Origin of the sequence: Rhodococcoides trifolii, assembly GCF_014635345.1 — a bacterium.
Taxonomy (GTDB): Bacteria; Actinomycetota; Actinomycetes; order Mycobacteriales; family Mycobacteriaceae; genus Rhodococcoides; species Rhodococcoides trifolii.
Map to the genome: position 1 here is coordinate 57672 of NZ_BMCU01000006.1, position 56517 is coordinate 114188.

General features: G+C 64.8%; 57 protein-coding genes and 2 pseudogenes (2 of these 59 running past the window's edge). 28 read left to right on the forward strand and 31 right to left on the reverse strand.

The features are described 5' to 3' along the window. Together IEW02_RS22100 and pabB are read right to left on the reverse strand one after the other, a co-directional pair. A protein-coding gene (locus IEW02_RS22100) for a TetR/AcrR family transcriptional regulator (RefSeq protein ID WP_188547080.1) crosses the window boundary here: on the reverse strand, positions 1-203 show its 5' end (the start). 370 nt of this gene lie to the left of the window's left edge; only the first 203 of its 573 coding nucleotides appear in the window; its start codon is at positions 201-203; its stop codon lies beyond the left edge, outside the window. A 4-nt stretch (positions 204-207) separates the two neighbouring features. Next, on the reverse strand, positions 208-1359 hold the full coding sequence (gene pabB / locus IEW02_RS22105; RefSeq protein WP_229746232.1) for an aminodeoxychorismate synthase component I: 1152 nt from the start codon (positions 1357-1359) through the stop codon (positions 208-210). Positions 1360-1484: 125 nt separating this feature from the next. Between pabB and IEW02_RS22110 the strand changes: the two genes are divergently transcribed. Together IEW02_RS22110 and IEW02_RS22115 are read left to right on the forward strand one after the other, a co-directional pair. Continuing rightward, positions 1485-2471 carry a zinc-dependent alcohol dehydrogenase family protein gene (locus tag IEW02_RS22110; protein WP_188547081.1) on the forward strand — a complete coding sequence of 329 codons (987 nt, stop codon included), beginning with the start codon at positions 1485-1487 and terminating at the stop codon, positions 2469-2471. A 27-nt stretch (positions 2472-2498) separates the two neighbouring features. After that, on the forward strand, positions 2499-3647 hold the full coding sequence (locus IEW02_RS22115; RefSeq protein WP_188547082.1) for a metallophosphoesterase: 1149 nt from the start codon (positions 2499-2501) through the stop codon (positions 3645-3647). Here IEW02_RS22115 and IEW02_RS22120 read toward each other — a convergent pair. Both IEW02_RS22120 and IEW02_RS22125 read right to left on the reverse strand, forming a co-directional pair. Further along, on the reverse strand, positions 3635-3910 hold the full coding sequence (locus IEW02_RS22120; RefSeq protein ID WP_188547083.1) for a hypothetical protein: 276 nt from the start codon (positions 3908-3910) through the stop codon (positions 3635-3637). The genes IEW02_RS22115 and IEW02_RS22120 overlap by 13 nt on opposite strands. Then, positions 3907-5088 (reverse strand): zinc-dependent alcohol dehydrogenase, encoded by a 1182-nt coding sequence (locus IEW02_RS22125; RefSeq protein WP_188547084.1) that lies wholly within the window; start codon positions 5086-5088, stop codon positions 3907-3909. The genes IEW02_RS22120 and IEW02_RS22125 overlap by 4 nt, the downstream gene beginning before the upstream one ends. A gap of 208 nt (positions 5089-5296) precedes the next feature. On the opposite strand from IEW02_RS22125, the gene IEW02_RS22130 reads away from it, so the two are divergent. Together IEW02_RS22130 and IEW02_RS22135 are read left to right on the forward strand one after the other, a co-directional pair. Continuing rightward, positions 5297-6016: a HemK2/MTQ2 family protein methyltransferase gene (locus IEW02_RS22130; RefSeq protein WP_371829989.1), complete on the forward strand. Its 720-nt coding sequence runs from the start codon at positions 5297-5299 to the stop codon at positions 6014-6016. Then, on the forward strand, positions 6003-6206 hold the full coding sequence (locus IEW02_RS22135) for a CDGSH iron-sulfur domain-containing protein (RefSeq protein WP_188547085.1): 204 nt from the start codon (positions 6003-6005) through the stop codon (positions 6204-6206). The genes IEW02_RS22130 and IEW02_RS22135 overlap by 14 nt, the downstream gene beginning before the upstream one ends. Here IEW02_RS22135 and IEW02_RS22140 read toward each other — a convergent pair. Then, positions 6203-7186, reverse strand: a complete 984-nt coding sequence (locus tag IEW02_RS22140; protein WP_188547086.1) for an iron-containing redox enzyme family protein — start codon at positions 7184-7186, stop codon at positions 6203-6205. The genes IEW02_RS22135 and IEW02_RS22140 overlap by 4 nt on opposite strands. Positions 7187-7263: 77 nt before the next feature. On the opposite strand from IEW02_RS22140, the gene IEW02_RS22145 reads away from it, so the two are divergent. Then, positions 7264-8343 (forward strand): YihY/virulence factor BrkB family protein, encoded by a 1080-nt coding sequence (locus IEW02_RS22145; RefSeq protein ID WP_188547618.1) that lies wholly within the window; start codon positions 7264-7266, stop codon positions 8341-8343. Positions 8344-8403: 60 nt separating this feature from the next. On the opposite strand, the gene IEW02_RS22150 is transcribed toward IEW02_RS22145, so the two are convergent. Next, the gene (locus tag IEW02_RS22150) at positions 8404-8964 is read right to left on the reverse strand and encodes a hypothetical protein (RefSeq protein ID WP_188547087.1); all 561 of its coding nucleotides are present in this window, start codon (positions 8962-8964) and stop codon (positions 8404-8406) included. A gap of 268 nt (positions 8965-9232) precedes the next feature. Between IEW02_RS22150 and IEW02_RS22155 the strand changes: the two genes are divergently transcribed. Next, positions 9233-9448: a hypervirulence associated TUDOR domain-containing protein gene (locus IEW02_RS22155; RefSeq protein WP_188547088.1), complete on the forward strand. Its 216-nt coding sequence runs from the start codon at positions 9233-9235 to the stop codon at positions 9446-9448. 20 nt (positions 9449-9468) lie between these two features. Here the strand turns inward: IEW02_RS22155 and IEW02_RS22160 are convergent, their stop codons facing one another. Next, positions 9469-10956, reverse strand: a complete 1488-nt coding sequence (locus IEW02_RS22160; RefSeq protein WP_188547089.1) for an FAD-dependent oxidoreductase — start codon at positions 10954-10956, stop codon at positions 9469-9471. A gap of 177 nt (positions 10957-11133) precedes the next feature. Between IEW02_RS22160 and IEW02_RS22165 the strand changes: the two genes are divergently transcribed. Beyond that, positions 11134-12063, forward strand: coding sequence for an SDR family NAD(P)-dependent oxidoreductase (locus IEW02_RS22165; RefSeq protein WP_229746234.1), 930 nt, complete (start codon positions 11134-11136; stop codon positions 12061-12063). Positions 12064-12066: 3 nt separating this feature from the next. Here the strand turns inward: IEW02_RS22165 and IEW02_RS22170 are convergent, their stop codons facing one another. Further along, positions 12067-13677, reverse strand: a complete 1611-nt coding sequence (locus IEW02_RS22170) for a phytoene desaturase family protein (RefSeq protein ID WP_188547090.1) — start codon at positions 13675-13677, stop codon at positions 12067-12069. 99 nt (positions 13678-13776) lie between these two features. Between IEW02_RS22170 and IEW02_RS22175 the strand changes: the two genes are divergently transcribed. Next, positions 13777-14214: an SRPBCC family protein gene (locus IEW02_RS22175; protein WP_188547091.1), complete on the forward strand. Its 438-nt coding sequence runs from the start codon at positions 13777-13779 to the stop codon at positions 14212-14214. A 1-nt stretch (position 14215) separates the two neighbouring features. Here the strand turns inward: IEW02_RS22175 and IEW02_RS22180 are convergent, their stop codons facing one another. Further along, a complete protein-coding gene (locus IEW02_RS22180) occupies positions 14216-14425 on the reverse strand; it encodes a dodecin (protein ID WP_188547092.1) in 210 nt (69 codons plus the stop codon). Between the two features lie 162 nt (positions 14426-14587). Here IEW02_RS22180 and IEW02_RS22185 point away from each other — a divergent pair, with 162 nt between their 5' ends. Next, positions 14588-15580, forward strand: coding sequence for an iron-siderophore ABC transporter substrate-binding protein (locus IEW02_RS22185; RefSeq protein WP_188547093.1), 993 nt, complete (start codon positions 14588-14590; stop codon positions 15578-15580). A gap of 29 nt (positions 15581-15609) precedes the next feature. On the opposite strand, the gene IEW02_RS22190 is transcribed toward IEW02_RS22185, so the two are convergent. Then, a complete protein-coding gene (locus IEW02_RS22190) occupies positions 15610-16539 on the reverse strand; it encodes a DAPG hydrolase family protein (protein ID WP_188547094.1) in 930 nt (309 codons plus the stop codon). A gap of 139 nt (positions 16540-16678) precedes the next feature. On the opposite strand from IEW02_RS22190, the gene IEW02_RS22195 reads away from it, so the two are divergent. Then, positions 16679-17647, forward strand: coding sequence for a pyridoxal-phosphate dependent enzyme (locus IEW02_RS22195; RefSeq protein WP_188547095.1), 969 nt, complete (start codon positions 16679-16681; stop codon positions 17645-17647). A 34-nt stretch (positions 17648-17681) separates the two neighbouring features. Here the strand turns inward: IEW02_RS22195 and IEW02_RS22200 are convergent, their stop codons facing one another. The 3 genes from IEW02_RS22200 to IEW02_RS22210 are packed head-to-tail and all read right to left on the reverse strand — an operon-like array spanning position 17682 to position 20263. After that, a complete protein-coding gene (locus IEW02_RS22200; RefSeq protein ID WP_188547096.1) occupies positions 17682-18524 on the reverse strand; it encodes an alpha/beta fold hydrolase in 843 nt (280 codons plus the stop codon). Next, positions 18521-19537 carry an NADP-dependent oxidoreductase gene (locus IEW02_RS22205; RefSeq protein ID WP_188547097.1) on the reverse strand — a complete coding sequence of 339 codons (1017 nt, stop codon included), beginning with the start codon at positions 19535-19537 and terminating at the stop codon, positions 18521-18523. The genes IEW02_RS22200 and IEW02_RS22205 overlap by 4 nt, the downstream gene beginning before the upstream one ends. Positions 19538-19549: 12 nt before the next feature. After that, positions 19550-20263, reverse strand: coding sequence for an SDR family oxidoreductase (locus IEW02_RS22210; protein ID WP_188547098.1), 714 nt, complete (start codon positions 20261-20263; stop codon positions 19550-19552). Positions 20264-20342: 79 nt separating this feature from the next. Between IEW02_RS22210 and IEW02_RS22215 the strand changes: the two genes are divergently transcribed. Then, complete coding sequence (locus IEW02_RS22215) at positions 20343-20942, forward strand: TetR/AcrR family transcriptional regulator (protein WP_188547099.1); 600 nt, start codon at positions 20343-20345, stop codon at positions 20940-20942. Positions 20943-20948: 6 nt separating this feature from the next. Here the strand turns inward: IEW02_RS22215 and IEW02_RS22220 are convergent, their stop codons facing one another. Next, on the reverse strand, positions 20949-21920 hold the full coding sequence (locus IEW02_RS22220; protein WP_188547100.1) for a chemotaxis protein CheB: 972 nt from the start codon (positions 21918-21920) through the stop codon (positions 20949-20951). 112 nt (positions 21921-22032) lie between these two features. Here IEW02_RS22220 and IEW02_RS22225 point away from each other — a divergent pair, with 112 nt between their 5' ends. After that, positions 22033-23883, forward strand: a complete 1851-nt coding sequence (locus IEW02_RS22225; RefSeq protein WP_229746235.1) for a CheR family methyltransferase — start codon at positions 22033-22035, stop codon at positions 23881-23883. 17 nt (positions 23884-23900) lie between these two features. Here IEW02_RS22225 and IEW02_RS22230 read toward each other — a convergent pair whose 3' ends face one another. Together IEW02_RS22230 and IEW02_RS22235 are read right to left on the reverse strand one after the other, a co-directional pair. After that, the gene (locus IEW02_RS22230; protein WP_371829990.1) at positions 23901-24743 is read right to left on the reverse strand and encodes an STAS domain-containing protein; all 843 of its coding nucleotides are present in this window, start codon (positions 24741-24743) and stop codon (positions 23901-23903) included. Between the two features lie 4 nt (positions 24744-24747). After that, positions 24748-25665, reverse strand: a complete 918-nt coding sequence (locus IEW02_RS22235; RefSeq protein WP_188547102.1) for an NmrA/HSCARG family protein — start codon at positions 25663-25665, stop codon at positions 24748-24750. Positions 25666-25829: 164 nt separating this feature from the next. Here IEW02_RS22235 and IEW02_RS22240 point away from each other — a divergent pair, with 164 nt between their 5' ends. Next, a complete protein-coding gene (locus IEW02_RS22240; RefSeq protein ID WP_229746236.1) occupies positions 25830-26114 on the forward strand; it encodes a winged helix-turn-helix transcriptional regulator in 285 nt (94 codons plus the stop codon). Positions 26115-26125: 11 nt separating this feature from the next. On the opposite strand, the gene IEW02_RS22245 is transcribed toward IEW02_RS22240, so the two are convergent. The 3 genes from IEW02_RS22245 to IEW02_RS22255 all read right to left on the reverse strand — a co-directional run bounded on the left by IEW02_RS22245 (position 26126) and on the right by IEW02_RS22255 (position 29136). Then, positions 26126-27247 carry an epoxide hydrolase family protein gene (locus IEW02_RS22245; protein ID WP_188547107.1) on the reverse strand — a complete coding sequence of 374 codons (1122 nt, stop codon included), beginning with the start codon at positions 27245-27247 and terminating at the stop codon, positions 26126-26128. An 87-nt stretch (positions 27248-27334) separates the two neighbouring features. Next, a complete protein-coding gene (locus IEW02_RS22250) occupies positions 27335-28111 on the reverse strand; it encodes a TIM barrel protein (RefSeq protein WP_188547109.1) in 777 nt (258 codons plus the stop codon). Next, complete coding sequence (locus IEW02_RS22255; RefSeq protein WP_188547111.1) at positions 28108-29136, reverse strand: Gfo/Idh/MocA family oxidoreductase; 1029 nt, start codon at positions 29134-29136, stop codon at positions 28108-28110. Before IEW02_RS22255 ends, IEW02_RS22250 begins: the two co-directional genes overlap by 4 nt. A 142-nt stretch (positions 29137-29278) precedes the next feature. Between IEW02_RS22255 and IEW02_RS22260 the strand changes: the two genes are divergently transcribed. Beyond that, complete coding sequence (locus tag IEW02_RS22260) at positions 29279-30253, forward strand: LacI family DNA-binding transcriptional regulator (protein WP_188547622.1); 975 nt, start codon at positions 29279-29281, stop codon at positions 30251-30253. A gap of 16 nt (positions 30254-30269) precedes the next feature. Here the strand turns inward: IEW02_RS22260 and IEW02_RS22265 are convergent, their stop codons facing one another. The 3 genes from IEW02_RS22265 to IEW02_RS22275 form a co-directional block, all read right to left on the reverse strand. Beyond that, on the reverse strand, positions 30270-30836 hold the full coding sequence (locus IEW02_RS22265; protein ID WP_188547113.1) for a dihydrofolate reductase family protein: 567 nt from the start codon (positions 30834-30836) through the stop codon (positions 30270-30272). Positions 30837-30944: 108 nt separating this feature from the next. Beyond that, entirely contained in the window at positions 30945-31463 is a 519-nt protein-coding gene (locus tag IEW02_RS22270; RefSeq protein WP_188547115.1) for a flavodoxin domain-containing protein, read from the reverse strand. Beyond that, entirely contained in the window at positions 31460-32407 is a 948-nt protein-coding gene (locus tag IEW02_RS22275) for a universal stress protein (RefSeq protein ID WP_188547117.1), read from the reverse strand. The genes IEW02_RS22270 and IEW02_RS22275 overlap by 4 nt, the downstream gene beginning before the upstream one ends. A 229-nt stretch (positions 32408-32636) precedes the next feature. On the opposite strand from IEW02_RS22275, the gene IEW02_RS22280 reads away from it, so the two are divergent. From IEW02_RS22280 to IEW02_RS22300, 5 genes are all read left to right on the forward strand, one after another. After that, on the forward strand, positions 32637-33287 hold the full coding sequence (locus tag IEW02_RS22280) for a response regulator (RefSeq protein ID WP_188547119.1): 651 nt from the start codon (positions 32637-32639) through the stop codon (positions 33285-33287). Further along, entirely contained in the window at positions 33280-34986 is a 1707-nt protein-coding gene (locus IEW02_RS22285; RefSeq protein ID WP_229746237.1) for a sensor histidine kinase, read from the forward strand. Before IEW02_RS22280 ends, IEW02_RS22285 begins: the two co-directional genes overlap by 8 nt. A 192-nt stretch (positions 34987-35178) precedes the next feature. Beyond that, a complete protein-coding gene (locus tag IEW02_RS22290; RefSeq protein ID WP_188547121.1) occupies positions 35179-35322 on the forward strand; it encodes a hypothetical protein in 144 nt (47 codons plus the stop codon). A gap of 170 nt (positions 35323-35492) precedes the next feature. Further along, on the forward strand, positions 35493-36854 hold the full coding sequence (locus IEW02_RS22295) for a sensor histidine kinase (RefSeq protein WP_188547123.1): 1362 nt from the start codon (positions 35493-35495) through the stop codon (positions 36852-36854). Then, a complete protein-coding gene (locus IEW02_RS22300; protein ID WP_229746238.1) occupies positions 36851-37498 on the forward strand; it encodes a response regulator in 648 nt (215 codons plus the stop codon). The genes IEW02_RS22295 and IEW02_RS22300 overlap by 4 nt, the downstream gene beginning before the upstream one ends. A 41-nt stretch (positions 37499-37539) precedes the next feature. Here IEW02_RS22300 and IEW02_RS22305 read toward each other — a convergent pair whose 3' ends face one another. Then, positions 37540-37899: a DUF4342 domain-containing protein gene (locus IEW02_RS22305; protein ID WP_188547127.1), complete on the reverse strand. Its 360-nt coding sequence runs from the start codon at positions 37897-37899 to the stop codon at positions 37540-37542. Positions 37900-37922: 23 nt separating this feature from the next. Here IEW02_RS22305 and IEW02_RS22310 point away from each other — a divergent pair. The 3 genes and pseudogenes from IEW02_RS22310 to IEW02_RS22320 all read left to right on the forward strand — a co-directional run bounded on the left by IEW02_RS22310 (position 37923) and on the right by IEW02_RS22320 (position 42022). Continuing rightward, a pseudogene (locus IEW02_RS22310) lies at positions 37923-38801 on the forward strand (universal stress protein). Further along, positions 38798-41189, forward strand: a pseudogene (locus tag IEW02_RS22315) (phosphoketolase family protein). The pseudogenes IEW02_RS22310 and IEW02_RS22315 overlap by 4 nt, the downstream one beginning before the upstream one ends. 131 nt (positions 41190-41320) lie before the next feature. Next, positions 41321-42022, forward strand: coding sequence for a GAF and ANTAR domain-containing protein (locus tag IEW02_RS22320; protein WP_188547129.1), 702 nt, complete (start codon positions 41321-41323; stop codon positions 42020-42022). A gap of 10 nt (positions 42023-42032) precedes the next feature. Here the strand turns inward: IEW02_RS22320 and IEW02_RS22325 are convergent, their stop codons facing one another. Beyond that, positions 42033-42842: a GGDEF domain-containing protein gene (locus IEW02_RS22325; protein WP_188547131.1), complete on the reverse strand. Its 810-nt coding sequence runs from the start codon at positions 42840-42842 to the stop codon at positions 42033-42035. Positions 42843-43048: 206 nt separating this feature from the next. Next, the gene (locus IEW02_RS22330; protein ID WP_188547133.1) at positions 43049-44005 is read right to left on the reverse strand and encodes a phosphoglycerate dehydrogenase; all 957 of its coding nucleotides are present in this window, start codon (positions 44003-44005) and stop codon (positions 43049-43051) included. A gap of 120 nt (positions 44006-44125) precedes the next feature. Here IEW02_RS22330 and IEW02_RS22335 point away from each other — a divergent pair, with 120 nt between their 5' ends. Both IEW02_RS22335 and IEW02_RS22340 read left to right on the forward strand, forming a co-directional pair. Continuing rightward, a complete protein-coding gene (locus IEW02_RS22335; RefSeq protein WP_229746241.1) occupies positions 44126-44821 on the forward strand; it encodes a GntR family transcriptional regulator in 696 nt (231 codons plus the stop codon). Between the two features lie 45 nt (positions 44822-44866). Beyond that, positions 44867-45949: a tartrate dehydrogenase gene (locus IEW02_RS22340; RefSeq protein ID WP_188547136.1), complete on the forward strand. Its 1083-nt coding sequence runs from the start codon at positions 44867-44869 to the stop codon at positions 45947-45949. 50 nt (positions 45950-45999) lie between these two features. Here the strand turns inward: IEW02_RS22340 and IEW02_RS22345 are convergent, their stop codons facing one another. Together IEW02_RS22345 and IEW02_RS22350 are read right to left on the reverse strand one after the other, a co-directional pair. Next, on the reverse strand, positions 46000-46989 hold the full coding sequence (locus tag IEW02_RS22345) for a substrate-binding domain-containing protein (protein ID WP_188547138.1): 990 nt from the start codon (positions 46987-46989) through the stop codon (positions 46000-46002). Between the two features lie 93 nt (positions 46990-47082). Beyond that, complete coding sequence (locus IEW02_RS22350) at positions 47083-48093, reverse strand: LacI family DNA-binding transcriptional regulator (RefSeq protein ID WP_188547140.1); 1011 nt, start codon at positions 48091-48093, stop codon at positions 47083-47085. Between the two features lie 128 nt (positions 48094-48221). Between IEW02_RS22350 and IEW02_RS22355 the strand changes: the two genes are divergently transcribed. After that, positions 48222-49430, forward strand: a complete 1209-nt coding sequence (locus tag IEW02_RS22355) for a Gfo/Idh/MocA family protein (protein ID WP_188547142.1) — start codon at positions 48222-48224, stop codon at positions 49428-49430. A gap of 30 nt (positions 49431-49460) precedes the next feature. Continuing rightward, positions 49461-50459, forward strand: coding sequence for a sugar phosphate isomerase/epimerase family protein (locus IEW02_RS22360; protein ID WP_188547144.1), 999 nt, complete (start codon positions 49461-49463; stop codon positions 50457-50459). A gap of 65 nt (positions 50460-50524) precedes the next feature. Here IEW02_RS22360 and IEW02_RS22365 read toward each other — a convergent pair whose 3' ends face one another. The 4 genes from IEW02_RS22365 to IEW02_RS22380 all read right to left on the reverse strand — a co-directional run bounded on the left by IEW02_RS22365 (position 50525) and on the right by IEW02_RS22380 (position 54725). Continuing rightward, positions 50525-51742 carry a cytochrome P450 gene (locus IEW02_RS22365; RefSeq protein ID WP_188547145.1) on the reverse strand — a complete coding sequence of 406 codons (1218 nt, stop codon included), beginning with the start codon at positions 51740-51742 and terminating at the stop codon, positions 50525-50527. A 20-nt stretch (positions 51743-51762) separates the two neighbouring features. Then, a complete protein-coding gene (locus IEW02_RS22370; RefSeq protein WP_188547626.1) occupies positions 51763-52728 on the reverse strand; it encodes a PDR/VanB family oxidoreductase in 966 nt (321 codons plus the stop codon). A 129-nt stretch (positions 52729-52857) separates the two neighbouring features. After that, a complete protein-coding gene (locus tag IEW02_RS22375) occupies positions 52858-53619 on the reverse strand; it encodes an IclR family transcriptional regulator (RefSeq protein WP_188547147.1) in 762 nt (253 codons plus the stop codon). A 485-nt stretch (positions 53620-54104) separates the two neighbouring features. Next, complete coding sequence (locus IEW02_RS22380) at positions 54105-54725, reverse strand: TetR/AcrR family transcriptional regulator (RefSeq protein ID WP_188547149.1); 621 nt, start codon at positions 54723-54725, stop codon at positions 54105-54107. Positions 54726-54911: 186 nt separating this feature from the next. On the opposite strand from IEW02_RS22380, the gene IEW02_RS22385 reads away from it, so the two are divergent. Both IEW02_RS22385 and IEW02_RS22390 read left to right on the forward strand, forming a co-directional pair. Next, positions 54912-55715 (forward strand): SDR family NAD(P)-dependent oxidoreductase, encoded by an 804-nt coding sequence (locus IEW02_RS22385; RefSeq protein ID WP_188547151.1) that lies wholly within the window; start codon positions 54912-54914, stop codon positions 55713-55715. 34 nt (positions 55716-55749) lie between these two features. Beyond that, positions 55750-56517 carry the 5' portion of an acyl-CoA synthetase gene (locus tag IEW02_RS22390; protein WP_188547153.1) on the forward strand. It continues 765 nt past the right edge of the window, so 768 of the gene's 1533 nt are visible here — the first part of the coding sequence; it begins with the start codon at positions 55750-55752; its stop codon lies beyond the right edge, outside the window.

The window sequence follows — 56517 nt, forward strand, 5'->3', positions numbered from 1 at the left end:
TCGTTCAGTGCGAGATCGACTGCTTCGAGGAGAACTTGCGTCTTGCCGCCGGGAAAGTAGCGCTGCAACGACCCACGGGGCCCGTCGGCGTCGGCGGCGATCTGACGCAACCCCACGCCGGTGACACCGCGTTGTCGAATCATGCGGGCAGCGCTACGAACCATGCGTGCCCGCGCTGGTTCGCGGTCGTCCTCGGCTGTCACCGCATCAGGTTACGTCGCGCAACGCGTCCAGTACCCGCGTCTTGGTCACCAGTTCCGCGTACTCGTCCATGGCACGAGAACTCCAGGTGATTCCGCCACCGGTGCCGTAGGTGGCGGTTCCGAGCGTCCGGTCCACGACCACGGTACGAATGGCGACCGAGAATCGCGCACGGAACTCCCCGCCGGCCGGCGCGAGCATTCCGATTGCGCCGCAGTATATTCCGCGCGGACCGTCTTCGAGATCAGCGATGATCTCCATGGTGCGCCGCTTCGGCGCCCCGGTGATCGACCCGCACGGAAAGAGGGCTCGAAAAATGTCCGACAACGGTGTGGACACGTCCACGTCGGCGCTGACGGCGGACGTCAGTTGGTGGACGGTCTCGTAGGTTTCGATGCGGCACAACGACGTCACGCGAACACTGCCCACCCGAGCGATCCGGGCGAGATCGTTACGCACCAGATCGACGATCATGACGTTCTCGGCTCGATCCTTGACGCTCACCGACAGGCGCGTGCGTGCAGCGTCGTCCTCGACGGGAGTGCGACCGCGAGCGGCTGTCCCCTTCATCGGACGCATCGACAGCCGAGACCCGTTCTGCTCGAAGAACAACTCGGGGCTGACGCTGGCCACCACGTGCCGACCGAGGTCGAGACAGGCGCTGTAGCGGCAGCGCTGACCCAGTGCCAGATCGCGGTAAAGGTCGGCGACGTCTCCGACGACGCTCGCGGTCACGGTGGTCGTCAGATTGCACTGGTAGGTGTCGCCGGCTGCGATGCGCTCACGTATCGCGTCGACCGCCAGCGCGTGTCGACTTTCGGTCCATGTGGGAACCCAAGGCCCGCTCGAGTAACCCGGCACGACCGGTTTCGTCACCACCGGGACGGTGGTGGGGCCGGGGGATATCCCGAACCACACCAACGGCAGGGCCGGATCGGCAGGCGCGGTGGTCGATCCGGGATCCAGTCCGATCGCCGCCTCGTAGGCGACGAACCCGAACGCCCAGAAGCCCTCGTCGGACAGTCGCTGCGCCTCGTCGAGTACGGCGGTGACGTCGTCGGCGCGCCAGGCAACGAGTTCGCGCACGACGTCGTCGAACGCCAGCGCGGTGCCCGCGACGAGGTCGTCGAATCGCGCGCGAGCGCGGATTCGCTGCACGGTGCCTCCTCCCGGACCGTCGACGGTGTGCGCCGAAACTACCGCATCGTCGGACGTGGTTCTGCTATCGTCGGCTCACTGTCGATGACAGTCGTCATCGAATTGCTCCCGCCGAAGGAACGAACGTGAAAGCGTTGCAGCTCAACACCTATGGTCCGCCGGGTACCGATACCGTCGAACTGGTCGACATCGACGAGCCTCGGCCGGGCGCCGGGCAGGTTGCGGTGGCGGTCGACTTCGCGCCGATCAATCCGTCCGACTTCCTGTTGATCATGGGCCGGTACGGGGTCCGGCCGACCTTGCCGACGGTGCTGGGCGCGGAAGGCGTCGGGCACATCGTCGCGGTCGGAGACGGGGTCGACGAGGCTCGTGTCGGTGAGCAGGTTCTCGTGGTTCCCACACTGAAGGACCCGACCTGGTGCGAGACGACCGTCGTCGACGCGGGCCGCGCGATCGCCGTCGAGGGTGACCCCGCCCAGCTGGCGATGTTGGGCATCAACCCGATGACCGCGTGGGCCATGCTGCACGGTGTCGTCGACATCGAACCAGGCTCGTGGGTTCTTCAGACCGGCGCCACGTCGGCGACGGCGGGGTACGTTCGTGCGCTGGCCGCGCGCGCTGGGTTTCGATTGATCGAGGTCGTACGGCGACCGGAATCGGTTGCTGCGCTTCGAGAAGCAGGTGCCGAGTACGTCGTGGCCGAAGGCCCCGACGCCGTGGGAGAGGTACGCGCCATCCTGGGGCAGGACACGGTCGATCTGCTTGTCGACGCGGTCGGAGGTGACGGCACCGTCGCGCTGGGGCGTGTGATGTCGCCGGGGGGACACATCGTCACCTACTCGTCGCGCACCGGGGGCCCGGTCGCCATCGGATTGCCCGACCTCGTGTTCAAAGGTGTGACGATGCACGGATTCTGGCTGCTCAACTGGGTGCAGGGCGTGCACTCGGACCGGGTGGCGGAGCACTATCGCGAGTTGGCGGGGCTCGTCGCCGACGGCACACTGCATGCTGCGATCGAGGCCACCTACTCGCTCGAGGACTTCGGGCGTGCGTTCGAGCACGCGGGTCGACGCGGCCGCACCGGCAAGGTCCTGTTCTCGCCGGGGAACTGAAACCCTCGCAAACTAGTTGTATCGGGCATGCCCGCTGTGTTCGGCTTCGGTCCGGTCCTCGCCCTGGTCAGCCTGTTCCTCTACTGGCGGCTCGCGCGGGCGACCTCCGCTCCGCGCCCCGTCCGCCGGACCGTCGGGGTGGTGCTGCTCGTCATGTGGGTCCTCGCGGTGGTCGGGCTGGGCAGTGGGGTCGTGTTCGATCCGACGTGGGCGCGCGCCCCGGGTTTCGTCGGACTCACCTGGCTGGCGGCGTTGTTGTACCTCTCGCTCGGGGTGCTCCTACTCGGCTTCGTTGCGCTCGTGGTGCGTGTCGTCGGAGCGGCCGGCCGCCGGGATGTCTCGTCGACGCGCAGAACGTTCCTGCGGATCGGCTCGGCGGTCGTGGTAGCGGCGACAGCAGTGACGGTCGGATACGGACTGGTCGAAGCAGCGACACCGCGGGTCACGCGCACCGATGTCGCTCTCGACCGGCTGCCGGCCGAGTTCGACGGAGTCCGCGTCGCGCTGGTGTCCGACATCCACGCGGGACCGGCGCGGGGAGCGGGCTTCGTCCAGTCCGTCGTCGACGAGGTGAACGCACAGAAGCCGGACATGATCGTGCTGGACGGTGACCTCATCGACGGAACCGTCGAACTCGTCGGTGACGTTCTGGACCCGATTCGCCAACTGTCCGCGCCGTTGGGCGTTTTCGCGGTCAGCGGGAACCACGAGTTCTACGCGGATGACGGCGGAAAGTGGCTGGACCTGTGGTCGGGTCTGGGTGTGGACGTTCTGCGCAACGACCACACCATCGTGACCCGCAGCGGCGCCGACATCGCGGTTGCGGGAGTCAACGATTTCACCGCTCCGGCCCCTTACGAGCCCGACATGGGCGCGGCACTCGACGGCGTCGATCCCGACCAGTTCGTCTTCATGCTCGCCCATCAACCGCGTCAGGCACTCGAAGCGTCCGATCGGGGCGTCGATGTCCAGGTGTCCGGACATACGCATGCGGGACAGCTCTGGCCGATCCGCTACCTCGTACCACTGCAACAACCGACGGTCGAGGGCCTGGACACCGTCGGGTCGACCACCGTCTACACCACCCGCGGGGCCGGAGCCTGGGGGCCACCGGTGAGAGTGGCTGCACCGCCCGAGATCTCGATGCTCACACTCCTGGCGAATCAGTCCGGGTAGGGCACGTCGGCTTCCCAGCGAGCCCGTCGCTCGTCGTCGGTCTGCTCCCACCACGGTGTGCCACGCTCACCGAGAGCCGTCTTCGCTGCCTGAACCCCGGCACGCGACTCGTGCGCCCCGTCGGTTCGGCGGACGTCCCGCCGCCACGCCATCAAGATCTTCCGAAGTTCGGCGTTGCGCTCCTCCGGGATGTTCGGATCGGTCGCCCGCCACTTGCGGCCGTCGACCACGATGTAACGACCGTCGTCGGTGTGCTCGGTCACGGCCGCAGAAGAATCTTCACGGCGTTGTCCTGCTTCTTCTGAAAGATGTCGTAGGCGTGCGGGGCATCGTCGAGCGGCAACACGTGTGTCGCGAAGCTGTCGACACCCAACGGGTCCGCGTCGGTCAGCAGCGGCAAGATGTCGTCGACCCACTTCTTGACGTTGGCTTGACCCATTCGCAGCTGAATCTGCTTGTCGAACATGGTGAGCATGGGAAGCGGGTCGGCCATGCCGCCGTAGACGCCGATGAGCGAGATGGTTCCGCCGCGCCGCACGATGTCGATGGCGGAATAGAAGGCGTCCAGTCGATCGATCCCGGCCTTGCTCATCATCTTCTTGCCGATGAAATCGGGGAGCAACCCCGTGACCTGTTGAGCGGCGGTGGCAATCGGTGATCCGTGTGCTTCCATGCCGACCGCGTCGATCACCGAATCGGTGCCGCGTCCGCCCGTCATGTCGCGAATCACGTCGCCGATCTCATCGGCATGCCGGCTCAGGTCGACCGTTTCGATCCCGCGTGCCTCCGCGCGCGCCAGCCGCTCGGGAACGCGATCGACCGCGATGACGCGGTACCCGAGGTGGGCGGCGATGCGAGCCGCCATGTCGCCGATCGGCCCGAGGCCCAACACGGTGACCGAGCCCCCATCGGGGACGTCGGCGTACTGAACGGACTGCCATGCGGTCGGGAGGACATCGGACAAGTAGACGTATCGCGAATCATCGTGCTCGTGCGGCACTTTGATGTGCGTGAACTGTGCCTGCGGAACACGCAGCAGCTCTGCCTGACCGCCGGGCACCGCGCCGTACAGTTCGGAAAATCCGAACAGGGCCGCCCCCATTCCCTGCTCGCGCACCTGCGTGGTCTCGCACTGCGTGAAGAGCGAGCGATCGCACATGTAGCAACTGCCACAGGACATCTGGAACGGAACGACGATCCGGTCGCCGACGGACAGGTTCGTGACCTCGGACCCGAGTTCACGGACGATGCCCATCGGTTCGTGGCCGAGGATGTCTCCCGCGGTCATGAACGAACCCAGGACCTCGTACAGGTGCAGGTCGGAACCGCAGATACCGGTCGAGGTGATTTCGATGATCGCGTCGGTGGGCTGTTGGATTTCGGGGTCGGGCACCGTCTCCACCCGTACGTCTCGCTTGCCCTGCCAGGTCACTGCTTTCATGATGGTCAACTTTCGAATCGGACGAGAACGGTTTCCTTCGACCGCCTGTCGTCGGCGACCACCTGTCCTCCGTGGCCTCGGGGTACCCGGTGGTGTCGATGCCACACATAAGAGATGGTTCAAATCGGTTGTGGCAAAAAGTTTTCACGGCCGGGGTTGCAGGTTCGGTGCGGGTTTCCTCACCGTGGGGCGGGGGTACACGCTGGACGTGAACCTCCACAAAGTGCGCAGCCCTGTGGTCTCGAGCGAACCGTCGTCCGCGGCGGCAGTTGCAGAACTCGATCCGTCGATCATCGGCCCCGATGTGTATGCACCGCAGGACGATTCCTGGCTCCTGTGCCAGGCCGTCGCCGACGCGGGTGTTGCGGTGGACGCGAGAGTTCTCGACATGTGCACCGGAAGTGGTGCGGTGGGGCTGGAAGCGGCTCGCCTCGGCGCGCGTTCGGTGACCGCCTACGACATCTCTCCCGCCGCCGTCGAGTGCGCGGCACGGCAGGCGCGGTCGGAGAACCTCGATGTGGACGTGCGGCTCGGATCCTTCGACGACGCGGCGGAGCTGTCCGCGTTCGATGTGGTGCTGTGCAATCCTCCGTATGTGCCGGCCGAGGCCGTGCCCGTGGAGATCGGTCTGGAGCGGGCGTGGAACGCCGGTCCGGACGGTCGCATCGTGTTGGATCGGCTGTGCGAGTCGGCTGCCGATCTGGTGCAGAAAGGTGGTGTGCTGATGTTGGTGCAGTCCGAGTTCGCCGATCCGGACAAAAGCCTGCAGATGCTGTCGGACAACGGCTTTCGGGTACGTGAGGTGGTTCGGTCGACCATCGCATTCGGTCCGGTCATGGACGCACAGGCGCGGTGGCTGGAACGAACCGGCAGGCTCGAGATCGGCCGCCGTACAGAGGAATTGGTGGTCATTCGTGCCGACAGATGACGGACCCGACAAGGCCCGCACGGTGCGAATCGTTCCAGGAGGGCCGATTCTGATCGACGGGCCGGTCGACATCGTGACCGACGACGGTTCGCACGTGCAATCCGATCGATTCGTGGTTGCCGTCTGCACGTGTCGGCGCAGCAAGACCTACCCGCTGTGCGACACGAGCCACCGCACGCGCAGCCGTTAGATCAAGCTCGACCGACCGGCGTTCCACGCCGCCATCAGGTCCGCAGCGAGGACCTCCTCGACGAAGTCCAACGCCCTCATCCCGAACACGATGTCCTGCTCGAGGTGCGGTTCCTGCTTCAGCAGCTCGCCGACGACGTCGTGCCGAAGAATCTGCTCGTGCACCGCGTCCGCCTCGACGTGCTCGGCGTAGAAGCCGATGCACTCCTGCGGCGCACCGAGCCGCTCCAGCCCCTTGACCAGCCGCTTCGAGCCTGGAGACGACGTGATCTCGGTGGCGGCGAAATGACCGACGGTGGCGCCGCGGAGCGAACGATGCAGTCCGAACAGGGACATGAGATTGACCCACGCCAGCGTGGACGCCGGCACGCGATCGACATAGCCGACGTAGCTGGTGTCCAGATCCGCAGCTTTCATGAGGTCGGCCCACAGCTGCTGGTGGAGCCGTGCACCGCGGCCGGCGCCGTACTCGTCGAACTCCACGGCGACGTAGGAGGCTTTGGCCTGGCCGCGCAAACGCGGGATCGCCCAGGCGTGCGGGTCGGCCTCCTTGAGGTGATACACAGACCGATGCGCGAAGTACTCCCGCATCTGATCCCACGAGCCCGACTCCTTCAGGAACCACGACGGCCCGGTCCCCGACACGGCTTCGGTCGACAGCATGTCCATCTCCGCGGTGGCGTCGTCACCGGGCTCGACGTTGTCGCGAACGTACGCAAGGAAGATCGACTCCAGCTCGGCGCGCAGACGGAGCAACTCGGGATCCCACTCCCAGCCGTCGTCGACCCCGGTAAATCCCCGATAGTGCAGCTCGTAGGACACGGCCAGCGCCACGTGCAGGTCACGCGAGAGCGGAGCCACGTCGACACCCGTCGGGAGGCTGCCGGACCCGACACCGGTGAGTCGGTCGACCACGGCCTGCGAGATGGGTCCGCACGGCCTGGGGATCGTCGGTGCACTGACAGGAAGGAACGTGGTCATGCCCGGAGGGTACCCACGAGGACGACGCCCAACCGATCCTGAGAACAGGCTTAGAGCCCCGGGTCGGCCGGGTACGGCTGATTGTGACCGATAACAAGGCTGCGCCCCCCGTGGACGCCGATCCAGACGACTCCAGGAAGCCCGAGTCTCCGACCGAACTGACCAAGCCATCGTGGAAGTACGTCCTCCGCAAGACGGCGCGCGAATTCAGTCGCGATCAATGCACCGATATCGCGGCGTCACTCACGTATTACGCTGTGCTGTCGATCTTTCCGGCTCTGTTGGCCATCGTGTCACTGCTGGGCGTGTTCGGTCAGGGGCAGTCCACCGTCGACGGAGTTCTGCAGATCGTCGACGACATCGGACCGTCATCGGCCGCGGACTCCCTACGCGGACCGATCGAGAGCCTGGTCCAGGCACCGGCGGCCGGACTCGCCCTCGTGACCGGTCTCGCCGGCGCGCTGTGGTCCGCATCCGGCTACGTCGGGGCGTTCGGCCGAGCCATGAACCGGATGTACGAGGTCGAGGAGGGAAGACCGGTCTGGAAGTTGCGGCCTGTCATGCTGCTGGTGACCGTCGTGGCGCTGGCACTGCTCGGACTCGCCGCCGTCATGCTGGTGGTCAGCGGCCCCGTCGCCACTGCGATCGGCGACTCCGTCGGACTCGGGGACACCGCTCTGCTGGTGTGGAACATCGTCAAGTGGCCCCTCGTTCTGCTCTTCGTCGTTCTCGCCGTGGCGATTCTGTACTGGGCCACCCCGAACGTTCAGCAGCCGAAGTTCCGGTGGATCAGTGCCGGCGCGGGGGTCGGGGTCGTCGTCTGGATCCTGGCATCGGTGTTGTTCGGCTTCTACGTCGCCAACTTCGGCAGCTACAACAAGACTTACGGTTCACTGGCCGGCGCAATCGTCTTCCTGCTGTGGCTGTGGATCACCAACCTGGCCCTGCTGTTCGGTGCCGAACTGGACTCCGAACTGGAGCGGGGTCGTCAGTTGCAGGCCGGCATGGTCGCCGAGGAGACGTTGCAGTTGCCGCCGCGGGACAGCCGGGTCTCGGACAAGAACGCGCAGAAGGATGCAGACGCTGTCGAACAGGGTCGACGCCTTCGGGAGGCGCACAATGAATCGGACGAAAATCATTCCAGCCCAACAACATAGTCCGACGCAACAGGCGCCTCCCTCGTGGAACGAGGGAGGCGCCCGAGTGTCGCTGTGTGACTACGGGGTACGACGGGTGAGCGTGGTTGCGAGTCCCGAGAGGATCTGCGACGGACGCTGCTGCTCGCCCTGCTGAGCGCCGAGAACGACGATCACACCGGTCAGCACCGGCAGAACTGCCTGCAAGTACTTGAGCTGTTTCTGCGCTGCCGCTACGTCTTTGGGGGTCGAGGCGGAGGGTTCGGTGGCACCCTCGACGTGCTCGCCGTCGCCCTGCGCGGTCTTGGCGCCGAGCACTCCGCTGTACGCGGTGGCAGCGAGAGCGGCGCCGGTCACGACGAGCTTGGTGACCGTGTTGGCACGCACGCCGGCCTGGTGGGCCGCACGATCGCGGTTCGCGGCGAGGATGCCCGCACCACCGATGACGTGCGCTCCGATGGCGACGGCGTTGGCCGGTGCCCACTTCGCCCATCCGGTGGCTGCGACACGTGCGCGATCCTTGGGGTCGCGTACCGAATCGGCTGCACCGTTCAGGCCGATTGCGCCCATGAGGGTGCCTCCGAACCACGCGGCTGCGCCGAGATCGTGAAGTGAGCGAATGACTGTGTTGCGTGATGACATCGAAGAGTCCTTCCAGGACATGGGTATACGCCGCGATTCGGCCCAGTGCTGTGACAACGAGTTCGGTAAAACGTTGCTGCACAATGATTGTGATGCAGTTCGACGAGCAACTGTCTGCGCCCGTCGTGCCGGAGACGTCCCCGGCTCGCACGTGTCGTCTACCCGCGCAGTCGCGCTGCCAACCCACTTTCGTCGAGTCCGTGAGTTCTCGTCGCAGGCGGGGTGTGGCAACGAATCATTCGGCAGCCAACACGACAGAGGAGAAACCATGGCGACGGACGAATTCGACAAGGGCGACAAGGTCGAATGGAACACCCACGGCAACAAGACCGAAGGCACGGTGGAGGAGAAGATCACGTCCGAGACCGAGGCGGCCGGTCGAACGGTCAAGGCGTCCGAAGACGACCCGCAGTACCGGGTGGTCAGCGACAAGTCCGGCAAGGACGCAGTGCACAAGCCGGACGCGCTGAAGCCGAAGTCGTAGATCGAGCGCGGGCTCGGGGGTCAGGCGTCGCGCGAGGACAAACCGTGCGTCGCCGGCCCCTCGAGCACCGTTCCGTCGGCGGCGAAGCGTGAGCCGTGGAGCGGGCAGTCCCACGACTTCTCCGCGTCGTTGAAGCGCAGGATGCCGCCGAGGTGCGGGCAGACTGCGGACACGTCGTGGGTCACCCCGTCGACGGTGCAGGTGGCGCGGGGGAGGATCCCACCCCCCACCCGACCGGTGCCTTCCGCCGGGCGGCGCGTCGATCCCAGCTTGCTCAGAGCGCTCACCCAGCCCGTGGCCATGTTCTTCACGACGGCCCCGTTCATACGGATCGCCGATGTGGCACCGCGCAATACGCGCGGGTTCCACAGGGCGAAGCAATTCGACCACGGCATTTTCTCCCCGCGCGATGCCGCGTCCAGGTGCAGGGCGGCGGCCACCGCAGCCGTCATGCCCCACTTGTCGTAGCCCGTTGCCACGGTGATGAAACCGTCACCGGGGACGAGGGGACCGGCGTAGGGCAGGACGTCGATGGACTCGTAGTCCTGAGCCGACCACGAATGCGTGACCCGCGCACCCGGGAAATGGGTACCGGTCCAGTCGACGAGGTCATCCACCTGAGCCTGCTCCGAACTCTCGCGGCCCACGGTGTGGCCGTTACCACCGATCAACAAGCGCTCGCCGTCCGATGTAGGCGCGTAGCGGATCGAGCGTGACAGCGAGTCCGCCGAGAGATACATCCCGCGCGGGATCGGGCCGTCGATCTCGAAGGCCACCGCGTACGACCGGAGCGGCTCGAGACGAGAGAAGAACAGTCCGCGGTCGAGAATCGGTGTGCCCGTAGCCAATACGATTCGGGTACCGACAATCGAACCGCCCGGAACGGTCAACCTGATTCCATCACGAGTGTGCCGGGCCGACATCACACGCGCATGCTCGCTGATGTGACCTCCCGAGGTCCGAATGTCGTCGGCCAAGGCGAGCAACGCGTCGAGCGGATCGAACTGGGCCTGTTCGGCCAGCCCGACGGCTCCCATGACGTCGAAGGGAAGCTCGGACTCGGTCGTGTGGAAGACGGGGAGGCCCGCGGTGTCCGCGACGGCGAGTTCTCGGCGTACCGAAGTCAACCCGGTATCGGTCGTCGCGTAGGTGTACGCCGTCTCGGTCTGTACGGCGACGCCCTTGGAGCGGCAGTAATCGACGAGCCACGACTGCCCGGCGCGGTTGGCGTCCACATACGACCGCACGGCGCTCCGAGGATGCTTCGAGGCAATGGAGGACAGCTTCGTGCCCTGCAGCAAACTGATTTTCGCAGTGGTGTTTCCCGTCGTGACGGCGCCGATCTCGCGCGCCTCGATCACTGCGACGGATTTCCCCGACTGCGCGGCGAGGTGAGCGGTGACCAATCCGGTCAAGCCCGCACCGACCACGACGACGTCGTACACGTTCCCGAAGGCCACGTCGTCGTACGCGGATCGGACCGGGCGGTCGAGCCACAGAGATGTCATACCGGGCGGGTGCCCGTTGGCCGTGCCGCCCAATCCGCATTCGTGTTTCCATTCCGGCTCGCGGGGTATTGCTCCCTGCAGGGCCCGATTCGAGAAATGTGACCGGCACCCTCGAAATCCACTGTGGCGGCGGGTCTGTCGCCAATATCGTCCAATTCGCACGCGAGGTCCGAATACATGGCCATCTCACACATGTCGCGCAACAACGAATCCGTTTTCCGACGCGGACAGAAATCGAAACCCGTCGTGTTGATCACCGGGGCATCGAGCGGTATCGGGCGGGCAACGGCACATCTCTACGCCAGAAAGGGATTCAATCTCGTTCTGTGCGCGCGAGGAATCGACAAATTGATCGTTGTGGCCACGGAATGCACGGATCTGGGAGCCGCGAACGTCGCGGTGATGCCCGTCGACGTCGCGAACGCCGGCGACGTGTCGAAGGTCGTCGACGATGTCGTGGAGCGTTTCGGGGGGTTGGACATCTGCGTGCACTCCGCTGCAGTCATGTCGTACGGGACCTTCCTCGACACGCCGGTCGAGGTGTTCGACCAGACCGTCACCGTCGACTTGCTCGGCGCCGCGAACGTCGCTCGCTCGGCGTTGCTCGTGTTCCGGGCCCAGGAATCGGGCAACCTCGTCATCATCGGATCGCTGCTCGGACGTATCGCGGCACCGTGGATGAGCACGTATGTCACCTCGAAGTGGGGACTGCGTGGGCTGACGCGAGTGCTGCAGCAGGAAGTGCGGCAGTACCCCGGCGTGAACGTCAGCTCGGTTGCACCGGGGTCGGTCAAAACCGCTATCTACGACGACGCCGCCACGGTGATCGGTCGCGCCGGGTCTCCGCCACCGCCGACCGCGCCGCCGGAGGTCATCGCGAACGCTGTCGACAAGGTGGTGCGCAATCCGCAGCGAGAGCGTGACGCCGATGCGGTGTTCGGGTTGCTGAACAAGGTCACCTCGGCCGGTTTCGCACTGGTCCCCGAAATTTTCGACCTGCTCATCGGGCCGTTGCTGTGGCGATTCGGCACTTCGCGGGAGAACAAAGACGATACGGAGGGCAATATATTCCGCCCTACACCGTTGACCAATGAAGTCGCGCAGTAGTTCTCAGATGCCTGGCCCCCGTGCCGGGCGGTAGAGAATCCGGTGGGCGGAACCGACGCCTGCTCTGTAGATCCGGCCGAACGTGCCGTTGCGGCTCAGCGCCGCGCGGGCGGCGTTCGCGCCGGGTGCACCATGGAGCGCTCCGCCCGGATGGGCGGACGCGCCGGCCAGATACAGACGGTCGACGGGCATGTCGGCGCGACCGAGGCCGGGTACGGGTCTGAAGAACAGTTCCTGGTGGATGCTCGTCACGCCTTGGCTGATTGCTCCACCGACCAGACTGGGATCGAGACCTTCGAGATCGCTCGGGCCCTGGATCGTGCGGGCTCGGATGTTTCCGGTGAAGCCGGGCGCGTGACGCTCGATCGCCGACTGGACCACATCACCGAAGCGTTCGAGTTCGTCTCTGCCCCAGTTCTTTCCATTCGGAACGTGCGTGTACGCCCAGAGTGCCTCGGTGCCGGCCGGCGAGCGCGTGGGGTCGGATGTGGTCATCTGACCCATCAGCAGGAACGGGTCGGTCGGGACCGATCCGTTGCGCATCTGCGTGGTGCTCACGGCGAGGCCGTCCGTGTCCGCACCGAGGTGCACGGTGCCGGCCCCAGCGGCGTCGGGGTTCGTCCAGGGGAGTGGCGCGTCCAGGGCCCAGTCGACCTTGATCGTTCCGTCGTCCCATTCGAAGTTGCGAAGATCGGCCACGAGCCGTGACGGCAGGTGCTCTTCACCGACCAACCGGGACAACAGGATCGGGGCCGGTACGTCGGCCAGTACTGCTTTCCTCGCCAGTACGGTCTCTCCCGTGCGATCGCGAACGCCGACCGCCATGCCGGATTCGACGATCACGTCGGTGACCTCGCGCCCGCACGCCACTCGCCCACCTCGAGCCTCGAGGCGACGGATCATCGCGGTCACGATTCCGTCGGCGCCACCCTCGGAGACCGGATAACCGACCGTCTGCCCAAGCATGGTCAGCAGCCAGCCGAACACAGCACTCGCGGCATCGTCGGGACCGAGTCCACTGTGAATTGCGTTGCCGGTGATCAACGTTCGAGCGCCTTCGCCCGCAAACACCTCGTTCCCGAACCGGCGGGCGGGCTGAACGAATCTGCGTACCAACCGGATCGCGTCGGCGCCGCCGAGCGATCGCAGCAGGTGGGCAGCGCCGCGGATCGGTGGGAACGGCCGGAGCAGTGCGGCCAGCAGGTCGTCCCCGACCCGGTCCCACAGTGCTATCTGGTCGTGCCACGCGTCGACGTCGGACGAAGCGAAAGTGCCGAGCGACGCGGCGGTCCTGTCCGCATCCCGCGACAGCAGCGCAACTCTGTCGTCGGCGAACACATGTGCCAGTACGTCGGGTGCATGAATCATGTTGAGACCGTGGTCCTCTAGACGCAAACCGGCCATGACCGGCGACGCCGCGAAGAGCGGATAGAACGCGCTGCAGACATCCGCACGAAAACCGGGGGCTGCGATCTCGGCGGTCCGGACCGCGCCGCCCGGCGTCGCAGCCGCCTCCAGAACCAGAACGTCCCAGCCTTCGTCCGCCAACAGGTTGGCTGCGACGAGCCCGTTCGGACCCGCCCCGATGACCACGGCATCGACGGTGGTCACCATGTAGATCTCCTTGTCGGCGTTTGCTTCGAGTCGATTGGGGCAATACCCGCTCCGAGCATGTCCGAACCCACGCGACCGGCTCGACGAAGGAAGACCCCCATGGATACCGCAACGACCCGAACGACAACGGCCGACGCCGACGCAGTCTGGAACGTCCTCGCCGACGGATGGAACTATGCGATGTGGGTCGTCGGTGCCTCCCGCATCCGAGCCGTCGACGCGACGTGGCCTGATGTCGGAAGCGCGATCCACCATTCTGTGGGTGTCTGGCCGGCAGTGGTGAACGACGAAACCCGTGTGCTGGCGGTGCACCCGGGCCGCGAGTTGCGTTTACAGGCAAAAGCCCTGCCGTTCGGTACCGCGGAGATCATCATGCGGCTCACCCCCATGGCCCGTGGATGCCGCATCGACATGATCGAGCACGCGATGAGCTTTCCGTTCACGCTGGTCCCCGACCGGCTGCAGCATGTGGCCGTGTTTCCACGCAACGCCGAGGCACTGCAGCGGCTCACGTTCCTCGCCGAGGGGCGCGACTAGCTCATTCGTCGAGTTTGAACCCGACCTTCAGCGTCACCTGGAAGTGCGCGACAGCACCGTTCTCGATGTGGCCTCGGGTTTCCAAAACCTCGAACCAGTCCAGTTCGCGCAGCGTGGAACTGGCGCGTGCGATGGCTTTCCTGATGGCGTCGTCGATGCCCTCGGTGGAGGTGCCGACGATTTCTGTCACGCGGTACACATTGTCACTCATGGAACACATCATCGCGTGTCGTGACGGCCTCGGCGAGGGTTTCGCTCAACGTGTGCTGAACTGCCGTGACCATCCCGGTGAGTGGCATACGGCCTCGACGTAGCGCGCGTTCTACTCAAGACAGCCTATCCTTATTCGCACGAACGGCGAAACGGAGATGCGATGAGAACACGACACCGAACGATCGTGGCTGTTGCCGCACTGACGCTTCTGACTGCGGGGTGTTCGTCCGCCACCGACGACGCCTCGCCGTCGAGCACAGCCGACGCGTCCTCGGCGTTCCCAGTCACGGTCACCGGCGCGTTGGGCAGTGCCGAGGTGACCGACCGCCCCGAGCGGGTCGTGGCCTTGTCGCCGACCGATGCGGACTTCGTCTTCGCGCTCGGCGTCACGCCGGTTGCGATCGACGAGGGCACCAGCGAGTCCGGGTATCAGCCCTGGGTCGAGGAGCACTTCGGGCCCGACTTGCCTCCGTTGGTACGCGGAGTCGACGGTCAGATTTCGGTCGAGGAGATCGCCGCGCTGGAGCCGGATCTGATAGTCGCCACCAAGGTTTTCGGCCTGGACCGCGTGTACGACCAGCTGTCAGCGATCGCACCGGTGGTGCACTACGCGGACAATCCGTCTACCGAGTCGTGGCAGGATGCGACCGCCACTGTTGCCGACGCGTTGGGAGTGCCGGACGTGGGTGCCGAGGTGGTGCGTACTACCGAAACCGATATCACCGAGGCGGCGCAGGACTATTCGGCGCTCGGCCGCAAGACGTTCACGTTCTTCGTGGGGCCCGTGCAGGACTCGGTGTACGTGGTGAATTCCGACGCAGATGCAGGGGCTCGTTTTCTGCAGCAATTGGGCATGGCGCCGACGCCGTTCGCTACGTCTCAGCCGCAGAGCACCATCGCCGGGCGGGCGTTGATCAGCTACGAATTGTTGTCGCAAACCGATGCGGACGTTCTGATCGCAACCGGACGTCCGGGAACGATCGACGCATTTCTTGCAGATCCGGGGCTGAGGGGTCTGTCCGCAGTCGAACGTGGTGCGGTCGTTCCGCTCGAACCTGTTCCAGCGCAATCGATTGCGTTTCCCTCGTCGCTCAGCCTCGGCTGGGCGCTGACGAACATCGTGCCGCAGCTCGCCGCGGCGGCGCAGCGCTGACAGCGATGCGTTCGGGGTTGTTCTCCGGGTTACACCGAGAACTCGGCGTGCAGTTCGGGAAGGAAGCCGGCGAGGTGGTTCATCTCCTGGCCGCAGTGCATCAGCAGGTTCTGGGCCACATCGAGACCCAGAACCAGATCCGTCGGGTCCACCGACGCCCCCCGTTGCACGGCGCAGTAGGCCTGCTCGACGTTGGGTAGGTGCAGCCCGCGCAGGTTCAAGTAGAAGCGGCTGCGCATCTCCGCGCCACCGGGAACCGGTCGTACCTGATGTGCGAGCCACCCCAGATCGACCGGCGCGATGGAACTCCCGACTCGTCCGAACACGATCGTCTGATCGGCCGGGACGGTGAAGCCGTGTGCGATCGGATCCCGGAACTCGATGCCGAGCTGCTGGAGCTTCGGGCCGATGTTCTCGTCCACGTAGGAAATGTTGCCGACGTATTTTGCTTTGTCCGGACCGGAAGCGTTCGTCGTATCGGTTCTCAGGGATGCGTACAGGTGCGCATCGGGATGCCACAGCTTGTATCGCGCCGATTCGGACGAGTGCCAACCGAACCACCAGTCCCACATTGCGGCGGTGACTCGCGGCATGTCCGTCTTGACGGCGACGAACAGGACTCCGTCGTCTGTGCGCCCGTAGCCGGTTTCGACGGCGGAGTACCCCTCGGGGCCGAGATCGGTTGTCAGACCATCGAAGACGGGGATCGCGGCAGCTGCCAGCGGCGGGGCGGTGAAGGCCTCCTGAACCACCTGCGGTGCCGGTCGTGTCGTCGCCGCCATGTAGTGCGCATAGGGCTGTGCCCGATCTTCGTCTCGGTAGCCCTGGTAGCGCGGTGAGCACACGGGGAGGAGGGGTGCGGCCTGGCTTCGAGGCGCCAGGGCGACTGTGGCGACGACCGCGGCCGCAGCACCGGCGCCCAGAAGGCGACGTCGGCTCGGATTCCATGCGCTCAACATCTGCTGAGATTATGAGGACGGTAGGACGGTGTCAACGGTGTAGCGCGCATCTTGTGGTCGTCGACAAGGATGGGTCAGCAGCGTCGGATCATCGGCACCGACGTAGGTTGGTGCAACGGATTTCGAGAGGATGCCAACGATGGTCGATCTACCACCGGCACCGATTGCACTGGCGTCCTGGCCGACACCGTTGGAGAGTGCTCCGCGCCTGGCCGAGGCGATCGGTTTGGGCGCCGACGACCTGTGGCTCAAACGCGACGACCTCACCGGACTGGCCGGAGGCGGCAACAAGACTCGCAAACTGGAATGGACGCTTGCCGCTGCTCTCGCCGCCGGCGCCGACACGGTCGTCACAACCGTTGCGCCGCAATCCAATCACGCTCGACTGACTGCTGCGGCAGCTGCTCGGGTGGGTATCGACGCCGTGCTCGTCTTCCCCGGCCGCGAACCCGATGGTGCGCCGGCAGGCAACCTCCTGCTCGACGCGATGCTGGGGGCACAGATCGTATGGGCAGCAGACACCGAATCCGATGGTGACATAGCGGACGTGGCCGATGCGGTGGTTCGGCGGTTGCGCTCGGAAGGTCGACGCCCTTCCCTCGTTCCGTTCGGTGGGTCCAATGCCTTTGGTGCGCAAGGGTATCGCGCCGCGGCTGTCGAGTTGCTCGAGCAGCTGCCGTCCCTGGACGTCGTGGTGTGCGCCGTGGGGTCGGGCGGCACGATGGCCGGCCTGGTGGCCGGTCTAGGGGTGGATCGGGTGCTCGGTGTTCACACCGGCGCAGTCGCCGACCCACGAAACACGGTCGCCCATCTCCTGCAGGAGATGGGCGAAGACGTGCAGCCCGAGGCGCTTCGTCTCCGCATGGATCAGGTGGGCGACGGATACGAAACGCTCACCGGGGGATCACGTTCGGCGCTGATCACCGCGGCACGAGTCGGCGGCATCGTTCTCGATCCCGTTTACATGGCACGGGCATTTGCCGGACTCTCGGCCGAGGTCGCAGAAGGCGGCATCACACGGGGCACGTCCGTGGTGTTTCTCGCCAGTGGGGGTCTGCCGGGTCTGTTCGGGCACCCGAGCATGCCGTCCACATCCTGGGAACTATGAGCGGAGCATTCTTTTGGGCCGGTGCGGTCGGGTCTCAGGGAGCCAGAAACCGTACGGCAACCGGCGTGAACTGCTCGTGGTACTGAAAGATGCCGCCGTGTCCGGAGTCCGGGTAGATCACGAGTTCACTGCCTGCGATGCGGCTGTGCAAGTCGTCGGACAGCACGCTCGGAACCATGCGATCGTTGTCGCCGTTGGCGATCAACGTCGGCTGGGTGATCGTCGACAGGTCTGACGGACGGGACCGGCCGTACTTCTTGATTGCGGACAATTGGGTGCGGAAGGCGGGGACACTGATGTCCTTGTCGCGGTCTGCGGTGCGTTCCTTCAGTCGGTCGACGAACGCCTTGCCCGCCTTCTTGCCGACAGAATCGCGATCGAAGAACAAGAATTCCTTGGGGTCCGACCGGGTCAGGGTGGCCCGTAGTATGTCGTAATACGTTGTCTTGGCGACCTTGTCGATGTCTTTGCCGCCCCTCGGTCCCGTGCCGGTGAGAACGAGCTTGCGAACCAGTTCGGGGTGTTTGATTACCAGATCTTGCGCGATCATGCCGCCGAGCGAGAACGAGAAGATGTCGATGGTGTCGAAGCCCAGCGCGCGGATGAAGGTGTATGCGTCGTCGGCTGCCTCTTCGATGGTTCCGGGAACTTTGCCGGTGGAGGCTCCGACTCCTTTGTTGTCGAACGCGATCGCATGTCGACCGGCCGCGATCGGATCGACGATGCGAGGGTCCCAGTTGTCGAGTGTGGCGGCGAGGTGGACGAAGAAGACAACCGGGACGCCGCCTTTCGGACCGAGCTCGCGGTACGCGTACGTCGTGCCGCCCGCAGTGAGGGTCAGGGTCGGTGCCGCGGCGTAGGAGGTGTTGTGGCTCATGCTGTTCGGCTTTCGTCGGTGGGGAAGGTGATGACTGTCTTGCCGCGAACGCCACCCTGGCCGAGTGCGTTCACTGCGTGCGGTGTCTCGTCGAAGGGATACGTGACGCCGACGACGGGTCGGATGGTGCCGTCGTCGACGAGCGCCGCGATGCGGCGCAGCTGGTCGCCGTCGGCGTGCATGAACAAGAACTGGTAGGTGACACCCAACTTGATCGCCTGCTTGCGAATCTTGCGGCTGAGCACCCCGATCGCCAGTCGCAGAACAGGATTGAGACCAGCTTCTCGTGCGAAGGTCGGGTCCGGAGGGCCTGCGATACCGATCGCCTTGCCGCCGGGCTTCAACACGCGCAGGGACTTCTCGAGGTTCTCACCTCCGAGGCTGTCCAGGACGAGATCGTATCCGGACAGCGCCGTTTCGAAATCGTCCGCGCGGTAGTCGATCACGAGGTCCGCGCCAAGGTCGTACAGGAAATCGGCGCTGGACGCGCTGGCTGTGGTCGCCACCGTGGCCCCGAGGTGCTTTGCCAGCTGAATCGCGACAGTACCGACGCCCCCGGCGCCTGCGTGGATCAGAACCTTCTGTCCCGGTTGCACATTCGCCTGCTCGACAAGTACCTGCCACGCCGTCAGAGCTATGAGTGGGAGAGAGCCGGCTTCGACGGTGGTGATGGTGGTGGGTCGCGGCGCAAGGTCGGTGTCCGCGACGGCGACGCGCTCGGCAAAAGTACCGATCCGATCTGTGCCCACCCGGGCGTAGACCTCGTCGCCGACGGCGAAGCTCTGCACCTTGTTTCCGATGTCGACGACGGTTCCGGCGACGTCGTGTCCGAGGGTGATGGGTAGTGAGTAGGGGAGGATCTGCTTGAATTCGCCGGTCCGGATCTTGTCGTCGAGTTGATTTACCCCTGCTGCGTCGACGCGGACCAGGACGTCGTGTTCACCGATGGTCGGTTCCGGAACATCACGGAGTTCGAGTGGTCGTTTGTACCCGGTGAGTACGAAGGCTTTCATGACTCTTCCTGTTCAGTTCGTGCGCGAACGCAATTGTGGGTACAGGACCTCGACGGGCTGACCGAGGGCTGCTTTGACGCCGACGGTGAGATCGTCGGCGAGCACTTCGTAGGCGTCCGATTCGACGGCGTCGAAGACTGCGCCGACCAGCGCCGCGGTGCTCAGCTTGGGTCCGTCGGCGTCGGCGGCCATCGGTGTGTCGACGTATCCCATATGGACGCCCGTCACGTGCACACCTTTCGGGGCGAGTTCGATTCGCAGGGAATTCGTTGCGGACCACAGTGCTGCTTTCGAGGCGCTGTAGGCGCCGCCGAAGGCGTACCAGCTGGCCACGGAATGGACGTCGACGAGAGCCGAGCGATCGTGATCGGACAGGGTCGGGGCAAAGGCGCGCGCCACGAGCAGGGGGCCGAAGAAGTTGATTTCCATGTTCGCGCGGAGGTCGGCCTCGTCGATGTCGAGAAGGCTCCCGTTCGGTGGGGTCGCACCGGCGTTGTTGATCAGGACGGTGACGTCAGGTGCTTTGTCGACGGCGGCGGCGATGGATGCAGGATCGGTGACGTCCAGAACGAGCGGCACGATTCTCTCGTCTCCCCAGGTACGCGGTGAACGGGCGGTGGCGTACACCTTGGCGGCACCGCGCGCGAGGGCATCGTGGACGAACTGCGTTCCGATGCCTCCGTTCGCTCCGGTGACCAGGACGACGGAATCTGACAGTGTGGGCATGGTAGGTGCTCTCTCGATCGGTGTGTAAGCGACTATACTCATAACTGAGTGCAGTCAGTAAAATTCCCGAAGGATCAACGTGTCATCACAGCAGCAACCTCACGGTCGCCGTGAGCGGAACAAGCAGGAGAAGCTCGAGCGCATCACGGCCGCCGCCCATGAGCTGTTTCTCGAGCGCGGGGTCGACGAGGTCACCACCCAGCAGATCGCGGACAAGGCCGATATCGGAACCGGCACCTTGTTCCTGTACGCGAAGACCAAGAGCGAGCTTCTGCTGCTGGTGCAGAACTCGAGTTACCAGGACGCGCTGTCCGTGGGGAAAGCGCGCGCCGCACAGACCGTGGACGCGCTCGGCGCGATCATGGCAATCGTGCGCCCCGTCGTGGAGTGCAATCGCAAGCAGGTCGACAACGGCCGAACGTACCTGCGCGAGATCGTGTTCGGCGATCCGGAGGAGCCGTACCATCTTGCCGCTCTCACCCTGACCGTGCAGACGGAAAACGAATTCGCCGCCGTGCTGGGGCGGGGCGGCGCGACCGACCCGGCCCGCGCTGCGGCACTCGCCCACATCGTGTCGGCCGTCATGTTCCTGGCCATGGCGGCAACGATCAACATCGGGAAATCGGTCGACGAGATCGTGCTCGAAATCGAAGATCAGGTGCGCGTACTGGTCGGGTGAAACCGATCAGCGCAATGCGGAGCGGAGCACGTCCGCTGCACGTCGAGCCTCGCGGGCGGTCCTGCGGTACCGATTCTGCAGGTGTTCGGGCTTGCCCGTCAGCGCCATCGCAGCCGCGAGGTGGGCGCGATCGTGCAGACTGCGCAGAGCGACGGACAGTGCCCGGTCCACGTCGGCGTCGTATGCGTCCAGCAGCGCTGCACCGGTCCACGCGTGGCCGATGCGACAACGGTAGCGGTGGTCGTCACCCACTTGCAGCAGTGCGCCCCCACAGTCCGGGCAGACGTATCCGGACGGTCGGCCGATCCGATCCCCTTCGATGTCGGCGTCGATGCGTCCGGTCGCGATGTGGTTCTCTCGGACCAGCCTGTCGTCGGCGGGAGCGACGACCGCGTCCGGCCGATCTCGGTCGCCCATTGCGGCCAGCACCGGACCCATCTCTGCAACGGTCAGAACGAGATCGACCCCGACAGTCTCGACCGCGTGGTTGGGCAGCGACGGATAGAGGGCATCGCGTGCCTGCTGAGCGATGGTCACACCCCCGCGGGCCTGCACCGCGGTCAGACCGTCGACCCCGTCGTCTCCGACACCCGAGAGCAGCACGGCAACGCCTCGCGGGCCGGAGTGCAGTGCAACAGAACGAAAGAGGGCGTTGATGGACGGGCGATGACTGCTCTCGGTGGGGCCTGTGCCCACGACCACGATCCCGTCACCCTCCAGAAGGTGATGTCCCGGTTCCGCGGTGCACACGGTGCCTGCGCGAAGCGGCGCTCCATCGACTGCGCTGTACGCGGGGAGGGGGCCCGATCGGTGGAGGATGTGGGACAGAGCGCTCGTGCCGTTGTCCGGCATGTGCAGGACGACGAGAACTGCATAGGGGAAATCGGCAGGCAGGTGCGCCACGAACTCGGTCAGGGCCTGAACACCGCCGGCGGAGGCGCCGACCGCCACTACCCCGGGACTACGGAAGTCGGCCACCCCGGCGGGTTACCCCCGCCGGAGCAGTTCAACCGACGGCCGCCTGGATGCGCCCGGAACAGTAGAGTGCGGTACACAGCCGGTCGCGGCGTGGAGTGCAAGAGGAGCAGGTGTGAACGAGGACGTCGACGGTGATTTCGAGACGTTGTTGTTGTACCTGCGAGACTCTCGCGGTTTCGATTTCACCGGATACAAGCGCACGTCGCTCATGCGCCGGGTGCGCCACCGTATGGAGCGCGTCGGTATCGGGGAGTACTCCGACTACCTCGACCACCTGCAGGCGTCGGCCGGTGAGTTCGCCGAGTTGTTCGACACCATCCTGATCAACGTCACGGGGTTCTTTCGTGACCCCGACGCCTGGGAAATGCTGCGCACCAACGTGATTCCGCAGCTGCTGGCTCAGCGGGGACCCGATGATCCGATACGAATCTGGAGCGCGGGATGTGCGACGGGTCAGGAGGCATATTCGCTTGCGATGCTCTTCGCCGACGCCGTCGGGCTGGAGAGCTTCCGGCAGCGGGTGAAGATCTACGCCACCGATGTCGACGAGGACGCACTGGCGACGGCGAGACAGGCGTCGTACGACGCCAAGTCGGTGGAGAACATTCCGCCGGAACAACTCTCGCGCTTCTTCGGCCGCGACGGTGCTCGGTTCGTCTTCGACAAGGATATCCGTCGGGCGGTCATCTTCGGTCGAAACGACCTGGTGCAGGACGCACCGATCTCGCGGGTCGACTTGCTGGTCTGCAGGAACGCGTTGATCTACTTGAACGCCGAAACGCAGCGCAGAGTGCTCGAAAGGTTCTCTTTCGCGTTGGCGCCGCACGGGATGATGTTCCTCGGTCACGCCGAGATGCCGCTCAGCCACGGCGACCGATTCGCGCCGTTCGATCTGAAGAACAGACTGTTTCGAAAAACCCTGGACAAGCGCAGCACCGTTCCCGCATCGCCCCTCGAATCGTTGGGGAGTTCGCCGATCGACTCGCCGGGTGTGTCCGGCCTTCGTGAGCAGGCTTTTCGGTACGCACCGGTGGCGCAGGTGGTACTGACGAGTGACGAGACCATTGCTCTGATCAATCAGCAGGCCGAATTCATGTTCGGGTTGTCCGCGCGCGATATCGGTCGGTTGCTACGGGACCTCGAATTGTCCTACCGCCCAGCGGAGTTGAGGGCATTCGTCGAGAAGGCGAAGGTGGAACGCCGGTCGTCGCGCATCCGTGAGGTCGAGTGGATTCAGCATGGGAATCAGACGGCCTGGCTCGAAATTCACGTCAACCCACTCGTCGACGCAAGCAATGGTCTTCTGGGCGTGTCCATCGCCTTCTTCGACGTGAGTACGACCCGAGCGCTGCTCGACAGGGTAGAGGAGACAAACGCCCGGTTGGAGAACGCCTACGAGGAACTGCAGTCGAGCAGCGAAGAGCTCGAGACCACCAACGAAGAGCTTCAGTCGACCGTCGAAGAACTCGAGACGACGAACGAAGAGCTGCAGTCGACGAACGAAGAACTCGAGACCATGAACGAGGAGCTTCAGTCGACCAACGACGAACTGCACGAGATCAACAGAGCACTCGGCGACAAGACCGTCGAACTGACCCGCGCGCAGACCTTCTTCGATTCGATTCTCGACTCCGCCGACGTGGGCATCGTCATCGTCGACCGCGACATGCGCGTGACGGTGTGGAACCGCGAATCGATCGACATGTGGGGAATCACGGACCGCGAAGCGCGAGGACAGAGCTTTCTCGACCTCGATATCGGGCTTCCCACGATCGAGCTCGAACCGTTGGTCGCGCGCGCCCTGTCGGACACGCAGTACTCGGGCCTCATCGCTGTCGATGCCGTGAATCGCCGAGGCCGCTCGGTGCGGGTCACCGTGCGGTGCAGTCCGTACACATTCGACGACGGCGACATTCGTGGTGCAATGTTGTTGATGCACAACGATTCCGAACAGAACCGGTAATCGAGGAGCCGGCGATGTCACGCTCCGTCGTCGAGCGCTCCGCAGTTCTCTGGACCGATGACTGCCCACACGGTCTTGCCCACATCGCTGCAGACGTTCCCCCAGGACCTGGTCAGAGCGGACACCACCGCCAGTCCCGACACTCGAGGCGCCGCGGGACCGACCGCCTCGTGGATGGTCGCCGGAGCCGGGTTGCCGTCGTGGACGGCGACGGTGACCACGTCGTTGTGGGCCTCCACGCGCAGGTCGAGATCACTGTCGGTGTGCCTGAGAACGTTGTGCACCAGGACGGTGGCAACGCACGCCGCACACGTCACGTAGTCCTCGCGGCCCCATTCGTTCAGCGTGTGCATCACCTCACGTCGCGCGACGGCGACGATCGGTGTCGCTCGCGGCGCGGCGAATCGGGCTCGGAGTCTGGTCGAGGTCCGCTCCCGTTCGTCGACGACCGACGCGAGAGCACATCCGAGTGTCGGATGAACCGTGACGTATCGAGTGACACCGTTGCGTACGAGTTCGGCTCGTCGATCCGCCGACGACGACACGATCAGCAGCGGTATTCCCGGCCACTGCCGGATCAGCCAACTCGAGCTCGTCAGCACCGCCCACGCCGAACCCGACGGCGCTGCCACGCCGTCGATGTCGACCACGACGGCGGTCACGCTGTCGGTGGACGCTTTGACGACGAGGCTTCGCACCTGCAGGTAGGTGCTCGCGTCGAGGACACCGCGAACGGTGAGCACGGGTACGCCGTTCACTCGTCGTGTGGTCGACGTGATTCCTGCATCTGGCACTGATCTCGCCCAACTGTTGCGAGGTCGGAGACGTCGGGCGGACGCTTCCGAACGGGACTTCTGCATCAGATTAGTCCCCGGTGCGCAGTGCGTCGCCGATCGAGTAGGCCCCCGGCCCGGCCAGCCACAAGTCGAAACGGTGCAGGAACGGGAAGCGCGTCCGAAGCGCGGGCAGATCGGCGTGTCCGGCCAGTCGGCCGTTGTCCACCGCCTCGGCCAGGCGGCCCAGCACAGCGTTCCCTGCCAGCACTTCCGGACTCATTCGTTCGTACGAGATCGGCCGCCCCACCGCGTCGCTGAGAAGCTGGGCCGCCCGAGTGCCGGTCATCGCGTCACCGGCAATGTCGACCGCGCGGCCCAGGAATTCCGTCGGTGCGCCGAAGACCTCGGCGACGATCGACCCGATATCGGCCACGGCAATGAACTGCATTGCCTGCTCGGCACGCATCAGGAACGACAAGCGGCCGTGCGCGAGGCCCATCCCGGGCAGCATGAGGATCTCCATGAAACTGGCCGGGCGAACGATCGTGCTCGCAATGCCGATCTCAGCGATGTGCGACTCGATTCGGCTCTTGGTGTCGAAGTGTCCGATCCCGGTGACGGTGTCGCCCGCGGCAATCGCAGAACTGTAGACGAGATGCGCAACACCGACGCTGTGCGCGATGTCTGCCACGGACACCCCGTACGCCACTTCGTCGTCGTCGGTCACGGCAGATCCGGGTTGTCCGGAACTCGGCTGAACACTGAACACGCCGTACGCGCCGTCGAATGCGGCGCGCAGGGATACGCGGTCGGTGAAGTCGCCCACGACCGTCTGCGCTCCCGCTGCGGCGGCCTCGCGGGCTCGGACCGTGTGAAGATCTCGGACCACCGCCCGAACGTGCCATCCTGCGCGAAGCAGAGCCGTCACCACCGAATTCCCCTGTTGCCCAGTCGCACCCAGAACGGTGATCACGTTCTCTCCCGGAAGTGTCGGTTCGGCTGCCATGTCTGGATCCCTTCGTCGTGTGCCCGTGTCGGGCGACGTCCCCGGGCCGTTGCCAGGTCCGTGGTCGCACGCTAGCCTCGGGACCTCTACCGATCGGTAGGGACGATCGTGCGCGAAGACGGAGAACCGTGAAAGATGTTGTGCCAGCGGCTTCGGACTGTTTCGTGCGGCTCGGGGTCGATCTGATCTCCCACCGCTGGGATGCCGTCGTGTTGACCGCGCTGAGAGCGGGCCCGTCTCGTCGCACGGACCTGCTGTCGACTGTCGGCGGTATCAGCGACAAGTCGCTGCACGAGTCCCTGGCCCGGTTGCACACCCGTCGACTGGTGGACAGGGACGAAACCGGCCGACGCTACCGGTTGACGGAACTCGGTACGTCCCTGGCGACGGGGCCGTTGCTGATGCTGGCGCAGTGGGCCGAGACTCATCAGCAGTCGTTGAGCGAGTAGGGGAAGACGGCCTAACGGACGAGGCGGAAGAAGCCGCGCACCTGCTCCACAAGGGATTCCGGTTGCTCCATCGCGGCGAAGTGGCCACCGCGCGGCAGTTCCTCGAACCATCTCAGGTCGGTGAAACGCTGCGCGGCCTCGCGCCGCGAGGGGCGGGCGATGTCGCGCGGGTACACCGACAAACCGGAGGGCGCCGTGACCTCGTCCCGAAAGCTCCCGAAACTTTCCCAGTACAACCGCGCCGATGACGTGGCCGATGCGGTGAACCAGTAGACCGAGATCGTGTCGAGGATTGCCTGCCGCGATACCGCGTCCTCGGGGTGGCCGTCGTTGTCCGTCCACGCCCAGAATTTCTCGGCGATCCAGGCAGCTTGTCCTGCAGGCGAATCGGTGAGCGCGTAACCCAGAGTCTGCGGACGCGTCGACTGCTGTGCCGAGTATCCACGACCGGTGCGGGCGAACTCCTTGACGGCCTTCAGGTTTTCTTGCTCCTGCCGCGTCGGCTCGTCGAACGTGCCCTGAGGAACGGCACCCATGTTGAGGTGCACGCCGGCTACCCGGTCGGGTGCAACGCCGCCCAGCGCTCCGGACACCGCCGAGCCCCAATCGCCGCCCTGCGCTCCGTACCGTGTGTAACCCAGCGATGTCATCAGCGTGTCCCAGGCTGCAGCGATGCGGTTGACGCCCCATCCGGTGGTGGACGGTTTGTCACTCCACCCGTATCCGGGGAGCGACGGGGCGACGACGTGAAACGCGTCGGCCGGGTCTCCGCCGTGCGAGCGCGGGTCCGTCAGCGGGCCGATGATGTTCAGGAACTCGAGCACCGAGCCCGGCCACCCGTGCGTCAGGACCAGAGGAAACGCGTCGGGCTCGGGTGAGCGGACGTGCAGGAAATGAATGCCCAGCCCGTCGACCGTGTCCCGAAACTGCGGAAAGGCGTTGACGCGCTCGGGAAACCCGAAGTCGTAATCTTCTGCCCAGCTCCGGCAGAGTTCGCGCGCGTATGCGATCGGCACCCCCTGCGACCAGTCGTCGACCGGCTGCGGCTCGGGCCATCGGGTGCGCCGAAGCCGTTCACGGAGGTCCTCGACCTCGGCGTCGGTGATGGTGACGGTGAACGGTTCAGCGGCCACGTGAAACTCCCATTTCTCTGCTGATCGAAGGCTACCGCTGACGGTTGCTTCCGCTGCAGAGCGATCCCCGCACTTTCATCCCGCCCGTCAGGCGAACGCGGCCGTGAAGGCGTCGAGCGCGGCATCGGAATCGTCACGGGCCCAGCCCTCGAGGCCGATGACGCCGGTGTAGTCGAGTTCACGCAATGCGCGCGCGACCCCGGGGTAGTTGATTTCTCCGGTTCCCGGTTCGCACCGTCCGGGAACGTCGGCCACCTGAATCTCCCCGATATGGGGGAGCGACCTACGCAGTAGGTCGATGAGGTTCCCTTCGCCGATCTGGGCGTGGTAGAGGTCGAGGTTCATCTTCAGGTGCGGGCTTGCCACTGCCGAGACCAGCGCGAGCGTGTCCGACGCGCGAGCGAACGGCGTGCCGGGATGATCGACGGCGAGGTTGAGGTTCTCGAGTGTGAACACTCGTCCGGCCGCCGCACCGAGTTCGGCGATTCTGTGCAGGGTGTCGGCAGCGGTGAGCCACATCGAGGGCGTGACGACCTCGACCGGTCGGACGGGAAGTCCGTTGCCGTCGAGTCCGGTTCCGTGCAAGTTCAAGCGGGGGCAGTCGAGCTTCTCGGCGACTTCGAGAGATGTTGCGGCGGTGCGCAACAGCGCTTCGATGCCGTCGTCGTCGGTCAGGTTTCCTTCGAGGTACCCGGTCATCGAGGAGAACGTTGCCCCCGTGGCGACGAGTGCGTCGATGTCTTTCGTTGCCCAGTTCCAGATCTCGACCTGCAGACCGCGAGCGTGAAGTTTCTCGACACGTTCGACGAAAGGAAGTTCCAGGTACAGCATTTCGGCACTTGCTGCGAGCGTGAACGTGGTCATGCGGTGACCTCGTTCATGTCCACGGCGGCACCGGTCTCGACGCTGCGGATCGCGGCGAGGGCGATCGCCAGTGCGGTACGCGCGTCCTGGCCGGTGACCGGCGCAGGCTTCTGCGATCGGATCGCATCGACGAAGGCGGTGAATTCGCCGATGTACGACGAGCGCAGCAGGTCCGTGTCCCGGCGCGAGGTGTCGATCTCGATCCCGTTGCTGCCGTAGAACACCATGTCGGTGGTATCACCGCGGCCCGCGGTCACCATGCCCGCCGATCCGAAGACCTCACCGCGCACGTCGTAACCGTAGAGCGCGGAGAAGCTCGCTTCGGCGGTCGCGATGGCTCCGTTGTCGAAGACGACCGTGACGACGGCGGTGTCGAGATGCCCGGATGCTTTGGCGTCCGGGCGAATCAGCGCGTCCGCGACCGCTGTGACACGAAGCGGGCGTGCTCCGGGGTTGAGGAAGCACAGCGTGTCGAAATCGTGAATGAGGGTCTCGAGGAAGATGGTCCACTGCGGTACTCGCGCAGGGTCGCCGCCCCAGGGACCGGGATCGCGGGTGAGCGATCGCAGGAGTTGCGGAGTTCCGATGCGGCCGGCGTCGATCGCTGCACGGGCAGCGGAGAATCCCGGTGCGAATCGACGGTTGAAGCCGACCTGCAGCACCACTCCCGCAGAGTCGGCTGCGGCGATGGCCCGGTCGGCGTCGGCGAGGGTGACGGCCATGGGCTTCTCGCAGAACACGTGTTTGCCTGCCTGCGCCGCGGCGACAACCAGTTCGGTGTGGCTGCGGGCCGGGGCGGCGATCAAAACGGCGTCGACGTCGTCCGAGCCGAGCACATCTGCAACGTCGGTGGTGGAGGTCGACGCACCCAGGGCGGCGGCCAGCCGGGCGGCTGCGTCGCCGATCGGGTCGCTCACGGCCACGAGTGACGCGCCGACGACATGGCGTGCGACGAGTTCGGCGTGGTTGGCGCCGATGCGGCCGGCGCCGATCAAGGCAATGCGTACGGGGTCGGTCGAGGACATCGTTGTACTCCAGAGTTGCAGGTGAAGGGTACTAGTACGTTCTAGTTCGATGAACGGTAGAGGGTGTGCGATCATCGGTCAAGACCGACCCCGACGGGATGAGAGCGCCGTGCCGAAATCGAAACCGGGTGCCACGCCCAAGATGGCGGACGTCGCTCGCGCGGCAGGGGTGTCTCCTGCCCTCGTGTCGATCGTCATGCGTGGCGTGGGCGGCGCGAGCGACGAGACCCGTGCGCGGGTTCTGCGCATCGCAGACGAGCTCGGGTACGTTCCCGACCGCCGAGCCCAACAACTCAGACAGACCGCCTCCCGGCTCATCGGAGTGACGTTCGAGGTGCAACAGACGTTCCACGGGGATCTCGTCGAACACCTCTACGCCGCGGCCGCGGAACGCGGGTACGACGTCGTCATCAGCGCGGTCGCCCCCACTCGAACCGAGCGCGAAGCGCTGCGAACCCTGCTCCGCGAACGGTGCGAAGCCATCGTGATGGTGGGATCGCGGCTGTCCGACAACGAATTACACGAGATCGGGTCGCAACTACCGGCAGTCGTCGTCGCTCGTGCCAGCGGAGCGCGCGACGTGTCGAGTGTCCGTTCGGACGACATCGCGGGTGTCGGCCTCGCGATCGAACACCTTGTCTCGCTGGGCCATCGAGACATCGTGCACATCGACGGTTCGGACGCGCCCGGTAGCGTGGATCGTCGACGCGGTGCGCTCGACGCGGGGCACCGGTTCGGTGTCGACGTCCGGATCGTCGCCGGTGGACCCACCGAAGCCAGCGGAGCTGCGGCCACGCGCGGCCTACTGGCCGCCGGCTCGCTGCCGTCGGGTGTGGTGGCCTTCAACGACCGTTGTGCTGCCGGGGTTCTCGACACGCTGATCCGCGCCGGCGTCGACGTGCCGGGCACCGTTTCGGTTGTCGGGTACGACGATTCGCGCCTCGCCGAGCTGTCCTACCTCCAGCTGACCACCGTCTCGCAGAATGCGTCCGAGTTGTCCCGGTCGGCGATCGACACGGCGTTGGCACTGGTGTCCGGCCTCCATCCAGACCCGGTAGTACTCACCCCGCGGCTGGTGGTTCGGTCGACAACCGGTCCGGTCGGTGCGGCTGTCTGAGTCGAATCGTGTCGGATCAATCGTGTTTCGCTTCGTAGCGCAACAAGACGATGCCACCGGGGAACGTGCGGTTTTCCACCAGGCGCAGCGAGATCCAGGACGGCAGGCTCGGAAAGAACGGTGTACCGCCGCCCACCGCGGTGGGGGTGACCACCATCCGGTACTCGTCTACGAGCCCGGCCTGCACCACAGGAGCGGCCAGCGTTGCACCGGCAATCTCCAGCCTGCCGTCCGTTTCGGCCTTCAGCCTCGCCACGACCTCGACGGGGTCGCCGCGTTCGAGGCGGGAGTTCCAGCCCACCGACTCCAGGGTGTGCGAGAACACGACCTTCGGCATCTCCCGCCAGATCTGCGCGAAGTCGGCAATCAAGGGGGGAACATCCGCGGGCTCGTCGGCGGTCGGCCAGTACGCGGACATCAAGTCGTACAGGCGTCTGCCGTAGAACGCCAGAGCGGTCTCACGCTCGAAGTCGTTCCAGTACTGGTGTAGTTCTTCGCTCGGATCCGAGAAGTCGATGCTGCCCTCTGCATCGGCGATGTACCCGTCCACCGAGACGTTGAAGCCATAGATGAGTCTGCCCATGCAGTTCGGACTCTGCCGGGGCGCAGAAGTCATCGCGGCGGGGACCTGGAAGTGGTGGTCAGTGCATCTCCAGTACGGACCCCGGGGTGTAGGTGCCAGCGGCTCACCTCAGTTCACCGCGGTCTGTCGGGCAAGTGCCGTGAGGTGGGTGCAGATATGGTCGGCCCACGCGTCGATGTCGGACCAACACCGGTCGTCCTCGTTCGCCGCCTTGATCAGTGTGACAACCAGGCGTTCGCGCCGCGACAGTACCGCGCGGTCGATCTTCCCGCCGAACACTCTGTGTTCCAGCGCCCAGGATGCTTTGTCCCACTTTCCTTTCGGTGGTTCTTTGTTGCTGTCACCGAGCGGTCCGCTGGAGAACAGCCACACCGGACGGGTTTCCAGTTCGGAGAACTCACGCTCCGCCAGGATGCGCGCGCTTTTCAACCACCGTCCCATGTACACGGCGCTTCCGAGCACCACTGCGTCGTAGTCGGCCACTGCATCGACGTCGTCGCAGTCCTGAACCAGAACCTCGTCACCGATGCTGTGCCGGCGAAACCCCTCTCGTATCGCAACGGCGATACGGTCGCCGATTTCTCGCGTCGCACCGTGGCGGCTGGCCGTTGCGATCAGAACTCTCATGTTCGTGCTTCCTTCCGGGTGTCGACCAAGTGTTCTGCGGCGCCCTGCGGCGTGCGGTAGACCATGACGGGACATGGTGCGGCGTGCAGAACAGTCCGGCTGACGGACCCGAGCAGCATCCCCCCGAAGCCCCCTCGACCATGGCTTCCGACCACGATGAGCTGAGCCGCCTGACCGTGATCGAGCAGAGCTGCGGCAGGCCGGTCGCGGACGACGACCCTGCGGACGCTCACCTGCGGATACGACGCGGTGGGTCCGAACAAGACCTCGTCCAGGAATGCCTCGGCGCCCGCCTTTCCTCTCGACCACCCCGCGCTCCGGCTCGGCGGTCCCACCGACAGATCGCCATCCGCCCAGGCGTGAACAACAGTGACTGCTGCGTCTCGGAGGGAGGCTTCTTCGAACGCTGCCAGCACGGCGTCGGCGGCCCCCGGTGACCCGTCCGTGCCGACGACCACGGACTTTGCCGGCGTGAAGCGAGACGACAGTTCGGTGTAGGTGCGGATCACGGCGACCGGGCAATGAGCATGCATGGCCACCGACGAACTCACCGACCCCAACATGCCCCGACCGAGGGCTCCGAGACCCCGGCACCCCAAGACAATGACCCGCGCGGATTTCGACCACTCGAGCAGAGACGGAATTGCTCCTACCTCCGCGGGTTCGGTCTGAATCGATATCGCAGAACGGACGCCGACCGTACGTTCGGCGACCGACCGCGCTTCGGCGAGGGCTCGGGCGGTGTCCGTGTACAAGTCGTCGTAGTACGACTCCGGAACCCCCACATCGCGGACGTCGGTCGGGTTCTTCACCGACGACATGATCACCAGGTCCGAGTTGTGCAACTCCGCATCGATCGTCGCCCACCGGACCGCATCGAGGGCCGATGCGGACCCGTCGATCCCGACGACGGTCACGTACGGGTCGACATCACGGGCGGCCACGGGATCTCCTCGTCGGTTGAATCGGTCAGTTCATCCAACGCGTCGGTCGGCGGCGGCGCCGCGGTCCTAAACCACCGCCCGAAGTGACGTTGGTCCTCGAGTTCGAGGACTTTCCGTCTCCGCCGAATCGGCCAGGCCTGCGTAGGGTCAGGACTGCGGGAAGGCCGGAGGTCGGTCGCCGAAGAACTACGGGCGCAGGCAACGACCCACGTAGCCGAGGAGTCCACTCTTGTTCACTGTTTTTCTGGTCGACGATCACGAGATCGTTCGACGCGGATTGATCGACGTCATCGAATCCGACGCCGAACTCACGGTCGTGGGTGAAGCAGGCGATTGTTCGCACGCGCTGGCGCGAATACCCGCGCTGATGCCCGACGTTGCGGTCCTCGACGTTCGGCTGCCGGACGGCAACGGCATCGAACTGTGCCGCGAACTCCTCGACCGGGTGCCGTCCCTGCGGTGCCTGATGTTGACCTCGTACACCGAGGACCAGGCAATGCTGGACGCTATTCTCGCGGGAGCCAGTGGGTACGTCGTCAAGGACATCACAGGCATGGACCTGACCACCGCCATCAAGGACGTCGGTGCCGGAAAGTCGTTGCTGGACAACAGGGCTGCGGCTGCACTGATGGCCAAGCTGCGCAAGGTGACCGCCGAGCCGGGGCCTCTGGAGCAACTCACCGAGCAGGAGCGGGTCCTGCTCGGCTTGTTGGGTGAGGGACTGACCAACCGCCAGATCGCAGCTCGGATGTTCCTGGCGGAGAAGACCGTCAAGAACTACGTGTCCAGGCTGCTCGGCAAACTCGGCATGGAACGGCGGACGCAGGCGGCGGTGTTCTCGTCCACCCTGACCGGAGCGAGGACCACGAGCCGTGGATGACCGCACCAACGGCCAGCACACGAGCCTTCCCGAATTGAGGTTGGGCGAGTTGTTGGGCGAGGTGCAGGACCGCATCGGTCGTATCGCCGACGCGCGCCAGCAAGCGGACGGTCTGCTGGAGGCCATGCTCGTGGTGACCTCGGGTCTCGATCTCGAGGAAACCCTGCGTTCGATCGTGGAATCCGCAGTCAAACTGGTGGACGCGAAATACGGTGCACTGGGTGTTCGAGGCAACGACAATCAACTCGGTGCGTTCATCAACCTGGGAATAGACGACTCCACCAAGGCGGAGATCGGGGCATTGCCGACCGGGCATGGCGTTCTGGGTCTGCTGATCGACCATCCCGATGCCGTTCGGTTGAACGATCTGTCGGAGCATCCGGACGCAGTCGGTTTCCCTCCGCACCACCCACCGATGAAAAGTTTTCTCGGCGCGCCCATACGGGTGCGCGAGGAAATATTCGGCAATCTGTATCTGACCGAGAAGAACGGCGGTTCGCAATTCACCGAGGACGACGAGGTCGTCACTCGCGCGCTGGCTTCCGCGGCAGGCATCGCTATCGAGAATGCGCGCCTGTACGAGGAATCGCGCTCGCGGCAGGCGTGGATCGAAGCGACGCGTGACATCGGAACGGAATTGTTGTCCGGCACGGACACCCGCCAGGTGCTCTCGATGGTCGCGCGCAAGGCCTTGCAACTGACGGGTTCGGATCTGACATTCATCGCCGTACCCGAGGACCCGGGACAACCGTCCGAGGCAGTGAAGGAGTTGGTGGTCACCGTCGTCGAAGGCGATGGCGTCGGTGAGTTGCTCGCACACGTCATTCCGGTGGAGGGATCGTCCTCGGGAACTGCGTTCCGGAGTCGGACGTCGATCCGCCGGGACACATTGCAATTCGTGGTGTCGGGCAGTGAACGTGCCTTCGGCCCGGCCTTGGTGTCACCGCTTCGTGTGGCAGACCACGTCAGGGGGGTGCTCGTCGCTCTACGACAGAGCGATCGACTGCCCTTCACCGACGACCAGCTCGAATTGCTGTCGAGTTTTGCCGACCAGGCAGCGTTGGCGATGCAGGTCGCCGAATCTTCGCGTCGAGTGTTCGAGTTGGAGGTGCTCTCCGATCGCGACAGGATTGCGCGCGACCTTCACGATCACGTCATTCAGCGGATATTTGCGGCGGGGTTGTCGTTGCAAAGTACGTTGCAACGCACCAACTCTTCGGAAATACGATCGCGGCTGAGTACCACGATCGACGATCTGCAGGACGTGGTTCAGGACATCCGTAACACTATCTTCGACCTCCAGAGCGCGGCCGTGTCCACCACCCGTCTACGCCAACGAATTCACGATGCGATCGACGAACTCGTCGATGGCGCACACATCCGCACCGTGGTGCGCATGTCGGGTCCCTTGTCGGTGATCGGTCCGGTCTTCGCCGATCATTCGGTGGCCGTCATACGCGAGGCGCTCAGCAACGCGGTCCGATACTCGGGCGCCCTGACAGTGGCGATCACGGTGTCGGTCGCGGACGACTTCGTCGTCGAAGTGATCGACAACGGTGTCGGGATGCCCGAGGACGTGACCCCCAGCGGACTCGCCAACCTGCGCTCTCGTGCCGTCCAGTGCGGCGGGTCGTTCACCGTTGGCGCGCCCGAGTCCGGCCAGGGAACGCGGATCGTCTGGTCTGTTCCCTTGCCGTGATGAACCACGTCCGCACGTGTCCCTTGATATCGGCGGTTTTGTACGGGTGGTCGCCCGATGTCGGCCTTGTCTGCACGGGTCCCGTTTCGATCCCGTCCAGCGTGAACGTCAGGCCACGAGCGAGCAAGGGACGGACGGCACCCGGATCGGGACAGGGTCGAGGACCGAAACGGGACAGGTTGGTCGGTCGTTGTGAAGGGAACCGTGTCGGGAATGCGGCTGCCGGTGCCCGACTCGGTGGATGATTCGCTCCACCGGAGGGACGGCGCGGCCGACCACATCGACGACTTGGTGCGCATGTCCATCAATTCGGTGGTCGGACGTCGATACGCGTGACGTAATCCGTCCGCGACTCAGGGTCCGGCGAATGTGCAGATGGGGGATACGCTGGCGCAATCTCTACAGCCGAGCTGCCGCCACGTTCTCCATCCGCCTTTCCGAAGATCGACCCGGTGACTTCCGCGCTGTCCGAAACACTGAGCGAATTCGTCCGGGGTGCAGCACATGTGACCGAATCGGAATTCTGCGCGATCGGTGTGACCGGGCCGCTCGGTGAGCTGTCCCACTTCGGTCGGACCATGACACGGACTACGGTCCCCGCGCGCACCCTTCTTTCGATCCCTCTGACGGGTCGCAGCGGCAAAGTCGGCACCTTGTTCGCGGTGCAGGGCACGCGAGGCGACGACTCGAGTTGGTCTTCGTTGGCTTCGATGGCGGGCTCGGCCCTGGAAACCGCGATTCTTCTGGACGTGATGCAGCGCAAGGAGCGAGCATCGAGCGCTGCACTCGAAATCGCAGCCCTGATTTCTTCCGAGGACGGGCGTGATCCACTTCCCCTGTTCTCGCAGCGGGTTTTGGAGATCCTCGATGCGGATGCGGTGAACGTGGCCGTGCCGACCGCGGACCCCGAGGTGTGGATCGTGACGGCAGCCTCCGGGTTGGGTTCCGACATCTTGGCCGCGTCCAGCTTCGACATCTCAACTGCTGCCGGCTTCGACAACGACGACTGTCGAGCAGCACTTCTGACAGATGCTCGAGACGAGAGCCCCCGCACCCTCCACATGGCGACCGCTGTGGAGCTGGGTCCGTCGATGGTGCTACCGATGATGGGCAGCGGGAGACCTCGGGGCGCTGTGATCGTGGGACGTGCACGGGGAAGACCCGGATTCACCGCCGTCGACCTGGCCACGGTCGGCGTCTTCGCCAATCGCGTTGCAGCAGCCCTGGATGCGGCCGACGCCCGGTCCGCGCGCGAGCGTGCGGCCACGGCCGAGGACCGTGAGCGGATAGCACGGGATCTGCACGATCACGTCATTCAACGGCTGTTCGGAGCTGGACTCAGCGTCGAGAGCATCGAGTTGGGAATGGACGACGGCGATCCGCACGCCGCTCGTTTGGACCGCGTGGTGATCGATGTCAACGACACCATCAGACAGATCAGAAGTGCCATATTCGACCTGCACGGGCCGGTCGGGCCGAGCACCGGCAACGCGCGGGCGCAGTTGTCGGCGGTGTCAGCCGAATCGTCGGAACAACTCGGACTTCGTCCGTCGCTCACCTTCTCCGGGCCGGTGGACGCACTGATATCGGACGCCGTGCTCGCTGATCTCGTCGCCGTGGTAAGGGAAAGTCTTGCCAATGTCTCACGTCACGCTTCGGCCGGCCGCGTCGAGATCGCCGTTCGCGCAACACCGTCGCACGTCGAACTGGAGCTGACCGACGACGGGATGGGAATGGATACGTCCGTTCGACGCAGTGGGTTGGCGAACCTCGATACCCGAGCGCAGGCGCGTAGGGGAACATTCTCCGCCGGCCCTCGAACCGACAAGGCCGGCACAGTGATTCGATGGAGCATTCCACTCACATGAGCACACCGATTCGAGTGTTCCTTCTCGACGATCACGAGATCGTGCGCAGAGGAATCGCGGATTTGATGGACACCGAACCCGGATTCCTGGTCGTGGGTCAATCAGGCAAGGCTGTGGACGCGGTGCAAGCTATCGTCGACTCCGAAGCCGATGTGGCGGTTCTCGATACGCGATTGCCCGACGGCAGCGGAATCGATGTCTGCAGAGACGCGCGATCGCGGATGCCGGACTTGCATTGCCTCATTCTCACGTCGTACGACGACGACGACGCAGTGTTTGCCGCAGTCATGGCGGGCGCAGCGGGGTATCTGCTGAAGGAAGTGCGAGGATCCGCTCTGCTGCAGAGCATTCGAGACGTTGCGGCCGGCCTGTCGCTTCTCGATTCCACGGTCACCGCCGCTCTGATGAAACGTCTCCGCTCGGGCCCTCCGGAGGATCCGCGTATCGCGACGTTGACCGAGCGCGAGAAAGAAGTGCTGCACCTGATCACCGACGGGTTGACCAACAGGCAGATCGGCGAACGCCTCTTTCTCGCGGAGAAGACAGTCAAGAATTACGTGTCCGTACTGCTCGGAAAGCTCGGCGTGGAGAGACGCACGCAAGCCGCGGTGTACATCGCCAATCACCCGCCACCCGCGCCGTAATCCGAAAACTGCAGTGGGTGTGGTCGGAGCGCTGCACGCGATCAATCGCCGGTGTCGTCGGAGTCCCGTCGCTCTATACCTACGGTGACGTGCTCGATCAGTGCGGCCACCGCGCCGACGGCGACGAGCACGGGCATGAACGCAGCTGTAATTACTGTTGCGGCGAGACCTGTGGCCAAAGGAATCTCCAGGATCGTGGTGCCGTCTTCGTCCTTGATGTAGATGCGGCGGACGTTGCCGTCGTCGACTGCGAGATTCCGGTCATCGTCGTACCGACTGACAGGACTGCTGCGCGCCCGAGACGGCGCTGAACGGGGACCTCGGTCCCCACAGTGAGGACTTCCGTCACTGTCCGGCGACGCTGCCGTCGGTGATGCTGGATTTCGAGCCGGTACGAACAACAGTCGACAGACAGGAAATAATCATGGTTGCATCGTCCCGGATAGTCGTGGGAGTCGACGGATCGGTGTCGTCGCTCGACGCCGTGCGGTGGGGAACCCTCGAGGCGCTTCGTCGTCACGCACCTCTCGAGTTGGTCACCTCGAAGGTGTTCGTCCCTGGAACTTATGCCGACGCCGTCGACCTTCGAGTCGGGTCGTTCACAGACCAAGACGTCGAAGCGAAACGTGTTCTCACAGAGGCCGTGGACGTCGCGCACGACTCGGCCGACGGGCGCACCATCTCGCTGGACACCCGGATCGAGTTCGGACCTGCTGCGAAGGTGTTGCTCGACTTGGAGAACACCCCTGCCATGATCGTCGTGGGTTCGAGGGGCCTGGGAGAATTCACCGGTGGCCTGATCGGGTCCGTGAGTACCGCGGTGGCGACTCACGCGAGATGCCCCGTTGCAGTGATCAAGTCGGGACACATCGGCGACGGTCCGGTGGTCGTCGGTGTCGACAACACACCGAACAGCCAACCCGCCATCGGTGTCGCTTACGACGAAGCCTCGACTCGTGGAGTCGACTTGATCGCAGTTCACGCATGGAGCGATCTGGAACTCGGCACGGTGTTCACGCGTGAGGCCGACGGACAGTGGTGGGATTCCGAGTTCGCCGAGAACGTGTCGTTGGCCGAGAGCATGGCCGGTTGGTCGGAGGATTACCCCGACGTGGCGGTTCAGCGAGTGATGGTGCAGGACAGACCCGTTCGTGAGCTCGTTCATTAGGCCGAGATCGCACAGCTGATCGTCGTGGGGAGTCGCGGCCGCGGTGGCTTCAAGTCGATGCTCCTCGGCTCGACGTCGCGTGCCGTGCTGCATTCGGTCGACATTCCCGTCGTCGTCGTTCCGACCAACCGATGAGCGCACCCACCGTCGAAAGAGCCTACAGCTCGGCGGATGTCGATGCCGACTACAAGTATTGGTCTGCTGCGAACTATCTGACCGTCGCTCAGATCTATCTACAGGACAACGTTCTCCTGACCGAGCCGCTCGAAGCGCAGCACATCAAACCCAGGCTGCTCGGACATTGGGGTACGAGCCCGGGATTGTCGCTCGTCTACACACTGTTGAACCGTCACATTCGGGCCACCGATTCCGATTGGCTGTACGTGACGGGGCCGGGACACGGCGGTCCGGCTCTGGTGGCGAACACCTATCTCGAAGGCACCTACAGCGAGATCTATCCGAACATCTCGCTCGACCGTGCGGGTGTTCTCGCGCTGTGCCGCCAATTCTCCACTCCTGGAGGCATTCCCAGTCATGTGAGCGTGCAGACCCCCGGTAGCATCCACGAAGGTGGGGAACTCGGGTACGCCCTGACGCATGCCGCCGGCGCCGCCTTCGACAATCCTGACCTGGTTGTCGCGTGCGTGGTCGGGGACGGTGAAGCCGAAACCGGACCGCTCTCCGGGTCGTGGAAGATCCCGGCGTTCCTCAATCCGATCCGTGATGGTGCCGTGCTTCCCATCCTGCACCTCAACGACGCGAAGATCTCCGGACCCACAGTGCTCGGGCGCAGCACCGACCTGTCGATTTCCGACTATCTGAGCGGACAGGGTTGGGCTCCGATCTTCGTCGAGGGTGACGACCCGCGGGTGGTGCTGGTGGCGTTCCAATATGCACTGACACGAGCACATGACGCCATCACGCGTATTCAACACGCGGCGCGCAACGGAAGGCCGGAACTCGGAGGGGAGTGGCCGGCGATCGTCCTCCGGACCCCCAAAGGGTGGACCGGCCCGCACCAGGTCGATGGCAAGCTCGTCGAGGGAACCCATTGGGCGCACCAAGTTCCGTTGTCCGGGGTCCGTGAGAACCCGAACCATCTTGCACAACTGGAGCAGTGGTTGCTGTCCTATGATCCCCGTTCCCTTTTCGACGACGCCGGCGCCCCGGTGCAATCGATTCGCGACCTCGCCCCGGTAGGTGACAAGCGGCTCGGTGCAACGCCGCACGCCAACGGCGGCAAGCTGTTGCAGCCGTTGGTCATTCGCGATCTGCAGAATTACTCGCTGGACATCGAATCACCGGGGCATACGTCACACGAGACGACCAGGGTTCTCGGAGAGATGATGCGCGACATCTACCTCGACAACGGCGCGGCAGACGGCGGTGGAAACTTCCGGTTGTTCTGCCCGGACGAGACGGCCAGCAACCGTCTGCAGGCGGTGTTCGAGGCCACGGACCGATGCTGGCAGCTTCCGAGGACGAAATTCGACGACAACCTCGCCCCTGACGGCAGGGTCATGGAAGTGCTCAGCGAGCACCTGTGCGAGGGGTGGCTCGAGGCATATTTGTTGTCCGGTCGGCATGGACTGTTCGCCAGCTACGAAGCGTTCGCAATGGTCAGTGTCTCCATGCTGATACAACACACCAAATGGCTGCAGCACGCTGCCGCACTGGAAATGGCGCGCACCCGTCGCGTCCCTGAACGTGCTGCTCACCAGCACGTGCTGGCGCAACGACCACAACGGGTTCAGTCATCAAGGCCCCGGTCTGATCGACGCGGTGATTCCTCTGGCCCCTGACGTGGTGCGCGTGTGGCTGCCGCCGGATTCGAACACGCTACTGGCGGTGGCGGACCACTGCTTCCGCAGCCGCGGACACGTCAATCTCATGGTGGTGGACAAGCAAAGCCACCCGCAGTACCTGACGCTGCCCGAGGCGCGGGCACACGCGGCAGCAGGTGCCTCCGTCTGGACATGGGCTGGAACCGAGGCCGCCACGTCCGACACCGACCCGCACATCGTTCTCGCCTGCGCGGGCGATGTTCCGACCGAGGAAACCCTTGCTGCAGCAGCGCTTCTACGCGGGTGGGCTCCCGAACTCGGCGTCCGGGTGGTCAACGTGATCGACCTCATGGCTCTGCTCCCCGGTGATCACCACCCGCACGGGCTCTCCGCCGCCGCGTTCACCGCCCTCTTCACCGACTCCGTAGATGTGGTGTTCGCGTTTCACGGGTACCCGCGCGCGGTGCACGAACTCCTTCACGGCAGGCCCGACGCGTCGCGGTTCCACGTCCGTGGATTCATCGAACAAGGCACCACGACAACACCGTTCGACATGGTCGTACTCAACAAGATGAGTCGCTACCACTTGGTCATCGAGGCGCTCGACCGGGTGATGGACGGCGCTGCCGAGACAACCGCTCTGTGGCGACACTGCGTCGATCAGCTGGTGCGTCACGACCACTACATCAGGGAGAACTTCGAGGACCTTCCGGAGATTCGCGCGTGGAGGTGGTCGTGACCGCCGTTGCTCGAGGGGTGGACTGTATTGCGACATCCTCGCGGGGGTGTCCGAACGCAGGCGGACGTCCCCGCATCAGGTGACCTTTGCCCATGGTGAGTGCGTGGTTTCTCGTCCACGATCGAACGAAGATGAGTACTTATGGTGACCTCGGGCGCGAGATGGCAGCACTCGCGCGTTCTCTGACTTTCCTTCGATCGATCGACGGGCGGGCGTCGGCCGTGACAGCCTCGGCCGTGAGCATCATCGGGGGCGTGGCGTGCGCCGACGTCATGATGGTCGACCAGAATCGAATCGTGTCGGTCGCCGCGACCGACCCACTCACGATCGAACTCGACCGTGTACAGCAGGATTCCGGCCACGGGCCGTGTCTCGACGCGGTGAAGTCGGAGCGGGTGGTGCGAAGCGACGACCTGCGAACCGAGCCGCGGTGGCCCGCGTTCTCCAGCGCCGCGGTCGCGGTGGGTGTTCACAGCATGCTCTCGCTGCGGCTGTACGTCGGCACGGAATCCATCGGCGCCCTGAACCTGTTCGGGTTGTCCCCGAACGCTTTCGATTCCGATGACGAGGGCATCGGATTACTTCTCGCGACCCACGCTGCGATCGCGCTGAGCGACGTGCGCAAGGTCGAACAGTTTCAGCTCGCATTGCTGAGGCGCGACACCATAGGACAGGCCAAAGGTATTGTGATGGAGCGCTACAGCGTGGACGCAGAACGCGCTTTCCAGATGCTCGCAAAGATTTCCCAGGACACGAACGTCACCGTGTTCACTGTCTCCACGCGCGTGATCGAAACGTCGAACGAAGGCGGCGGAGCGCCGTGGCGGAGGTGACTCGTACAGGTCAGGCAGGTTTCATGGCGCGCCTGCGGCGGTAGAGATCGCTGTCGGCGCGTGCGATCGCATCGTGGAGTGTGTCGTCACGCACGACGGTGGTCAAACCGTGGGTGATCGTGGCCCCACCACCCTCTCTCAGCGAGAGGTTGACCGTGTCGATCCGTTCGCGGACGTCCGACTCGGGCACGCCGACAACAGCGAACACGAACTCGTCACCACCGAAACGAATGATCAGGTCGTACTGACGCAAGCGAGAACGTAGACCTCGAACGACGTTCTGCAGGGCCAAGTCCCCGGCTTCGTGACCCTTTTCGTCGTTGACTCGTTTGAGTCCGTCGACGTCGACGAAGCCGATAATCATGTCGCGTCGGGTTCTCCGAGCGGTATCGAGATCGCGCGCGAGCTCGATCATTCCAGCGTCCCGGCGGTACGCGCCGGTGAGCTGGTCTATCGACGATGCGGCGCGGTCGTCCGCCGCCCGATGGCGGTCTGCTTTCGACTCAGTCCTATCGTCGGCGCTGTCCTGGCGGTCGCTGGCGGAGTCCTGACGGTCGGTCAGTGCAAATTCACGTTGCTTCGCCGCAGACGCGTCTATTCCGCCCTCACTCAGTTCCGAATCGACTGCTCTGCCATCGCGGCCGTCCGCATACTCGTCGCGTCGATCTGCCTTGCGATCTCGCCGGGCGGCGGAGTCGTCACGATGTGCCGCCGCCTCGTCGTGCGGATCCCCGACATGCTGTTCCCAGTGCCAGTACGAGCCACTGTTCGCGAACCAAGTGAACTGGTGGTTGTCGACCAAGGCGTGCTTCCGATACATGAGGCAATCCCGTCGCTTCGACATACAAGTCTGCGATCACCGTTCGCCGTAGAGCGGCTGGGTATCGATGGTACGTACAGGCGCGGGCACTTGGTGGCGAATTCGACCTCGTACCGGTGTCCAGCGAGATCGCATTCACTGCGTTCACCCCGCCGCCAAGGCCGACGGATAGCGGGCCCGGATGATCACCTCGATCGTCATGATGTTCACTTGTCTTTGTTGTCCGGGTTGACTGTCCCGTCGGCGGGCTGTCCGGCCAGCGCGGCGATCACCGAGTTCGCCGCAGCAACACTGGCTTCGACGCGCGCTTCACGTGTTTGTCCGGCGAGGTGTGACGTGGCCACGACGGTGGGCATGGCCAGTAGCGGATTCGCCGGGTCCGGGGGTTCGCTGGTGAACACGTCGAGCGCAGCGCCGGCGATGACACCGTTTCGCAGTGCGTCCGCTAGTGCGTTCTCGTCGACGAGCGATCCGCGGGCGGTGTTGACGAGGTACGCGGTGGGTTTCATCGCAGCGAGGGCCACGGCGTCGATGACGGGTGAGCCGGATGTGGTTGCGCGGGAATGCACGCTGACGAAGTCGGCGTCGCGCAAGAGGTCGCGGGTATCGACGTAGGTGACGGCGAGAGCGGGATCGGGATGACCGGTGGACACGAGGATCGTCATTCCGAAGGCGCGTGCGAGGTCGATGACGGCGCGCGCGCTGGGTCCGAGTCCGATGATGCCGAGGGTTGCACCGCGTAGTTGCCGGGTGTCGTGCCGTGGCCAGTGCCCGTTGCGGGTTCCTTCGGTTGTTTCCCCGATTCGCCTGGCGCACATGAGAAGCAGCGCAATGGTCATTTCGGCGACGGCGTGCCGGTTCGCTCCCGGGGTGTTGCAGACGAGGATCCCGCGGCGGGTGGCGGCGTCGACGTCGACGGAGTCGTATCCGACGCCGCTGCGGGCGATGACGCGCAGTGTGGGGGCCGCGTCCATCATCTCTGCGGTGACGGGTTCGCTGGCGATGATCGCGGCGTCGCTGGAGGCGAGGAGGGTTGCCATCTCGCCGTCGGGTCGCGTCCCCGAGGCGGGGGAATGGACGGTCGTGTGCCCCCGTTCTCGCAGCATCACGTCGACGTCGTCGCCGGGATGGAGGTAGTCGGTGGTGATCAGGATGGTGGCCACGGTGTCGTCTTCCTGCAGTGTGGGGGCGAGGTAGTTCGAACTGCGGTGTATCTTATAAGATACACAGAGACGTTGGCGATGTTGCGGAGAACGCAACCCCGGGACGAAAGGCGATTCACCGTGGCCGTCGCGCAGAATGTCTTCTCCAGCAAGGGAGACGTCGCCTATGCCCAGCTGCGGAGTTGGATCCTGCTCGGGACGTTGCCGGCTGGGTCGCGCCTGGCGCAGTACGAGTTGGCCGAACGTCTGGACATGAGCATCACGCCGCTCCGAGAGGCCGTTCGCCGCTTGAGCAGCGAGGGTTTGATGGAACTCGACAGCCACAAGAACGTGCGCATCGCGCCGATGTCGGCGACCGAGGCGCGTCAGTTGTTCGAGGTGAGACTCTCACTCGACCCCAGCGCGGTGGAATTGGCCGCTCAGCGCCGCACCGACCGCGACATCTCCGCAATGCGTGACGCTGCACAGCGTTTGGTTCCAGTGACTCGGAGTTGGGGTGAGGAGGGACTGACCGCGCACCGCGAGTTCCACCGCACCCTGTACCTCGCGTCGCACAACGACGTCCTGATCCACTTACTCGAGGATCTGTGGGACAAATCCGACCGCTATCGACGGGTGGGTCTGGAACTGCCCCCGGGCGCCGAACCGCGCACCATCGACTTCGACCAACATTTCGACATCCTCGAATGTGTCGTCGCCGGAGACGGCTCCGCGGCCGCGGACCTGATGCGCCGACACATCAGGGGCAGTCTCACTGCTGCGGCCATCGACGCCCTCGCGGGTGACGAACTCACCGTTCGTCAGAACTCTGCCTGACCCTCGCCCGACCATCTGCCCCTTCACCGAAAAGGACATCGCACCATGGGACACACGCATCGCATCGCAGTCATTCCCGGCGACGGGATCGGCAAGGAAGTCGTCCCGGAGGGTGTGAAGGTTCTCGAGGCGGCAGCGTCGACATTCGATTTCACCCTCGACTTCGAGCGATTCGACTACGCGAACGCCGAGTACTATGCCCAGCACGGAAAAATGTTGCCCGAGAACTGGTTCGATCAACTGGTGGGCTTCGACTCGATCTTCTTCGGTGCCGTCGGGTGGCCGGACACTGTCCCCGACCACGTTTCGCTGTGGGGGAGCCTGCTTCAGTTCAGGCGGCATTTCGACCAGTACGTCAGCCTCCGCCCCGTCAAACTTCTCCCCGGCGTCACCAGCCCACTCGTCGGACGAGAACCGGGCGACATCGACTTCTACGTCGTGCGCGAGAACACCGAAGGCGAGTACTCGAGCGTCGGCGGGAAGATCTTCGAAGGGACCGAGCGTGAGACGGTGATGCAGGAGACCGTGATGACGCGGACCGGTGTGGATCGAATCTTGAAGTACGCCTTCGACCTTGCGCAGACTCGCCCCAAGAAGCACCTCACCTCCGCCACCAAGAGCAACGGCATCTCGATCTCCATGCCCTACTGGGACACTCGGGTCGAGGCGATGGCCGCCAGGTACGAGGACGTTCGGGTCGACAAGTTCCACATCGACATCCTGGCCGCGAACTTCGTGCTGCACCCGGATTGGTTCGACGTCGTGGTCGGCAGCAACCTGTTCGGCGACATCCTGTCCGACCTCGGCCCGGCCTGCACCGGCACCATCGGCATTGCACCCAGCGGCAACATCAACCCGGAGCGCCGGTTCCCGAGCCTGTTCGAACCGGTCCACGGATCCGCTCCCGACATAGCCGGTCGCGGCATTGCCAACCCGATCGGGCAGATCTGGAGCGCGTCGATGATGCTCGAGCATCTAGGCGAGACCGAGGCTGCTGCAGGCATTCTCGATGCCGTCGGGGCGGTCCTCGCTCGAGGCGGCGCCAGCCTTACCCCTGATATGGGTGGGCAGGCGACAACCGCGGGCTTGGGGGACGAGATCGTCACCCAGCTCACAGGTGAAAGCTGACTGCCTACCGAGGCATTGACCGATCGCGGACTCGCCTTGCGAGGCCGGGCTCAGCGAGTGCCGCCCTTGGCCAGGTCGGCAATCGCGTCGATGTTGGACGAGTCGATGAAGGACGGTCCGGTGAGCACAGCTTGGCCACCACCGATCGTGTTCTTGTTGTTGAGGTACAGCCACAGCGAGTCCACTGCCAGGTAACCCTGCAGGTACGGCTGCTGGTCGATGGCCCACTGCACGTCACCGGCCTTGATGGAATCGACCAGGGCGCCGTTCGTGTCGAACGTCGCGATCTTGGCGTCGCTGCCCGCGGACTTGGTCGACTCGACTGCCGCGAGGGCGATCGGTGCACCGAGGGTCAGGACGGAGTCGATGCTCGGATCCTGTTGCAGCTTGGCCTGAATGGTGGCCTGCACGGAGGGTAGATCTTGACCGTTGACGTTCAGGTTCTCGATCTTGCCGCCGAATCCTTCGGCAACACCGGCGCACCGGGCCTCGAGCGAGACCGCGCCCTGCTCCTGGATCACGCAGATCGCGTTGGTGGCTCCATCGGTTTTCAGGCGCTCTCCCGCCGCGATTCCCAACGTCCGCTCGTCCTGGCCGAAGTAGGCCGAGACGCCCATGTCTTTCCAGTTGTCGTAGCCGGAGTTGAAGGCGACTACGGGAACCTGTGCTGCTACAGCCTTTTCCACGTTCGGTGCCATGGCGTCGGGCTTGGCGAGGGTGACCGCGATGGCGTCGACGTCGGAGTCGAGCGCGTTCTGAACGAGGTTCGCCTGGTTGGGTGCGTCGACGTCGCCGTTGTACTGAAGATCGATGTTGTCCTTCGCGGCCGCAGCTTCCGCGCCGCGGCGGATGAGATCCCAGAACGTGTCACCGGGAGGGGCATGGGTGATCATCGCAATGGTTGCACGCGGGGTATCCGCCGTCCCCGCGTTACCGCCGCCGCCGGAGGACTCCGGCGCGCCACCGGTGCTGCTGCATGCCGCCAGAGTTGTTGCAGCGGCGAGGGCTACAACGATCGATACGCGTCGTCTCGTGGTCACAGTGTCTACTTTCTCGATGAGTAGACGCGTCTATTTGACCGGTCTAGTTCAGCGACTATGACCTATGCCACATTGTCCTGTCAAGCGGTCCGATCAGGCGGGTGCAGGACCGGAAGTGGATCGCGCGATGAGGCGTGGTCTCAGGACGACGGACAGGGCCTCGGTGCGCCCCTTGTCCAGACGTTCGACGGCCGCGTCGACCGCCCTCGTCGCCTGGTCGCGGGGTTCCTGGCTGACGGAAGTGAGGTCGACGTGCGCGAGGTGGGCGAGAACGCTGTCGTCGTAGCCAGTGACAGACATGTCACCGGGCACCGAGATGCCGGCCCGTTGCAGGGAATCGAGAAGGCCGACGGCACTGCGGTCGTTCGACGCGACGACGGCGGTCGGCCGGGTGCGCATCCCCACGATCTCCTCGGCCGCGCGGACTCCGGACTTCTCGGTGAAGTCGCCGTCGATCACCTGGACGTAGGCGTCGAGACCGTGGCGGTGCATCGCCCTGATGTACCCGGTGCGTCGGTCCGCCGCAATGGGATTGGACCCACCGGTCAGATGCAGGATGCGTTCGTGCCCGAGCTCGACCAGGTGATCGACCACGGCGCCCATTCCTCGCAGGTCGCCCGCGCGGACCACGTCGAGCTCGGATCCCGGCATTCGACGACCCACCACTACCAGCGGCACTCGCTTGTTCCATTCTTTCATGGTGTCGGCGTCGATCTCCGGTCCGAGCAGAATGATTGCTTCGCAACGGAAGTCGAGCAGTGTGCGCATCACGCTCTCCTCGTCCCGCGTGGGGGTGACGGGACCGAGGACCACCTCGTACCCGTGCCGGTCGGCCTGCTCGACGATGTGTTCGACCATCTCGGTGTGGAAGGTGTTGCGAATGCTGGTCATCACGCCGATGAGGTGGGTGCGGCGCAGGGAGAGCAGTGCTGCGCTGCGATTGGGTCGGTAGTCCAGCGCGTCGGCAACTTCCATGACGCGATCGCGGGTCGCCGCGCTGGGCCCCTGTACGCCGCGAAAGATCATGCTGACCAGCGCTTTGGACACGCCGGCGCGATCTGCGACGTCTTGCATCGTCGTTGCGCGAGCGCCGTCCGACTTCATCGATCATCTCCTCGTTCGAGTTCATGCTTGACACCGTCGTGACCCGTGTCTCATAGTAGTCGAACTAGACCGGTTCAATAGACCGGAACAGACCACCTCGACTCCATCTCCAATCTGAGAGAGCACCCATGACACTCGACTCGATCGGCGTAGCCGTCATCGGCGGCGGAATGGCCGGACGTGCGCACGCGGCCGGCTACCGTATGGCCTCGACCCTGTTCGACACCGACCGCCCCGCCGTCCGACTGGTGGCCGTGGCCGATACCAACGTCGCAGTGGCCGACGACACCGCCAAGCGGTACGGCTACGAACGCGCCGAATACAGCTGGCAGGCCATCGCCGATGCGGACGACATCGATGCGGTCAGCGTCGTCGTGGCCAACCACCTGCACCGCGACATCGTCGAGGGATTGCTCGCCGCCGGCAAGAACGTGCTGTGCGAGAAGCCACTTGCCGGCTCCATCGAGGACGCGGAATCGATGGTCGCCGCAGCTGCCGAATCGACCGGAATCGCCACCGTCGGTTACACATACCGTCGTTCGCCTGCGGTGCAGGCCATCGCCGACGAGTTGGCGAAAGGCAGGATAGGCGACATCGTGCACTTCGACGGTCGCTACCGCGCGGACTATTCGCTCGATCCCACGGGGCCGATGACCTGGCGTTACCGCGGCGGCCCCGGAACGGGCGCCCTGGCCGACGTCGGCAGTCACCTCATCGACCTCGCCGAGTTCGTCTGCGGTCCGGTCGTCGAGGTACGCGGCGCCGCGTTCTCGACCGTGATCACCGATCGCCCCGTCCCGGTCGGTGTCACCTACGGCCACACCAAGGCCGAGACGACCGGTGACATGGCGCCGGTGGAGAACGAGGACGTTGCCACATTCACCGCACGATTCGCCGGCGGGTTCCTCGGGACCTTCTCCGCTTCTCGGGTGTCCCACTCCAATCCTGACGGGTTGTCGTTCGATCTGTTCGGAACCGGCGGCTCCGCGTCCTGGTCGCTCGATCGTGCCTCCGAATTCCACATCTCGACCACCGACATCGACGACACCGTCAACGGACCTCGGCGGGTCATCATCGGACCGCAGCACCCGTACATCCGCGGCGGAATCCCCATGGACGCAGCCGGTGTCGGCCACGGCAAGGCCGAGTTCTTCGCGTTCCAGGCTCGTGCGTTCCTCGATCAGGTCGCCGGGCAGGCCGGAGGCCGGTCGACATCGGGCGGTGTGGACGGCGGACTACCGCAGTTGCCCGACTTCGCCCACGGTCTGCGCGGTATGCAGATCGTCACCGCCATCGCCGAATCGGCGGCCGGTGGCGGCATCGCCGTCAAGATCTGATTCACTTCCGTCTCACCTAAGGACACTTCGATGAAACTCGGCGTCTACAACGCGATCCTGCACGACAAACCTCTGCCCGAGGCTCTGAAAACCGTTGCCTCACTGGGGTTGGAGGGGATCGAGATCAACTCCGGCGGATTCCTTCCCCCGGTGCACATCCCGGTCGCGGACCTGCTCTCGGGTGCCGTCTCGCCGGCGGACTACCTCGCGACGTTCGAGGACACCGGTGTCTCGATCGCCGGCCTGAACTGCAACGGCAATCCGCTGCACCCGGATCCGGAGGTCGGCCCGGAGGACGCGGACGATCTGCGCAACTCGATCAAGGTCGCCGGCCTTCTCGGCATCGACCGGGTGGTCACCATGTCGGGTCTCCCCGCCGCACATGCCGGTGGGACGTGGCCGGCGTGGCACGTCAATACCTGGGACAGTGGGTATCTCGATTCGCAGGACTACCAGTGGGACGAGGTCGCGGTGCCGTTCTGGAAGGAAATCGATGCTCTGGCCCGAGAGAACGGGGTCAAGGTCGCCATCGAGATGCACCCGCAGAACCTGGTGTTCAACCCCCCGACGATGAAGCGTTTGGTCGACAAGGTCGGCGCGACGAACGTCGGCGCGGAGATGGATCCGTCGCACCTGTTCTGGCAGGGCATCGACCCGATCAAGGCCATCGAGTGGTTGGGGCCGTTGGTCTTTCACGCCGCAGCGAAGGACACCCGGATCAACCCGAATTGCGCGATCTACGGCGTCCTCGACGACCGCTTCACCCGCATCCCCGCCGATCAGAACCCCGTCAGCCTCGGCGGCAAGCACGTGGTGAACAAATGGCCGGAGGATTCGGCGTGGGACTTCGTCGCCGTCGGCAACGGCCACGACACCGACTTCTGGGCTCGGTTCCTCTCCGCGCTGAACAAGATCGATCCGAACATGGCGGTGAACATCGAGCACGAAGACACCGCGTACAGCGCATTGGAGGGTTTGCAGATCGCAGCGGACACACTCCTCGCGGCGAAGAAGTCCGCCGGGATCTGAGCGTCGGACCGAATCGGGTTGCTTACCCGCCCGGGCACGTCACGAGTCGTGTTGCAGAATGGAACTCACAGCTGACGCAGCGTCACCCGTACAGGTATCGATTGCCAGGAGCGAAGTGTGTTGTTCAGGTGCCTTGTCGCCGGTGCGGTGGGCTCGATCGATTCGATTCGATGTGCGAGTGCGGTGAGGAGTGCTTCGGCTTCGAGCCTGGCGACGTGCTGACCGACGCACTGGTGGATCCCCATGCCGTACCCGACGTGACCTGACGGGTTGCGGGTCAGGTCGAAGACGTCCGGGTCGGTCCACCGTCGGGGATCACGGTTGGCGGAGCCGAGGAACATCAGGATCTTCTGCCCGTCGGGGATGATCGTTCCGCCGACTTCGATGTCGGCGGTGGCCGTCCGGAAGAAGGTCTGTACCGGGGATTCCCACCGCACAGCTTCGTCGAACGCGGTCTTCGCCAATGCCGAGGGGTTGCTGCGAAGCTCCGCCCACTGAAGCGGGTTGTTCGCCAACGCATAGAGCAGGGCGGCCAACCCGTTGACGGTGGTGTCGACACCGGCAGACAGCAGTGAGCGCACGATCAACGGTGCTTGGTCGTGGGTGATGTCGCCGCGGTCTGCGGCCGCCCAGATCTCGGCGCCGAAACCGCCGTTCGAGAGCATGTCACGCGCGCACTGGGCTTTCACCCACGAGGACAGCTCTCCGACGCGCGGTAACCCTTTGTCCACCAGCGAATTGACGGGCCCGAAGGCATTGAACAGGTGGTCTCCGTAGGGAAGCAGATTTTCGCGTCCCGCCTCGGGTATGCCTACGGCGTCGGGGAACACCCGGAGGGGGAACGCAGCTGCGAGCTCGGTCACGGCGTCGAATTCGCTGTGAGTGCTCAGAACCTGGTCGACGAGGGTCTCGGCGTCGGCGAACCACGCCGCTCGGAGCTTGGTCAGGGCCCGCGGTCCGAGAACCTTGGAGGCCACAGCACGCGGTGCGTCGTGGTGCGGTGCGTCGGTCTCGAGCAGCACACTCGGTGGCCGCCAGGGGGTTTCGTACCGAAAGTTGCTCAGTCCCACGCCGGCTGCGGATTGGAACCCTTGCCAGTCGGTGAGGGCGGCGTGGACCTGCTCGTAGCGGCCCATCGCGTAGACGTCGTACCGGTCGAGGTACACCACCGGGCCGGCGTCGCGCAGATCGGCTTGGAACGGAAGCGGATTCTCCAGAACGTCGAGACCGAACGGGTCGGCGTGGCTGATCGGAACGTCGGTTGAAAGCGCGGAAGTTGTCATGTCACACAGTCCTTGTCGAGTCAGAGGTCGAGAACGAGGCGGTCGGAGCAGGATCGGGAGACGCAGATGAACATGCACCCGGCGCCGTCGCGTTCGGAATCGTCGAGGATCGAATCGCGGTGGTCCGGCTCGCCGTCCAGAACCGTTGTCTCACACGTGCCGCAGGTGCCCTCTCGGCACGACGACAAGACGTTGACGCCCGCATTCTGGACGGCGTCGAGAACGCTGCCGTTCGGAGACACGGTGACAGTTACTGCGCTGCGTGCGAGTTCGACCTCGAACGGCGCAGTACGCGCCGGTGCGGACTGCTGTTTCGGAACGAATCGTTCCATCCTCAGCTTGCCGACAGGCCAATCTACACAGCACTTTTCGACTGCACCGAGAAGCGGCTCGGGTCCACACACATACACCTTGGCGTCGTCGGATGCAGCTGCCGTCAGCCAGGTCGGCAGGTCGAGCAGGCCCACCTCGTCCTGCGGAGCAATCACGACTCGGTTGCCGTACGCGGCAAGTTCGTCCACAAAGCCCATCGAAGTCCGTGTACGTCCCCCATAGAGGAGCGTCCACTCGATACCCATCAGGTCTGCCTGCGCCATCATCGGGATCAACGGAGTGATACCGATGCCCCCCGCGATGAACAAGTACCGCGGTGCGGGAACCAGAGGAAAGTTGTTGCGCGGACCACCCACACCGACCACGTCGCCGACGGAGAGGACATCGTGCACGAATGCCGAACCGCCGCGTCCGGCCGGTTCTCGGAGCACGCCCACCCTGAACGTATACGGGTCCCAGCGATTTCCGCAGAGCGAATACTGCCGGGTCACACCCGACGGCAGGATCAGGTCGACGTGCGCACCCGGCGCCCAGTCCGGCAGACGCTTACCGTCTGGACGAGCGAGCGTCAGCGACACGACTCCCTCCGACACAACGTCTTTCGCCGTCACTCGCAGAGTCGAATCCGTGTGGTTGTCGAAGTCGTTCGTCATCACGGTCGCGCAGTCGTCGTTGTCGATCATCGGGTTCTCCCTCGTCTTACGTACAGATCGAGGATCTCCCGGAAGCAGTGGGAGCCGCTACGGCGTTCTCAATAATTGAGAGAAATTGTGTGTGTCTCGTCACGGCACAGGATTCCCCGCGGTCGCCATGACACGCGTGATGCCGCGACCGGCGGCTTGAAGGGCCGGGATCAGCGCACGAGCGGCATCATCGTTCGGCACGATCACCGACAAGGCTGCAACGACCGAACTACCGGCATCGCGCAACGGCACCGCGATGCCGGTAGTTTCCTCGAAGATGTGGCCCGCACAGAACGCGTAGTCGAGCCGCCTCACCTCGGCCAATGCCGCCCTCAGTTCTCGACCCGTGCGCAGTGTCCGATCGGTGAACACCGTCAGAGGTTCGGCGATGACGCGCTCCTGCTTCTCGGGCGTCGAGTGCGCAAGGAGAACCAGACCGGACGACGAAGCGTGCAGCGGTAATCGGCCGGCAACGCGCGAATAGTTGACCGCGGCGCCTCGTGCCGTGAGTCGCTCCACGAACAAGACCTCGCCTCCGTCCATTACACCCAACTGCGTGTGCTGTCCGATCACCGCGTGCAAGTCCTCCATGAACGGCATTGCGGCCTCACGTAAACCCACCGTGGGCGAGGCCCGAGACGCGACCTCCCACAACCGGACTCCCACCCGGACCAGTCGTCCGTCCCGCTCCAACCACCCCAGACTCACCAACTCCTCGATGAGCCGGGAGGCGGTCGCAACATGCAAGCCGGACCGCCGCGCGATGTCGGTGACAGTCAAGGCTCGGTCGTCGAGACCGAAAGACTCGACAATGCGCACCCCTCGAGCCAACACCGACTCGCCGGTGGGGACACGAGACATGGCACCTCCGCTCGATCAGAACGTACGTCACGCACCATGGTCCGCGCGGTTCATTACCGCCGTTCCGATCGCTCAGAACCCGGGAAACCGATCAGGGGGTCGTGGAGTTCGAGTCTTCTCCCCGCTGCGGTGCACGCCCGACGGGTACCGCCTCCAACCGACCTACTCGATCGTCGCCGGGTCATCAGTTCAGCGCGACCAGTTCGTGAAGGGGTATCGGTTTCGTCCATGCCCGCGGTGGTCTGCCGACACCTACTCCCGAAGAAGTGCATGCGATGTTCGCTCTGATGACCACATTGCCACCGGGCTAGTTTCGTCAGAGGCCGGTGACGCTTTGGTGTACGCGAGAGTCGCCGAGTCGTGCCCGCGCGATTCCCCAGAGCACGAGGGCGGCAGAGAGCACCGTCAACGCACCGACATGAGCGTGTGGACGGCGCGGCACCGATGGACGAATCGCTGATGCGCACAACAGGACTGCGGCGCGCTCAGACCATGCGGAACGCTTCGTCGAGCAACTCCCGTGCGAGCGTCACATCGGCGTCGGTGCCGTTCAGAAGGTTGTCGAGGCCGTTCTGAAAGATCCCGTCGAAGGTGGTGTACACCAGGTGTTTCGACAACCGAGCGGGCTCGCCGCGGAGCTCGCAGTAGCGGTTGACGACGTTCCAGATCATGTCCGCACGGCGCAGCTCGATCTCGCCGACTTCGTAACGCAGTGAGGACTCGAAGCGCGTCTGGTTACGCAGGTCGTACCAGAGACGGTGCAGGGCTGAGTCGTCCACCAAGGTCCCGATGAACATCGTGGTGAACCCGGCGCGTAACTCGGCAGCCGTGGACGCGCTCGCGACCGCCTCGTCGTACCGGGTGACGCACGTGTCCTCGTAAATCCGGACAGCCTCGGCGATCAGGTCGAGCTTGTCGCGAAAGTAGTAGTGCAGGACTCCGTGGGAGAACGCCGAGTTCTGCGCGATCTCACGCAGGCTCGTCCGTGCGTACCCCAGTTCGGCGAGTGTCACCAATGTTGCCGTTGCGAGCTCGCTGCGACGTGCCGCGAACTTGTCGGGCCCGCGCAGAACTGCGCGTGCCTCTCTTCGCGTGCCGGTAGCCATCGGACCAGTGTAAGACGGCGGGGGCCGTCGACGTGTGGTTCGTCGTGTCTGCGCCAGGTTTTCTGACGACTGCCCAAAGTTCTCTTGACGTCTGTCAAGATCTTTTCGTAGTGTGACCCAGATCGCATTTTCTGCTGACTGTGCCCGGTATCCAAGCCGGCAAGTCCTTCTCGAAAGGGCAGTTCTATGACGAGTTACGACCTCTCAGGCCGAAAGGCGCTGGTCACCGGCGCAGCACAGGGACTGGGCGCAGGTATGGCCTCTGCACTGGCGGCCGCGGGCGCGGCTGTCGCCGTTGCCGACATCAACGACGAGCTCGGCCACGAAACGGTCGAAAAGCTCCGCTCAGGCGGCGCGACAGCGGAATTCGTCCATCTCGACGTACGGGACGATGCGGGATGGGAGTCGGCAACGGCCTCGGTCGTCGCCGCGTTCGGCGGGCTCGACATCGTCGTCAACAACGCCGGGATCGAGGTCACCGACCTCCTGATCGATTTCGATGCCGAGGCCGCGTCGACTCTCCTTTCGGTCAACGTGCTCGGGACGGCCCTGGGAATCAAGCACTCGTTCCGAACGATGCGCCCCGGGGGATCGGCGGGCGCCGGTGGATCGGTGGTCAACATCGCATCGGTTGCCGCAACGATCGCGTTCCCCGGCATCGCGCTGTACTCCGCGTCCAAATCCGGCATCGACCGGCTCACCCGCGTAGCGGCCGCCGAATCCGGGAAGCTCGGGTACGGAGTTCGGGTCAACTGCATCTACCCGGGCCTCACTCCTACGGCGATGGGCAACAAGCTCGCCGTCGAGACCGCTGCGCTCGGCCTCTTCGAGTCGCCGGAAGCGGCAGCCGGCGCGGTCGCCGAGCTGACTCCTCTCGGTCGTCTCGGCCAGGTCGACGACATGGCCGACGCGGTGGTTTTCCTGTCCTCCGACGCCGCCAAGTTCATCACCGGCGCCGGACTGCCTGTCGACGGCGGAATGGGCATGTGAGGCCGCCGTACCTGTCGACGATACGGATTCGGTTGTGACACTTGCGTTCTACCTCGACAAGGGCGCGTCCCTCGGACCGGACGCGCCGTGCATGACTCTGCACGGCGAGTCGATGACGTACGGCGAGGTCGTCGCGCTCTCGCATTCGGTCGCGAAGGCGCTCCGGCGCTCCGGCGTCGAACCCGGTCAGAAGGTCGGCATCCTGTCGGCCAACCACCCGACCTCGTTCGCGTGCGTCTTCGGCATCGCCCGCGCGGGCGCCGTGTGGTGCCCGATCAATCCTCGTAACACGGCGCGGGAGAACGCCGACCTCCTCGACCTGTTCGACTGCACGACGCTGATCTACCAACCGGTTTTCGATGCTCTCGTGGGCCAGATAGCACCGCAGTTGTCCAAGCTGGTCGCCCTCGTCCGGATCGGTGAGGGAGACGATGTCGCAACAGGTTTCGCCGACTGGCTTGCAGCAGCGGACGCCGACGTCTCGGTCGACGTCATCCCCGTCGACGACGTCGTCGCGCTCGTCGGGACGGGCGGAACAACCGGTCGCCCGAAGGGAGTCATGCTCACCGATCGGAATCTGCAGACGATGACCGCGGTGGTCTTGATGCGGTATCCGTTCGACGGGCGGCCGCGCTACCTGGCTCTGGCGCCGCTCACCCATGCCGCAGGTGTTCTGTGCTTCCCGATCATGTCGCTGGGGGGCGAAATCGTGGTGATGGATCACCCGGATGTCGGCGAGTTCCTCGAACTGGTCGAAACGCATCGGATCACGCACACGTTTCTGCCGCCCACCCTGATCTAC

Excerpts from the sequence above, each read along its gene's own strand:
- IEW02_RS22250 (WP_188547109.1), bottom strand. The coding sequence starts at position 28,111 with ATGACCACGTTCACGCTCGCAGCAAGTGCCGAAATGCTGTACCTGGAA.
- IEW02_RS22180 (WP_188547092.1), bottom strand. The coding sequence starts at position 14,425 with ATGAGTGACAATGTGTACCGCGTGACAGAAATCGTCGGCACCTCCACC.
- IEW02_RS22125 (WP_188547084.1), bottom strand. The coding sequence starts at position 5,088 with ATGAAAGCAGTGACCTGGCAGGGCAAGCGAGACGTACGGGTGGAGACG.
- IEW02_RS22175 (WP_188547091.1), top strand. The coding sequence starts at position 13,777 with ATGGATACCGCAACGACCCGAACGACAACGGCCGACGCCGACGCAGTC.
- IEW02_RS22340 (WP_188547136.1), top strand. The coding sequence starts at position 44,867 with ATGGGACACACGCATCGCATCGCAGTCATTCCCGGCGACGGGATCGGC.
- IEW02_RS22375 (WP_188547147.1), bottom strand. The coding sequence starts at position 53,619 with ATGTCTCGTGTCCCCACCGGCGAGTCGGTGTTGGCTCGAGGGGTGCGC.
- IEW02_RS22355 (WP_188547142.1), top strand. The coding sequence starts at position 48,222 with ATGACACTCGACTCGATCGGCGTAGCCGTCATCGGCGGCGGAATGGCC.
- IEW02_RS22385 (WP_188547151.1), top strand. The coding sequence starts at position 54,912 with ATGACGAGTTACGACCTCTCAGGCCGAAAGGCGCTGGTCACCGGCGCA.
- IEW02_RS22115 (WP_188547082.1), top strand. The coding sequence starts at position 2,499 with ATGCCCGCTGTGTTCGGCTTCGGTCCGGTCCTCGCCCTGGTCAGCCTG.
- IEW02_RS22235 (WP_188547102.1), bottom strand. The coding sequence starts at position 25,665 with ATGGCAGCCGAACCGACACTTCCGGGAGAGAACGTGATCACCGTTCTG.
- IEW02_RS22150 (WP_188547087.1), bottom strand. The coding sequence starts at position 8,964 with ATGTCATCACGCAACACAGTCATTCGCTCACTTCACGATCTCGGCGCA.
- IEW02_RS22155 (WP_188547088.1), top strand. The coding sequence starts at position 9,233 with ATGGCGACGGACGAATTCGACAAGGGCGACAAGGTCGAATGGAACACC.
- IEW02_RS22185 (WP_188547093.1), top strand. The coding sequence starts at position 14,588 with ATGAGAACACGACACCGAACGATCGTGGCTGTTGCCGCACTGACGCTT.
- IEW02_RS22360 (WP_188547144.1), top strand. The coding sequence starts at position 49,461 with ATGAAACTCGGCGTCTACAACGCGATCCTGCACGACAAACCTCTGCCC.
- IEW02_RS22300 (WP_229746238.1), top strand. The coding sequence starts at position 36,851 with ATGAGCACACCGATTCGAGTGTTCCTTCTCGACGATCACGAGATCGTG.
- IEW02_RS22270 (WP_188547115.1), bottom strand. The coding sequence starts at position 31,463 with ATGAGAGTTCTGATCGCAACGGCCAGCCGCCACGGTGCGACGCGAGAA.
- IEW02_RS22265 (WP_188547113.1), bottom strand. The coding sequence starts at position 30,836 with ATGGGCAGACTCATCTATGGCTTCAACGTCTCGGTGGACGGGTACATC.
- IEW02_RS22190 (WP_188547094.1), bottom strand. The coding sequence starts at position 16,539 with ATGTTGAGCGCATGGAATCCGAGCCGACGTCGCCTTCTGGGCGCCGGT.
- IEW02_RS22160 (WP_188547089.1), bottom strand. The coding sequence starts at position 10,956 with ATGACATCTCTGTGGCTCGACCGCCCGGTCCGATCCGCGTACGACGAC.
- IEW02_RS22255 (WP_188547111.1), bottom strand. The coding sequence starts at position 29,136 with ATGTCCTCGACCGACCCCGTACGCATTGCCTTGATCGGCGCCGGCCGC.
- IEW02_RS22140 (WP_188547086.1), bottom strand. The coding sequence starts at position 7,186 with ATGACCACGTTCCTTCCTGTCAGTGCACCGACGATCCCCAGGCCGTGC.
- IEW02_RS22170 (WP_188547090.1), bottom strand. The coding sequence starts at position 13,677 with ATGGTGACCACCGTCGATGCCGTGGTCATCGGGGCGGGTCCGAACGGG.
- IEW02_RS22210 (WP_188547098.1), bottom strand. The coding sequence starts at position 20,263 with ATGCCCACACTGTCAGATTCCGTCGTCCTGGTCACCGGAGCGAACGGA.
- IEW02_RS22350 (WP_188547140.1), bottom strand. The coding sequence starts at position 48,093 with ATGAAGTCGGACGGCGCTCGCGCAACGACGATGCAAGACGTCGCAGAT.
- IEW02_RS22165 (WP_229746234.1), top strand. The coding sequence starts at position 11,134 with ATGGCCATCTCACACATGTCGCGCAACAACGAATCCGTTTTCCGACGC.
- IEW02_RS22320 (WP_188547129.1), top strand. The coding sequence starts at position 41,321 with ATGAGTACTTATGGTGACCTCGGGCGCGAGATGGCAGCACTCGCGCGT.
- IEW02_RS22205 (WP_188547097.1), bottom strand. The coding sequence starts at position 19,537 with ATGAAAGCCTTCGTACTCACCGGGTACAAACGACCACTCGAACTCCGT.
- IEW02_RS22325 (WP_188547131.1), bottom strand. The coding sequence starts at position 42,842 with ATGTATCGGAAGCACGCCTTGGTCGACAACCACCAGTTCACTTGGTTC.
- IEW02_RS22200 (WP_188547096.1), bottom strand. The coding sequence starts at position 18,524 with ATGAGCCACAACACCTCCTACGCCGCGGCACCGACCCTGACCCTCACT.
- IEW02_RS22260 (WP_188547622.1), top strand. The coding sequence starts at position 29,279 with ATGGCGGACGTCGCTCGCGCGGCAGGGGTGTCTCCTGCCCTCGTGTCG.
- IEW02_RS22370 (WP_188547626.1), bottom strand. The coding sequence starts at position 52,728 with ATGACGAACGACTTCGACAACCACACGGATTCGACTCTGCGAGTGACG.
- IEW02_RS22365 (WP_188547145.1), bottom strand. The coding sequence starts at position 51,742 with ATGACAACTTCCGCGCTTTCAACCGACGTTCCGATCAGCCACGCCGAC.
- IEW02_RS22195 (WP_188547095.1), top strand. The coding sequence starts at position 16,679 with ATGGTCGATCTACCACCGGCACCGATTGCACTGGCGTCCTGGCCGACA.
- IEW02_RS22230 (WP_371829990.1), bottom strand. The coding sequence starts at position 24,743 with ATGCAGAAGTCCCGTTCGGAAGCGTCCGCCCGACGTCTCCGACCTCGC.
- IEW02_RS22380 (WP_188547149.1), bottom strand. The coding sequence starts at position 54,725 with ATGGCTACCGGCACGCGAAGAGAGGCACGCGCAGTTCTGCGCGGGCCC.